The sequence below is a fragment of the Paenibacillus glycanilyticus genome (genome assembly GCF_023715145.1).
Classification (GTDB): Bacteria; Bacillota; Bacilli; order Paenibacillales; family Paenibacillaceae; genus Pristimantibacillus; species Pristimantibacillus glycanilyticus_A.
In genome coordinates this window covers 976,441-1,034,111 of sequence record NZ_JAMBNP010000001.1, presented here as the reverse complement: position 1 = coordinate 1,034,111, position 57,671 = coordinate 976,441, and the positions used below count along the sequence as shown (strand labels likewise).

The following is a 57,671-nucleotide window of genomic DNA, read 5'->3' as shown; positions in this document are numbered from 1 at the left end:
AGCGTGTTCCGTTATGAAATTAGCCGAGTTTTTCACTTCCCATCCGAATAAGCTATGGCATTTGGCCAAGCAGATGGGCGTTGATTACGCCGTAGGCCCGCTGCCGAAGGAAGAGAACGGGATGAAGCCTTGGGATTATATGAATCTGCTTCACATGAAGCAGCGTTACGAGAATCATGGCATCCAGCTGCTAGTTATCGAATCGGCTCCGCCGACGAACAAGATCAAGCTTGGCTTGCCGGGGCGCGATGAGGAAATTGAATGGATGGGGCAGCTTATCGCGAATATGGGCGCTCTTGGCATTCCCGTCCTATGCTACAATTTCATGGCGCAATTCAATTGGTTCCGCACGTCGACAACAACGCGCACCCGCGGGGGAGCGCTTGTGTCGAGCTACGATCATTCCTTAATGCAAAGCGCGCCGCTGACGGAAGCGGGCATCGTGACGGAAGAGCAATTGTGGGACAATCTGCGTTATTACTTGGAGAGAATTGTGCCGATTGCCGAGAAAGCCAAGGTCAAGCTGGCATTGCATCCCGACGATCCGCCTATAAGCCCGATTCGCGGCGTATCGCGTATTCTCCGAAACAAAGAGGCGCTGCAGCGCGCGATCGATCTGGTGCCGAGCGAATACAGCGGAATTACCTTATGCCAAGGCACGCTGGCGACCGCCGGCGAGCATATCCCGGATGTCATCCGCCATTTTGCGCGCCAGAACAAGTTATTCTTCGTGCATTTCCGCGACGTCGTCGGCACGCCGGAGAACTTCCGGGAGACCTTCCACGATGACGGCAAAACCGACATGTACGGGGCGATGAAGGTGTATTATGAAGTCGGATTCGACGGTCCGTCGAGACCCGACCATGTACCCACAATGGAAGGGGAAGACAATACGAATCCGGGCTACGAAACGCTTGGACGTCTATACGGCGTAGGCTACATAAAAGGCTTGATGGAGGCTGCCGCGGCGGAAAAACGCCTAACTGCCGGGGTTAGTACGGGATAGCCGTTCAATAATAGACAGAAAGCTATGCATGCTGCGGCTGCATGGCTTTTTTTATGCCCGGAGAGGCTTTTTCAAGCCCATCAAGAGTGTAAAAAAACAAACCAATTCATAATTCTATCGCATGTACAGATGTAAGCGATTTCAATAAAATGAGCCTTATAGATGCTGCTGAAAGGGGATGAACGTGAGATGAAGGTTGAAGCTGTGCATAAGCCAGCGGCTGCAAAGCTGCGACTGGCGAAGAAGAAGGTCAAAGGCACAAACGATAACAACCTGGCAGGCTACATTTTCATTTCGCCTTGGCTGCTTGGTTTTTTGCTTCTTACGGCATGGCCAATCATCCAGTCTTTTTATTTGTCCTTCACGGAGTATTCGCTGCTTGAAGCTCCGACCTGGACCGGAACGGATAACTACGCCAACATTTTTTCAAGCGATAACGATTTTAAGACGTCGCTTAAGGTCACCTTTCTGTTCGTGTTGTTTTCTGTTCCGCTCAAGCTTTTCTTTTCGCTCATGGTCGCGATGCTGCTGAACAAAAGCTTGAAAGGCATGAATCTTTATCGGACGGCCATTTATTTCCCGTCTCTCATTGGCGGGAGCATTGCCGTATCGGCGCTGTGGCGCAACATGTTTAATCTGAACGGTTATTTCAATCATGTGCTTGCCTGGTTCGGCATCGAAGGCGTCGGATGGATTACCAATCCGCATACCTCGCTCGGAACGCTCATTTTGCTCAATACGTGGCAATTTGGCTCTACGATGGTTATCTTCCTGGCCGGTCTGAAACAGATTCCAAATGAGCTTTACGAATCGGCATCGGTCGACGGCGCTTCGAAAGTGCGGAAGTTTTTCCACATTACGCTTCCGATGCTGTCGCCGGTTATGTTCTTTAACCTGGTGCTGGGCATTATCGGCTCCTTCCAGATGTTCACCTCCGCATTCATTATTACGCAGGGCGGTCCAATCAATTCGACGTATATGTACGCGCTGTTCCTCTACGATAAGGCATTCAAGCATTATCAAATGGGGTATGCGTCCGCGCTCGCCTGGATTCTTCTCGTCATCGTAGCGCTGATGACCGCCATTAACTTCCTGGTATCGCGCTATTGGGTATTTTACGAGACGGATGGAGGGAAGCAGAAATGAACAAAACGCTCAGAAATAATCCCGTTACCAGGCATCTGCTGCTGATTGTGTTCTCCCTCCTGATGCTTTATCCGGTCATTTGGTGGGTTGGCGCTTCGCTCAAGACAACGGCCGAGATGAGCTCGCCTTCCATCTGGCCCTCCACGCCGATGTGGGAAAATTACACCAAGGGCTGGCAGTTTTCCCCCGAATTTACGTTTGGACGTTTCTTCGGAAATACGCTGCTTATGGAGTTCTGGAACGTGCTGGGCGGCGTTCTCACCAGCGCGATCGTCGCATACGGCTTTGCCCGTCTGAACTTCAAGTTCCGAGGCGCGTTATTCTCGATTCTGTTGCTTACGATGATGCTTCCGGGGCAAGTAACGATTGTTCCGCAGTATATTCTCTACAATAAGCTGCAGCTCATGGACAGCTATATTCCGCTCGTGCTGCCGCATTTCTTCGGCGGCGGCGCGTTCTTTATCTTCCTGCTCGTGCAATTTATACGGGGCATTCCGCGAGAGCTGGACGAAGCGGCCAAAATCGACGGGGCTTCCGTATACGGGATTTTCTTCCGGATTGTTTTGCCGCTTATTAAGCCCTCCTTGGTAACAGTAGCCATATTTACGTTCATATGGAGCTGGGACGACTTCTTCGCGCAAATGCTGTATTTGAATTCGGTAGGCAAATTTACGGTGGGTCTGGCCCTTCGCATGTACGTGGATCAGTTCGAAATCCAATGGGGCAGGCTGCTCGCGATGTCGCTGCTTTCGGTTTTGCCGTCCGTCGTTTTGTTTTTCTTCGCGCAAAAGCATTTCGTCGAGGGAATCGCAACAACGGGCTTAAAGGGATAGCTGCTTGGCAGATTCAGCTTCAAAATACAGGGTAAAGGGGAAACGAGGATGAAGCAAACGGTATACAAAGGATTGACGTTATTGATGCTTTCCGCGATGCTGGCACTGACGGCTTGCGGGAGCGGGGGCTCAAATAAAGGAGAATCGAACGCTCCCGGCGACAATGGGGATTCCAATGCTCCGGTGAAGCTCAAAATCATGTGGCAAGGTGCGGATATCAGGCATCAGGCGATGCTGAAAACGCAAGAGGTCTATACGAGCAAAAATCCATCGGTAACCTTCTCGCCCGAATACATGGCATGGGATGATTATTGGAAGAAGCTGCCGACGCTGGCTGCTTCCCATTCGCTGCCGGATGTGCTTCATATGGACGGGGCATACATTCAGGAATATGCGACTAGAGGCACGCTGGAGGATTTATCGGACATCGATCTCACCGGGGTCATCGACGAGAAGACATTGGAAAACCTGAAAATAGGCGGCAAGCTTTACGGCATTCCGATCAGCCGGAACGCGCAAGGCATGGCGTTCAACAAGGAAGCGCTGGAGGCTGCGGGCATCGAGCTGCCGAAGAAGGACTGGACGTGGGATGAATATTTCGACTTTGCGAGAAATGCCCGCGCCAAGCTTCCGGATGGCGTCTACCCGATCAGCGATACGGATACCTGGGACTTTTACCAATACTATCAGATGTCTTTCGGCAAGGGCTCGATTATCCAAGAGGAAGGCAAGAAGTTCAACCTGGACAAAGAGCTGTTCATGAAGTTCTATGGCATACACGCGGAATTCCGCGAGAAAAAAATCGTTCCTCCCGCGGACATGGTCAGCTCCTTTAAGGAAAACGATCCGCAGGCGGATCCGATGGCAAGCGGCAAAGTGATGACGCGAGGCGCAACGGTTGGTTCGGTAGGGGCCCTTGAGCAGTTAATGCCCGGCAAAATTGACGTCGTTAATCTTCCGGTCGGCCCTGAAGGAGGCGGTTGGGCGCAGCCAACCATCTTCCTGAGCGTAAGCACGGATGCCAAGCACAAGGATGCGGCGAAGGCTTTCATCAAATGGTTCGTTACGGATAAGGCAGCCGGCGAAACGTACGGCACGAATTTCGGCATTCCGATCTATGACGAGATCTATACCGCGCTTGAGCCTACCTTGGCGCCAAAGGAGAAGCTCGGCAAGAAATTATACGATACGTCGATTGATAAAGCGATGCCGTTCTCCCCGGCTGCGGCAGGGTGGACGGAATGGATAGACAACTACAAGAAAACGATGGATGCCGTTATGTTCGGCCAGAAATCGATCGAAGAAGCTTATAATGAAATATCCAAATCGGGCAACGCGATTGCGGAGAAGAGCGGGAAATAAGCGAAGTCGCGGCTTTTGAACTGTGGGGCAACCGCTAGCCGGGAGGGATGAGCGCCTGGCTGCGTTATTGAGGCTGCGAATGGCTTTATCAATCGAATAAAAAAACGGAAAATCCTCAGGATCTCCTGGGGATTTTCTCGTAGAAATGTATAGGAGAGCAGTGTTTCTTTCTCACCGTCATGATAGGAATTAAACATGTACATACAAGTTGAAGGGATGTTATACTATCTACAGACAAGTTATTAGAAAACGAGACTGGCTTTATTCTAATTAATTAACCATGACGGAGGCACAAACATGAGTCTTGATGTGAGAGAGGCTATAAAGAACGGAAAAACGGTACTTGGTATTGAGCTGGGTTCAACCCGAATTAAAGCAGTTCTCATCGGTGAAGACAATACGCCGATTGCATCGGGCAGTCATGACTGGGAGAATAGCTACGTTAATCATATTTGGACTTATAGCCTGGAAGATATTTGGAAGGGTATCCAAGACAGCTATCAGAAGATGGCGCGTGACGTAAAGGAGCGTTATGGTGAAGCCCTGCAAACCATTGGCGCTGTCGGTTTCAGCGGCATGATGCACGGCTACATGGTTTTTGACGAAGCGGGCAACCAACTGGTTCCTTTCCGCACATGGAGAAACAACATGACGGAGCAAGCGTCAGCCAAGCTGAGCGAGCTGTTTAATTTCCATATTCCGCAGCGGTGGAGCATTGCCCACCTTTACCAAGCCATTCTTAACGGGGAACAGCATATCTCCGAGATTCGCTCCCTCACTACTCTGGCCGGGTACATTCATTGGAAATTGACCGGGCAGAAGGTGCTTGGCGTTGGCGAAGCATCCGGCGTATTCCCTATCGATATTCATTCAAAAGGCTTTAGTTCTGCGATGGTGCATCAATTCAATGACTTGATTGCAGACAAGAATCTTCCTTGGAAGCTTGAAGATATTTTACCTCAAGTGTTGGTTGCGGGCGAGAACGCAGGGGTCCTTTCGGAAGAAGGCGCCAAGCTTCTGGATGTTACGGGCGTATTGGGGGCGGGCATACCGTTCTGTCCTGCCGAAGGGGATGCGGGAACAGGCATGGTCGCAACAAACAGCATTGCTCAGCGTACGGGTAATGTCTCTGCCGGAACCTCCGTATTCGCTATGGTTGTTCTGGAGAAGGAATTGTCCAAAGCCTACGACGAGATAGACCTCGTTACTACGCCTGCCGGCGATCTGGTTGCGATGGCTCATTCCAACAACTGTTCGTCCGATCTCAACGCTTGGGTTGGTTTGTTTGACGAGTTTGCAAAGGTAATGGGCTTGGATGTTGACCCGAATAAGCTATACGGTACTTTATATAACTTGGCCCTGCAAGGCGATCCGGACGGCGGCGGACTGCTAGCGTACGGTTACCTTTCCGGCGAACATATGACTCATTTCGAAGAAGGCCGTCCACTGTTTGTGCGTTCCTCCGAAAGCAATTTTAACCTGGCGAACTTCATGCGCGTTCACTTGTTTACGGCTCTTGGGGCTCTTAAGATCGGGATGGATATTCTTCTTAAGCAAGAGGAAGTGAAGCTGGATCAGATCTTGGGCCATGGCGGCTTGTTCAAGACCGAAGGCGTAGGTCAGAAGATCATGGCGGCTGCCCTGAATGTGCCGGTCTCCGTTATGGAGACAGCCGGGGAAGGCGGGGCATGGGGCATTGCCTTGCTCGCCTCTTACATGATCAACAAGAAAGACAATGAAACGCTGGATGCGTATCTTAACGAGAAAGTGTTTGCTGGAAAAGCCGGCTCGCAGGTCTCCCCGGATGCGAAGGATGTGGAAGGCTTTGAAGCCTTTATGAAACGGTACACCTCGGGACTTGCTATTGAAAGAGCCGCAGTTGAATATTTGAGATAAATAAATGATCCGGAGCAAGTAAATAGAAGCCATGATTAGAGCCAGGAGTGGTATTTCCTGGCTCTGATTTGTTAATCTATACTCATACTATAGAATCGTACAGACAAGCTAGCAAAGGGGCAGGCTCATGAAAGAAAAGACATTGCCGAAATACATTCAGCTTAAGAAAGAAATATTGGCGTGGCTTGATACGGGAAAGCTTCAGCCAAATGAGCAGATGCCATCCGAGAACGAGATATCCGAGCAGTTTGGACTCAGCCGGCAAACGGTTCGCCAAACGCTCGGGGAGCTGGAGAAGGAAGGAAGATTGTACCGTCTGCAAGGAAAAGGAACCTTTGTAGCGGAGGCGCGGGACAGTGAACAGCGTACGGAAACGCAAACCATCGGCCTTGTAACAACGTACATATCTGATTACATTTTCCCGCATATCGTTCGGGGAACGGAAGCGGCTATTCGCGCCAAGGGCTACCGGTTACTGCTCTCCAGCACAGACAACGATAAGGGCAGGGAGCGGGAGAGTTTGTCCATGTTAACCAGCCAGCCGCTAAGCGGCTTGATCATCGAACCAACAAAAAGCGCGGAAGGAAATCCGAATCTCGCTTATTTTCTTGCGCTTAACAACCGGCGTATTCCTTACGTGATGATCAACGCCAGATATCCGGAAATCAGCTGTCCGTCTCTCGTCATTGACGATGAAGAAGGCGGCAGTACGGCGGCTGAGCATTTACTCGAGCTGGGACATCGCCGGATCGTCGGATTTTTCAAAACGGATGATCAGCAAGGGGTATTGCGGCTTAAAGGCTTTATGCGCGCGCATCAGCAGGAAGGCTGTCTGCTGGCTCCCGAATTCGTTGTCGCCTATCGAACAGAGGAGAAAGCGGTTAAGCCGATTGCAGAAGCGGCAAGGCTCCTGGAGCTTCCGGAGGACGAACGTCCAACGGCCTTTGTTTGTTACAACGACGAGCTTGCTCTGCAGCTGCTGGAGGTTATCCGGCAAGCGGGTCTATCCGTACCGCAGGATATATCCATCGTTGGATTTGACGACTCCCCGCTTGCAACGGCTTCGGAAGTGAAGCTGACCACTCTTGTTCATCCGAAAGCGGAGATGGGAGAGGATGCCGCAAGCCTGCTCATCGAGTTGATTGAAAGCGGGGGAGCTTCCGTTCCTGCTTCTAAAATATACAAGCCAAGCTTGATTGTTAGAGATTCGACCCGCAAGATGTAATGACAAGTCGCATAGTCAACCAAAATAATTGTAGAAAACATGTACGTACAAGTGTATAATGACAATGAAAATGAGGTTTGACGAAAGGATGAGCATCGTGCTGGAGCGGTTAAAGCAAGAGGTTTTGGAAGCTAATCTGGATTTGCCTAAATACGGACTTGTTACCTTTACTTGGGGAAATGTGAGCGGTATCGACCGGGAAAGCGGCCTTGTGGTCATCAAACCAAGCGGGGTGCCGTACGATAAGCTGAAGCTGGAGGATCTGGTTGTCGTTGATCTTGACGGTAACAAGGTGGAGGGAGAGCTCAAGCCATCATCGGATACCCCTACGCATCTTGTATTATATAAAGCATTCCCGCATGTTGGCGGGATTGTCCATACGCATTCCCCGTGGGCTACAAGCTGGGCGCAAGCCGGAAGAGGAATACCGGCGCTTGGAACAACTCACGCCGATTACTTTTACGGAGAAATTCCGGTCACCCGGGCAATGACTCGCGAGGAAATCGAAAATAATTATGAGCTGGAAACGGGTAACGTGATTGTTGAAACATTCAAGGATAAAGATCCGATGAAGATTCCGAGCGTACTTGTGAACAGCCATGCCCCATTCAATTGGGGAAAAGACGCTCATGAAGCCGTGCATAATGCCGTCGTTGTGGAGGAAGTGGCCAAAATGGCGCTGCATGCCTACCATTTAAACCCGGCACTTCAACCGATGGATCAAGCGCTGCTTGACAAGCATTTCCTTCGGAAGCATGGAGCGAATGCCTATTACGGTCAAACCAAATAATATAGAACGCAACAAAGACAACTTCTTTCCGTTATTCGGAGGGGAGTTGTCTTTTTTGTTGCCGGTTTAAGTCCGGTTCAGTTGGAGGCAACTTCTGTATAATAAAAGCTAAATAAGGAATATTATTCATACTGAGATTTAAAGGAATGATTATTGATGTTATCTTCTATCAAATCGCATATTCCGGGTTGGGAGGTGTTCTTCCAGGCTCTCCTTACTCTTGCAGTTCCCATAGTAATCTACCGGATATACGCTGCGCTTAATACCCTGGCGAAAGACAAATCGGGTTCTGCTGAGGGGGTAAGCCAAACTACCTATTCAGGCACAGAAGAACTTCCTGATCATCCGTTTTCTCGAGATTATGATAACAACATGAACAGAGTCAGAGAAGCAATTGGAGCAAACAGCGATGTCATTATCCGCGAACTAGCTGTGGGAGACTCCGAGGTCCGTGCTGCTCTCGTTTTTGTGAAGGGCATGCAGGAAGACCAGTTGTTAAAAATACAGATTATGCAAATGCTGCTCGAAGCTCCCTTCGGTCAATCCATATCCAATTTGATCGATCGCATACCTACCAATTCGGCTCATACGACTTCTTCTATGGATGAATTCACTCAATCCATTTTGTTCGGCTATATGGCTCTGATTATCGATGGCCATAGCGAGGGCCTGCTGATCAATCCGCCCTGCGGACCTTCCCGGGATATTACCGAGCCGTTATCCGAATCTCTGCTGCGCGGATCGCGAGTAGGCTTTACGGAAGAGCTGAACATGAACACGGCCATGATCCGAAAGCAGGGTTTGACTGGTAATTTGCAAATCAGGAGCTATAGGGTAGGCGATACCATTCAGAAGGAATTGGCGATCGTATACTTGAACGACATCGTTAATCCTGATTTACTGAAGGAAGTTCATGCTCGTATAGAGAGCATTAAGATTGATTTTGCCGCAGAGTCAGGTTCCATTGAACAGCTAATCGAGGATAACTATTTAAGTCCGTTCCAGCAAGCACAAAATACGGAACGTCCTGACCGGGTCATAGCCGCATTATTAGAGGGGAAAATCGCCATTTTACTCGACGGCACGCCATTTGCCCTTATCGTTCCCGTTACGTTCAGCATGCTGCTGCAATCCCCGGAGGATTATTTCGAGCGCTGGCTGCCGGGTACGTTATTGCGCATGCTCCGGTTTTTGGCAGCTTTTATTGCGGTGATGGCACCTTCTTTATATATCTCTTTTATCTCGTTCCATCCCGGGCTAATCCCGACGGAGCTGGCTTTGACGATTATCGAGACCCGCCAGGGCGTACCGTTTCCGGCCTTGATCGAGGTCATGATTCTGGAAATCTCCATCGAAATTTTGCGGGAAGCCGGAATCCGGCTGCCAAAGCCGATTGGACCCGCAATGGGAATCGTTGGAGGTCTTGTTATTGGCGAAGCAGCGGTCCAAGCAGGGATTGTGAGTCCGTTTCTGGTTATCGTCGTAGCCGTTACGGCCATTTCATCCTTTTCCATTCCGGTATACAGTGCGGGAATTACGCTTCGGATGCTCCGGTTCGTGGCTATGCTGTTTGCCGCTATTTTAGGCATGTACGGTACCATTTTGTTTTTCTTGCTCGTCTGCTGCCATCTATCCAAGCTGAAGAGCTTTGGCGTTCCGTACCTTACCCCCATCACGCCTTACCGGCTTAGCGACTGGAAGGATTTCTTTGTGCGGATGCCGATATTCCTGATGAACAGAAGACCCAAATTAATGAAAACGAAGCAAAACAAACGCAGGTAGAATCGAGGAAAGCTTATGTCTGTTTCGAGATCATTTGTTGAGCCGAATGACAAAATTACATCTTCGCAAGCTGCTATTGTTTTAAATAATACGATGCTGGGAGCGGGGATTCTGACGCTGCCGAGGAGTGTCAGCGAGTCGGTAAAGACGCCGGACAGCTGGATCTCTGTTCTTGTCGGCGGTATCATCGTCATGCTCGTTGTTGTGATCATGCTCAAATTAAGCCTAAGATTTCCGGGCAAGACCGTTTTCCAATATACGCAAACGATTATAGGCCGTTACCCGGGCATGGTATGGTGCCTGATGTTGATCTTGTATTACGTCGTTATAGCAGGCTTTGAAATTCGAGCGATGGCGGAAGTGACGCTATTTTATCTGTTAGAGGGGACTCCCATATGGGCCATAACCATCCCGTTTATTTGGCTGGGTGCCTATCTGGTGCTTGGAGGGATTAATTCGATTGCGCGGGTATTTCAAATCGTATTTCCCATCAGCTTGTTTATTCTGATTGTGTCGTACCTGCTTAGCTTGAGATTGTTTCAAATCGACAACTTAAGGCCGGTTCTGGGTGACGGGATCTATCCGGTTATCCAGGGGCTGAAATCAACCGTTCTTGTCTACTCGGGATGCGAGGTTGTAATGACCTTGGTCGCTCAATTAGAACATCCGAAACAAGCGCTAAAAGCCATGCTGACCGGAATAAGCATTCCGGTTGGTTTGTATTTTATTACGATCATCATGGTGATCGGGGGACTGTCCGTCGATTCGGCGGTAACCAGTACATGGCCGACTATTGATCTGGTACGGAGCTTTGAAATAACGGGATTTCTGTTTGAGCGCTTCGAGTTTCCTTTATTGGTCATATGGCTGATGCAGATGTTCTGCAACTATTGCAGCTTCTTTTATAATTCGTCATTAGGGCTGTCGCAAGTGTTTAACCTCTCATACAAAGGGGTCATTTTTGCTTTAGTGCCGGTGATCTTCATCGTGACCATGATCCCCAAAAATATTAATGAAGTGTTTGAGCTTGGGGACTCGATCGGCTACTCAAGCATTCTTCTGTTTCTCCTTTTCCCCGTAACGCTCTCTCTAATTGCTTTAATGCGATTCAAAGGCGGCATACAGTATGAGAAGCCTTAAGCTTGTATTCATGCTGCTGATGGTTATGGTTGTAATCACCCAATCGGGCTGCTGGAGCAGCAATGAAATAGAAGACCTTGCTATCTACGCGGGGATGGCATTAGATGAAGGCGAAATCAGTACGACGGAGAGAGAATTTGAAGAGAAAGGCGGAGCTTACTCCAAACAGAATAAAATCACGGCTACCGTCCAAATCGTCCCCTTAAAGGCCGGTTCGAAAGGAGAAGTAATGGGCAAGACTTCTCCTTACACGAATATTACGGGGGCAGGCGACTCGATTCTGGAGATCTTCCGACAGTTTTCCTTGCGGATGAACAAGCCGATTATTGGCCATCATTTGAAAATTATCGTGATTTCCTCACAGCTGCTGCAGCATCGAAGCATTAAGCAGATAACGGATTTTATGCTCCGCGATAATGATATTCGGCCAAGCGTAAAGATTTTCCTTAGCTCGGAGAAGGCCATGCAGACGTTAACGACAAAAACGCCTGACGAGGTTCCTTCCTTCTACATCAACGATATCGTTCAGAACCAATTCCGGACAAGCAAAATAATGGACCCTGTCCTTATGACGGATTTGGATGCTCTAATGCATTCTAAGCAGAGCTTTATCCTGCAAAATATTATTCGGGCCAAAAAACAGATTGAGTTCTCGGGAGCGGGTATCATTAAGGGAGATTCCGGCAAGTGGATCGGAACCTTAACCCAAGAGGATGTGGAATGCATCAACTGGCTTACAAATGCCGGATCGAGCGGCGTCATCAAAACAAAGAACGAGCAGGACGAAACGATGTCCTACGAGATTAAAGAAATGAAAACCCGCGTTCGGGTTAATAGGGGGGGCGATGATCGGCTTGTCTTCCAGGTCCGCATTGAAGGCAAAGGCCGGATAAGCGAGGATTGGAGCGTGGAGGACAACCCGGCGTCCGATGCCTATCAGACAAAGGCTGAGAAGTTATTCCGGGAGAAGCTGACGAGCATGATGGAGCATCTTCTATCCGCCATGCAGTCCAGGTACAAGGTGGACGTGGCCATGTTCGGTGAAGCCGTGAGAATACAGAAGCCTCATATATGGAAAGAAGTAAAGGCGAATTGGGACGACACGTTCAGCAAGTCGCGGATAAACCTTAATATTGATTTGCAAATTACGGAATTTGGTTCTACGACAAAGTAACCGAAAGGGCGGCATCCCGAGCGGCGTTGTGAGCCAGTCTATGCAAGTAGTTGTTTTTCTTATGTTTGCTAATATATTTGATCTGAATGACGATATCGGGGAACAAACGATTGAAGTTGGCTAATGCGGTTAGTAGTTCTTGTCTTCCAGGTTTCTCTTGGAGTTGCGAATGCGAAAGCAGATGCGAAATGCGGATGCAGTCGGTATAGATGACGGCGATTTTTGGCTGATGCTCTAAGCTGGCGCTTGCTGCAGCAAGCGTCTCCAGGCTGAAAATAATCGCCATCATTTCGCCGTAGTTTGAACCCTGATCGCTTGTGATCGGCAGTCTTGTGGCGGATACGCTTATCGTTTGGTTAAAGACGGTACAACAAGCTGCGCCGTAAACATTATGCGAAGCGAAGCCGGAGTAATCGCAATACAGGAACATGGTTCCTGTATTCAGGATAAGTTGTCTTAATTTAGGGCTGGCATACGCTTTGCTGACCAGCGGGTTATGGCTCAAATCCATGCTTGCATCTCCTAGAAACAAAAGGTACGGAGGTAGGGTATTCGATCAGCATTAACGGATCGGCTATTTTTTAAACCTTTACCCATTTAATGGCTTTTGCACGCAAAAAAACAGACTGCCCGGCTAGTCTGCTTTTTTGCGTTTATAAGGGTCTAACCGTATCCCGAATGATCAGACTGGTAGGCAGCATGACTTTTTTATTGCCATAAGAATGACCTTCGCTGATTTCAAGCAGCAGCTTGGCGCTTTCGTAGCCTAGCACGTCGAAATATTGCTTCACCGTGCTCAAAGCAACCTTCGCAAATTTGGAGCTTTCGAAATCGTCAAAGCCCATAAGCGATATTTGCTCGGGAATTCGAATTCCCCGGCTAGTTAGCTGCTCCAGCACTTCTAGAGCGCGTTTGTCGTTGGCGCAAAATAGCGCCGTAATTTCTCCCTCTTGTATTTGTTCAACAAGAGCATCATAGTTTAGTTCTTTCTCCAGATAGAGGAGCTTCTTGTTTACGGAAAGGGAGGCATTGGCTACGGCATTGCAATAACCGTTATAGCGGTCAACTTCCGGGCTGAGGTGGAAATCGTAAGCGGCAAATCCGATCTGCTTGTGACCGTTCCGGATTAAATACTCCACGGCTTCGTAAGCGCCGTCATGATTGTTGCAAGTCACGACATTGACCGGATACCCTGCAGGAGATCGGTCGAGCATGACAAAGGGAATGGATTTCTTCCGTATATCATTCAGATAGCCCTTCGCTGAAACAGGATCCGAGGAGTAGATGAGAAGTCCCCTTATATCGGATTGTAGCAGCCGTAGAATAAGTTCTCGCTCTTCCTCAAAGGTGTTCTCCACAAACTCGATTATCAGCTTGCAATCATGCTTGCCCAGAAAGGATTGAATCCCCTTCATAATTTGCATATAGGAGCTGTCATACATTTCAACGCCGGAAATGACGAAAGCAACCAGATTGGACGTCTTTTCGGTTATGGAAGCTTGACCTGCCGCCACGAAGCTGCCTTTCCCCCGTATGCGGTAAATAACGCCTTCATTAACTAACTCCGCAAGAGCCTTTCTGACCGTGATGGAGCTCACGTTTAACATCTTGGAAAATTCGGATTCGCTTGGGATGCGATCATCCTTGGAAATTTCCTGGTTCTCGATTTGGGCTAATACGTAATTTTTAACGATCTGGTACTTGGGGAGCCCAGGCTCTTTTTCGCTCATTCTTGAGTCACCTCATAACAACATTTCTTTGATTATAACTTAACTTTTTTCGTAATGGTATACTAACTTTTATTTGGTGAGCAATAATGTCACATATTTTGACGGGAAATTGAAGAGGTGAGTAGTTAGTTATTCCTAATTATATAAAAAAGGTTTGAAAAAATTAGGAGTTCGTATTACTATAGGTTCGAAGATAGTGTGTGAACTTAGTATGCTTAGCATAATAAGTTGATGCTGTTTAAATGAAGTCAGGCAAGGAGGTTATGATAAAGTGTTGAATGTTCTATTGATGAAAGCGCTTTAGTTAAAAATGGAAACATGATTATACTATCAATTAACGACAAGAAGCATAGAAATGGATCAATTTCTATTCTATTCTCTACTTCTTTTTATACGTACCTACTCATCCAATCTACCATTCTATTCAGACACATAGGAGGAACAAACAATGAACAATAAACATACATCTGGCAATCCCGTATTTCCCGGCTGGTATGCCGATCCGGAGGCAAGAATTTTTGAAGGGAAGTATTGGATTTATCCTACTTATTCCGCGAAATATGAAGAACAGCTGTTTTTCGATGCTTTTTATTCCGATGATCTGGTCAACTGGACAAAGGCGGAACGGATCCTGTCGATTGAGGATTTCAAGTGGGCGCATAAAGCCGTATGGGCACCGTCGCCAATCGAGTGCAACGGAAAGTACTATATCTATTTCTCGGCAAACGATATTCAAAGCAATGATGAGACCGGCGGTATTGGCGTTGGGGTGGCCGACCGTCCGGAGGGACCGTTCCGGGATGCTATCGGCAAGCCTTTGATTGACCAGTTCCATTATGGCGCTCAACCTATCGACCCGCATGTTTTTCGGGATGATGACGGTCAGCATTACCTCTATTACGGCGGTTGGGGACATTGCAATATCGTCCGTCTGGGCGAAGATATGATCAGCCTGCTTCCCTTCGAGGACGGCAGCGTCTATCGCGAGGTGACGCCGGAGGGTTACGTGGAAGGTCCCTGCATGTTCAAGCGCAACGGCCAGTACGTCTTTATGTGGGCGGAAGGCGGATGGGGCGGGCCGCACTATCGGGTAGCCTACGCGCTCTCTGATTCGCCGTCCGGACCGTTCGAGCGGCTTGATACCATTCTGCAGCAGGATCCGGAGGTGGCGACCGGGGCAGGTCATCATGGATATATTCAAATACCGGATACCGATGAGTATTATATCGTCTATCACCGTCGTCCGTTGACAGAGACCGCTGCGAATCATCGTGTCGTGTGCATCGACAAGCTTACCTTTAATGAAGACAATACGATTGTGCCCGTGAAGATCAGCTTCGAAGGTGTGCCTGCCCGTACACTGGCATGCTATGGGGATTGACGCGTGCCGGAATGAAGTAGGATGAATCAGGCGAAGAAAGCTTATTTCGTAGACGGCTATCACGGCGGCATCAAAGGGCATATGCCGCTTGGAGCCTGGGCAGATGTCATTCGGAGACTCGAGCAGTTACCGAACTGGAAGCTATGCCTGGACATCGAGCCGATCTCCTGGGAAGCGCTGTGGCGGACGGATCCCGTTCGTATGACTTGATCAAGCAGCATCTGACGGATGAGGCCGGACGCGTTGAAATGGTGGCGGGAAGCTATGCCCAGCCTTACGGCTGGGTAATCGGCGGCTAAAGCAACATCCGGCATTTAATCCGCGGCAAAGAGATTGTGCAGGAGCATTTTCCGGGAGTCCTTATAGATACCTATGCCACGCACCCTAATGTCTGCGAAGGATGACCGAGTAATCGGGTTTCATGTGCGCTTCCATTATGAAAGCGCTGTCCGGATCGGTGATCCTTGGGCAATGGCGCCGGAGAACCGGAGCACGGAGCGTAGAAAATCGCATCACAATACCGCTTATAAGCTCCAGGCTCGTTTCCCGGTCAATCTTAGCAACAGAAGGCTGTATAAGAATTCTGCGTTTGAAGGTCGCGAAAAAAATTATTACCCACAACGAGTACTCCTTCTATAATCCTTCTCAGCATTAGTACTTCATCAAAGATGGCGGACGTTACATCTACTTCGAGGCAACCTTCACCGATACGTTTACGAACGAGCTGGCTAAAGGCAAAGCCATTGCGGCTTCGTCCTCCGAGAGCGCGCACCAGGCTGTGGATGCCAATGACGGGAATAGCCTAACCCACTGGGCATCCGACTCATCCGATCCGCAGTGGATTCAGGTCGACCTTGGTGCTCCAAGCCTCATCAGCCGCGTAAGGCTGGATTGGGAGGCAGCTTACGGCAGAGCGCCTATCAGATTCAAGTATCCAATGAAGGAGAGAACTGGACGGATGTCTACAGCACGACGTCGGGAGACGGAGGTGCCGATATCGTCAATTTCGACGAAACCGAGGCCAGATATGTACGGATGTACGGCACGGGAAGAGGAACCATGTACGGTTACTCGTTATGGAAGTTCAAAGTGTTCGGGAAGGCAGCGGGCACAGTAACTCCTTTGGCTTAATATCGAATCAGGTTGCCTTGATCGCAGGATCAATGGCAACCTTTTTTGACTTGGGGCATCCTTCTACATCCTTGACCATTTGAATATATTTCGAAGTAAGGGAAGTGGGATGAAGGAGGAGTCGGGCAAATGGAGGTTTATTCTACGGGTTCTGCTATACATACGGGTAGCTTGCCTAGAATACAAGTGGTCAACGATTTTATCGCTTTTATCCGCGAAGCCAACGAGCTTCTTCAGAAGGAAATCGATCTGTCTCCTGCTAATCAGCTGGTCATGGGCGTCATTAGCCGTCTTTCGCAACAGTTAAGATCCAGCTATCTACCGGAAGAGGTACAAGCTGTTCTGAGCAACGAATATATACAAACGAACCAACGCCAATTGCAGGATAAGCTGTCGGAAGCCGAGTTTCTGACCGAACTTAGCGATTCCCGCCAGGCTTGCGATTTTCACGGTACCGTAATGGATATTGCAAAAAGACTGCCGAATTGGCCTATCTACATCGCGTTAGTCGGGCAGGAGCTGTCGACGCTCCGTCGTTTGACTGAGCAGGGTAGTCACGAGCCGATTGTCTTTGTAGGCAGCGGTCCAATGCCGCTTAGTCCGATTATTTTGCACCTGCTGGGCGACGTGGAGGTTGTCTGCGTGGAGATGAATCCAGCGGCGTACGAGGCGTCCCGCGCTTTGCTCGAGCACATGAATGTAGGAACAAAAGTGACGGTCGTGTTGGACAATGGCTCAAGCTTCGATTACGGCTCCTATAACCGGATCTTCGTGGCCAGTCTTGTGAGAAATAAGCGGGCGGTGCTTGAGCGGATCAGCCGAACCTCCGCCAATCCTCTTGTGGCTGTCCGCACCGCGGAGGGAATGAAGCAGATCATGTACGAGGCCATTGATGAACCAGAGCTGATTAATCAGGGTTGGAGAATTCTGGGACGTACAATACCCGATGAGAAACTGGTTATTAATTCGACGTTATTTCTGGAACGCCTAACCGATCTTGACGCTAAAAGCACCAAAAATGCGCGATATACTTATTTGCATTCTGAATGTTGACTAGAAGACAGCTAGAGACAGGGCAGTTTTATTCTGCCATGTCTCTTTTTTTGCATATAAGCAAGTCGGCTGTTTCTTCCGAGGACGGCGCAGCCGTGTACGCTTGCGGGGTGAGAACGAATTGAAGGATTATGGCCCGCGTGGGGCCAAGGGTGATCGAATGCTTTTCTTTGAGCATCAAGTATGCGGTCATTATCGTCTCCAGTCTGCCCGTATGGATTATGTATCCCTTCGTGCAGCGGCATTTCGTTAAAGGCGTGATGATTGGCTCTATTAAAGGATGAATACCGTTCGCAAGAAGCCCGAACTGCATGGAGCAGCTTCGGGCTTCTATGCTGCCACCGACTCCCATAGCGCAGCTGGCTGATAATCTGCAATAATATACTATAGGACATTTCTTTAAGGATGTAGGATATGAGAAGAGCTTGAAGGGAGCGGATTCTCATGGACCTATCATCTTTTTTTATTTATTGCATCATTGCGACGTTTACACCAGGGCCAACGAATATTTTAATCCTGTCTACCGTGACCAGCGCAGGAACCGGAAGGGCGATGAAATTCTCCTATGGGTCGGCGGTTGGTTTTGGCCTATTGCTTGTGCTGTCTGCGGCCTTAAATACACTGCTACTAACGGTAATGCCGAGAATACTGGTCGTCATGCAGCTTGCGGGAAGCCTGTACATGGTCTGTCTCGCGTACCGAATGGTTAAAAAGAATACTTCGCCAAAAGCGGTAAATCAAACGGCAAGTTTTCTATCCGGCTTCGTGCTGCAGTTTTTGAATCCGAAGACCGTCCTGTTCGCCATGACTGTCTTGCCTACTTTTATAATGCCTTATTACAGCGGCTTGTCGATGGTCAGCTTATCCATTCTGGTCATCACGCTAATCGGTTTTTCCGCATTTCTTACGTGGGTGCTGTTTGGCGCTGTTTTTAAGGAGTTTTTACATAAGCATCATACGGCCGTGAATCTGATTATGGCCTTATTCCTGGCTTATGCTGCCATTATGATCTGGGAGTAGAAGCTTACGAGGGAGGTTAGCGGAATGGAGAAATTTATTTACAAAAAATCGGCCGGCATAACGGCTTTGTCTGCCAGCATGACGGAGTTTAAATATAAGAAGCACGCGCACAAGGAATACGCGGTTGGCGTAACCTTGCGGGGGATTCAGCAATATAACCTGGACGGCAGTCTTCAGTTATCCCATAAGAACGGCATTATGCTGTTCAACCCGGAACAAATGCATGACGGAATGGCCCATGATAAGGCCGGACTTGATTACGTCATGCTGTACATTGAGCCCGAGCTGCTGCTCGAAGTGATAGAGAAGAAGGAAATGATGCGTTTTTCAAATCCTATTGTCTACGACCGGTCGCTTGAGCAAAAAATATTAAGCTTATCGGATGCCATATTAGGCGGCAAAGACGAGGCATTATGCACGGAATTATTCCTCTCTCTTACGGACCGCCTTGCGCAATCCAATCTTTCGATCGATTACATGAGAAAAGATAATGCTCTCGTTCAAAAAGCCAAGGAGATGATCCATGCCAATCTGGAGCATGTCCTTAAGCTGGATGAGATTTGCAAGGAGCTTCATTTATCCAAATATCAGTTTATTCGTTTGTTTAAGGCTCAGACCGGAATCTCGCCTTATCAGTATTTTCTGAACAGCAAGGTAGAGCATGCCAAGCGGGTCATCGAAAAAAACAAGGATATTTATTCCGCCGTGGCTGCTTGCGGCTTTGTAGATTTAACCCATATGAACAAGCATTTCAAGAGCGTGTATGGAACAACCGCGTTCGAATATATCGCGCATCTGAGATAACAATGGCTGAACAGGCTCGAACCTGCTCAGCCATTGTTCTTGTTCAGCTCCAGCTTCCGGAAAGCCCGCGGGGACAGCCCGGACAGCTCCTTGAACACCTTGCCGAAGTGGGAGAAGTTCTCGAACCCGCAGCGCTCGGATATCTCGGTAATGCTCCAGTCTGTTTCCCTCAGAAGATGTTCGGCTTCCTTGATCCGGGTGATATTGATGTATTGGCTGAAGCCAAAGCCGGTGACCTCCTTGAAGACGCGGCTGAGATGACCTTTGCTTATAAAAAAATGCTTGGCCAATTCATCCAGATGAAGAGGATCGCGGAAGTGCAGATTAATATGGCGGATAATATCGGTCACTTTTCGCTGGACGGGAGTAAGCTCATCGCTTGGCGGCGAATTTCGCTTCCGGGCATGGCGGGCGGTAAACAGCAGCAGCTCGATAGCCATGTTCCGAATGTGCAGCCGATAACCCGGGGGTTCATCGTTAAGCTCGCGCAGCAAGGATTCAAACATCGCCTCAAGCTGCATTCGTTCCTGCAGGTTAAGCTTGACGATGGGGTAATCACTCGAGAACGGGGACAAGAGCAGCTCCTTCTCCTCTTGCGATAATCCGTCAAAGAAGGGCAGGTCGTAATGCAGGACAACCCGTTCATGATTAGGCTGGCTCAGCTCGGAGGTTCGATGGACATCATTGGAATTAACGAGGATGAGATCACCCGCCCCGATATGATACACGGAGTCGCGGATGAAAAACTTCCTTTCCCCGGTGTACAGATAAAAGAACTCATACGATCTATGATAGTGGGTAATATCCATGGAATGATAGCCGATTCTCCGGTCAAATTCGATCCATAACGGTTCGCTAATCGAGCCGTACCGAAGGATGCTTGGAAGAGATTGAATGGTCATGGAGGGCTCCTCTCTTAGACATCAGATAGATAGCATGATTATATCAATATTTGCGGGGTTTAAGGAGTAATTGTGCATAAATGCGGAGATATCCTTCTAAAATTCATGCTAATCTAAAGGCATGAGAGCGATTTCAATCGGAGGATGGATAGCGATGAAAAAATTCGAGTGCAACGAAGAAGAAGTAAAGGAATTGATAAATCTTGTTGTCCGCAGAACGATGAACATGGATTTTACCTGGAACTGGTCTTGCGGAGTCGCTTTTTACGGAATCAGCAAAGCCTGGGAAGTAACAAAGAACCAGGATTATATTGATTTTCTGGTGAAATGGGTCGACGAATATCTCGAGCTGGGTCTGCCGGCTTTAATGGTTAATTCTTGCGCGATGGGGCATACGATGCTGACGCTGCATGAAGCGACCGGCGATCAGAAATACATGGATCTGGCATTGATGAAGGCCGAATATTTGCGCAAGGATGCTATTCGATTCGGGGAAGGGGTATTCCAGCATACTGTATCGTCCAAAAACGATTTTCCGGAGCAAGCGTGGGCGGATACCTTGTTTATGGCGGCCTATTTCCTGCTTCGGCTGGGCTTCAAGCTGGACAAGAAGGAATATATCGATGATGCGCTTAATCAATTTTATTGGCATGAGGAATACTTGCAGGACACGAAGACCAATCTGTTCTATCATGCGTGGGATAATGTAAGGGGAGATCATCTGTCCGGCATTTATTGGGGCAGAGCGAATGCATGGGCGGCGTATACGATGGCACAAGCTCACAAAATGCTCAATCCGTTCATGCCGATGTGGATGCAGCTTGGCGGGGCGCTTGGCGATCAATTAAGCTCGCTCGTGAGACTGCAGACACCAAAGGGACTTTGGCGTACCGTATTAAACGATGAGTCCTCCTATGAGGAGACATCCGCCTCCTCCGGCATCGCCGCCGCCATGACGATCTATGCGCATCCGCTGCACCAGAACTATATGGCTAAAGCTTATGAAGGCATCCTGGCCAACATTGATGAAGACGGTTCGGTCCGTAACGTGTCTGCCGGTACGGCCGTGATGTATACGGCCGATGATTACAAAGTGATCTCAAAGAAGCGGGTACAAGGCTGGGGTCAAGGGTTAACGCTGGCGTATCTGGTAGCGCTGCTTCAGAACAAGGAAGTTGTCAGCGCCATTTAAACAGCGAAACGAAAGAACAGGCCTGCCATCCCGGTAAGCCTGTTCTTATGATTACGGCATGGTTGCGGGTTCAAGCCAACGAAAGACAACGGATGCAACGAATGGGCTTCCTTTATTTCAGTGCGCCGGTGCTTGTGATGTGAACATGAATCTCCGTTGTTAGCTTCACCTCAGGATATTTGCTCTTCCAGTCGATCGAATTCCATAGGGCGGTATGGCTTGCTTTCAGTTTGCGCCCTATTCCAAAAGCGTCGCAGTTGGCTTTCAGCAATTGGCGGGTAATCTTTGATGCTCGCTTATCCAGGATGGTTTCCAATTCCTTGCTTAGCTGCTTCGAATCGATCTCCCAATCGGGACTGCTCGTATAGCTGTCGATATTGCTGTACAAATCAACCCGTATATGGCTCTCTATCGCTTGCATATCTTTATTGACGGAGACCTCGAGCTTTCGTTTTATCTTTCGAACCTCGAAGGAAACCACATCGGCCTTGCCGGAATGGCTTTTGCGGTCTAACGGGATATCCAGCCATGCGACCTTGCTAAGCTTGCCATTCATTAGCAGCAATAAAATGCTGTCTTCTCGGGAAAGAGTGATTCCGGTAAAGATATCTCCGTTAAACAGCCCGGTGCTGTCAATGACTAAAGTGTCGTGGTCTATCTTGCGAATCATCGGCAGCACGGTATCCTCCGCAGGATCGGACACCTGGTTCCACAACGAATACAAGGTTTGGTCAGGTACGAGCGTCGTTCGTTCCGAGCCCTGCACCATTTGCTTGATATCAAAGGCTATAGGGTTATTCTCCAGCAGAGAAACGTTTAAGATTTCAGCGGCGTTGCCTTTGGCAATTAACACTTTGGTGTTGAGGTAGGCCTTGGGGAGCCGGTAAAAGAATTCCAAAGCGGGCATAATCCCTTGCTTGGCAAGCTCATCGCCGATAATAATGACAAATGCTTTATTCGCTTCGATTGTACCTGGCAGCATACTGTCAATTTTATGCCCAATCTCCGGGAGATTGCCTCCCGTTGCTTGGGCTACTTTATCCTTGACATTGAACTGTCCGCCGCCTTTGCTTTCCAGAATAATCGCTTTGACGGTTCCCCGCAGCTGTCCGTTCTCCTGCTTATCCAGCGAGATCCCGTTCACGATTTTTTTATTGACCAGATAGTGGATGTCCCAGCAGCCGGAGACCGACAAGGATAAGAGCCCTATCCAAACGGCGGGCAGCCACTTTTTTATCGTTTTTTTCATGTTAATCTCCTCTTGTGCCGGCTCCTGAATAAGAAGGACAATATCCACATGAGTAGGGGTACTGCAACGATCATGAGGAGATAGCCGTATTCAATCCATTGGCTGATGGATTCCATATTCTCCTGTTTATACAGATAGCTGCCTACCAGCAGAACCAGTAACCCGCTGATCCACACTAATCGCTGATATCCTTTCTTGCTCGTTGCAAGGCTTTTCCCGGCCAGACAGAAATAAGAAACGATTGTTGCAGACATAGGAATGATCCAGATGGTTAAGAAGATCAGATCCAACCGGTCAAACAGCTGAAAGGTTAGTCCCCTGAGCAGGAACAACACGGGCTCCTTCACCTTGGATAAAGCCTCTTGGCTGAAGCCGATCAAGCAAATAAAGACAAAATAGGAGTAGAACAACGTGACGAACCAGTTGGCCATCGTGATCGTTTTCAATATACCGGATGGCGTATCTTTCACCTGCGCCGAGAAATAAAGAATGACCTCAAAGCCCAGCATGGCGAAGAAGGTCTTCTCGCTCCCGCTAATGATCTGCGAGATATCGGACTGACCCACGGGCAAAATGTTGGAGAGATGGATGTCATTCGAGAAGGTTGCGAGGCTGATGACAAACAATAAAACAAACAATACGGCGGCGAGCTGATAAAATCTGGCGATAACGCGCAAATCCTCAAGCGCAAGATAAATGCTTACTCCGATAATAAGCAGAAGCAGCACCCAGCCAGGAGTCAGCGGCAGCAGCCAGACCTTGATCAGACGGACATAAAGCGTACAGGCGTATCCGGCAATGATCACAAAAAAACAGTAATAAATGGCATTGACGGATCTGCCGATATAGCTGCCGAAAAAAACGATCGTCATTTCGCTCAAGTTCATTCCCGGATACCTTTTGCACAAATGCCAATACACGAGGATCAACAGCTGGATGGCTAGTCCCGATCCCAGCACCGATATCCACGCATCACCGCCAGCCGAATGCTGAATGACTGAAGGCAGGGATAACAAACCTATTCCGATTTGGGTTTTGATAATCAGAAAGAACAGCTGGTTCTTCGTAATTGAGATATTCAAGGGAGCTTCCACCTTTGGATGAACGACTGTTTATTGCCGGCTTTCCCGGTTTTCCATACCGGCAGACGCAAGAAGATATCCTTCTTCCCATCTCTGCCACGAAACGGGCCAAATGGCGCAAAGAACGGTACGCCCAATGTTTCGATTTTGCATAAATGGATAAAGATCACCATCATCATCATGGATATCCCAAAGAAACCAAATAAGGCGGCAGCAATCATGGTCGGAAAGCCTAGTATGCGAAGGCTGGTTCCAAATTCATTAAGCGGAGCCGTAAACGATGCTATAGCTGTCAGTCCAATCACGACAATCATCGTATGAGAGACAAGATGAGCCTCCACGACAGCCGTTCCGATAACCAAGCCTCCCACGATTCCGATCGTTTGGGCAATGGGGGAAGGGAGCCGGATGGCAGCCTCCTTCAATAATTCAAGAATAAGCTGCATCGCAATAGCCTCGACAATCGGGGGAAACGGAACATAGGTTAAAGAGACCTTAACGGAATATAGAATGCCTGGAGGAAGCACTTCCGAATGGAACGACACGATCGCGATATAGATGGCAGGCAGGCTGATGGCCAGCATAAAGCTGATCATCCGGACCAGTCTGTAAAAGGAGCCGGTAATCCATCGGTTGTTATAATCATCCGGTGACTGGTAGAAGGAGAAGAAGGTGATCGGAAGAACTAAAGCCATAGGATTCCCGTCCACCAATATGTTGATTTTACCTTCCATCAAGTAGGATACCGCCCGGTCCGTACGCTCCGTATGCAGCGTTTGCGGGAAGGGAGACAGCGGATGCTCCTCGATCATTTCATCGATTTCGCCCGTTGAATATAAATGCTCGAGATGAATGGATTGCAGCCGCTTCTCGCATTCCTTCACGATGTTGGGATCGGCCAGCTTCTCCATATAGACCATGGCTACCGTAGTATTGGTCAAAGTCCCTAGCGAAAGGTATTTTACCTTTAATTGCGGGCTCTTGATCCTGTAGCGAAGCAGATAAAGATTGGTGCTCAAGCTTTCGACGAAGCCTTCATGCGAGCCCTTAATGATTTGCTCGTTTGAGGGTTCGTCAATGGAACGGCTATGGGTTTGAGCGGCTGTAATCAGATAAGCTTTTGCATGGTTCTCGAACAGGACAACGCAATATCCTTCCAGCAAGGCTTGGCCAATGACATAAAGCTCGGAAGAAGATTTGGCGCCGGATGCAGTAGCCAAGGATTCTATTGTAGAAGGCTCGGTGTCAATCAAAGTGAGGATGATATGGGATTGAATAAATTCTTTTTTGGCGAGAGACTCCAAATAAACCAGGGTGCAAGCACCGATATTGGTTGCGAGAGACTGGGTTTTGAAATCCTCCGTATTCGACAGATAGGCATGAATGGCAGAGACATCGGCCTGTATATGTCCGGTAATCAACTTCTTCTCGCTTCGTTCGTTTGTAAGGTTGCTCATTGTTAGGACACACCATCTTCAATTCCAGGTTTGTTCCTTATTATGAGCAAGCAAACGGTAAAATATGAAAATTGCGGCAATAATCCGTTAAGAAGTCCTGTTGACTTGGAGTTAACTCCATCATGTATACTCCGATTGTGTCTAAATCCCCCAGCCAAGAAGGAGTAGAGAAACCCATGTGCAAATCTCATGTTTTGAGCGTTTCAAGTGCAAAAGCGCCTTTTGAGAAAACAACAATCGAGCGCAGAGCATTACGTCCGGATGATATTTTGATCGATATAAAATTTAGCGGTATCTGCCACTCTGACATCCATACCGCCTACGGCGAATGGGGCGAAGCTCTTTTCCCGCTGGTTCCCGGTCATGAAATCGCGGGTGTCGTGGAGGCCGTGGGATCCGCGGTTACCAAATTTGCCGTTGGCGATCGCGTTGGCGTGGGCTGCTTCGTGGATTCCTGCGGGGACTGCGAATACTGTCTCCGGGGCGAAGAGCAGTTCTGTACAAAAGGCGTAGTAAGCACCTATAATTCGCTGGACTATGACGGACAGCCGACTTACGGCGGTTACAGCCAGAAAATCGTCGTGACCGAAAGATTCGTTGTCCGCATTCCGGACAGCCTGGGTCTTGATGTGGCAAGCCCGCTGTTATGTGCCGGAATCACGACGTATTCGCCGCTGAAGCATTGGAATGCGGGTCCTGGCAAAAAGGTCGCGATCGTTGGCATGGGCGGACTTGGTCACCTGGCCGTACAATACGCGCATGCTCTCGGCGCCGAAGTGACCGTATTGAGCCAATCGATGAGCAAGAAAGAAGAAGCTCAGGCGTTTGGCGCGGATCATTACTACGCGACAAGCGATCCCGGTACATTCAAAGAGCTGGCAAGCCGCTTTGATCTGATCTTGAATACCGTGTCTGCGAACCTGAATGTAGATGCGTATCTTTCCTTGCTGCGCGTGGATGGAACACTAGTTAATGTAGGCGCGCCTTCGGAACCCGACACCTATAGGGCCTTCTCCCTGATCATGCATCGGCGCAGTCTGGCCGGCTCGCTTGTAGGCGGGATCCGCGAGACGCAGGAGATGCTGGACTTCTCCGCCGAGCACGGGATCAAGCCGCAAATCGAGCGAATTAGCGCGGATCAAGTAGAGGAAGCTTATGAACGCGTGCAGCGCAGTGATGTCCGTTACCGGTTTGTTATCGATATTTCCACCCTGTAAGTGTTAAACTAGAAGTGCTAGATTTAATACAGGAGGGACAATCCGCATGAGAATGGCAGAGGTAAGCGCGAAGTTCGAGCTGTCGCAGGATACGCTTCGTTATTATGAACGGATCGGACTTATTCCTCCCGTTAACCGCAATAATAACGGCATCAGGGAGTATTCGGAGGATAACCTGAGATGGGTTGAATTCATTAAATGTATGCGGAGTGCCGGTCTTCCTATTGAGGCTTTAATTGAATATGTTAACCTGACCCAACAAGGCGAAAGCACCCTAAACACGAGAAAAGAGCTGCTGATCGAGCAGCGGGAGCAGCTTCGTCTTAGAATTGTGGAGATGGTGGAGACGATGGAAAGGCTTGACTCCAAGATTGAGAATTATGAACAATCGTTAAGTGAAACGGAAAGAGCCTTATCCCGTCCTTAGTAGATAAGAAGATAGATGTTCAAAAGCAGCCAACGGCTGCTTTTTCTTTATGTTAATCCAACATAATCAGACAAAAATAACGGCTTTATACTGGAAATATTGGGAGTTAAGTAGGATGTGACGGGAAGTGGCAGGAAGTAAAATCGAGAGCGTGGAGCCTTGATCAGATGAAGCGCTCCATCTTTTTGAAGGATTAAGAAACCGGTTTCATGAAACCGTTTTCTTAATTAGGATCGATCAATTTAATTGAGGGGGAAGACGATTGAAACCGTTCAAGCTTAAGAAAAGCACTGCTGCCGCGATGCTAGGTACCGTAATCAGCCTTACCTCATTCGGAAGTCCAACCTTTGCCGCCGAGGCTGCAAAGCCGGCAGTTGCGTACGATGCGGTAGTGAAGGTAGACGCATCAACCACCTTCCAGAAAATCGATAACTTCGGCGCATCCGATGCCTGGTCGATGGAGCAGCTCGGCAAGAACTGGACTGACGCGAATAAATCACGCGTAGCGGATTTGCTCTTCACCAGAGACAAGGGAATCGGCTTAACCGCTTGGCGCTTCAATATCGGAGCCGGCTCCACGGAGACGGACAAAACGATTATTACGGATCCATGGCGCCGCGCGGAAACGTTCAAAGCCACGGAAGACGGTGCCTATGACTGGAGCAAGCAGGCGGGTCAGCAATGGTTTCTGAAGGCGGCGAAGGATCGTGGCGTGGATACGCTTATCGGCTTTGTCAACAGCCCGCCGGTATGGATGACGAAGAACGGTCATGCCCAGCCGGATGCAACGGTTGGCTCAACCAACCTGAAGGAAGGGTATGAGGATGAATTCGCCACCTTCCTGACCGATGTCATCGCGCATTTCAAGAAGCTAGGGATTAATCTGAACTATATCAGCCCCATTAACGAACCAACCTGGGACTGGAACAAGGCAGGACAGGAAGGCAACCGTTATAACAATGACGATATTAAGCGAGTTATTCTCGAGCTTTACAGCCAACTGCAGGAGAAAGGGCTGAAGACGCAGATCAGCGCGCCTGACGGCGTTGAGATCACGGCTTTACTGGACGACGAAGTGTTCAAATCATTCTCGGGACAAGAGAAATATTCGGGCGGATCCAACAGCCTTGGCGTTGGCAAGTACCGCGAATATATTAAAGACCTGCTTGGCGATCCGGAGCTTCAGGAAGCGGTTGGCCATCATATCGCTTCCCACTCCTACTGGTCGGATTACAGCAATCCGGGAGATGATCGTCTTGGAACATTAAGAGATCTGTTGTTCTCCAATCTGAACAAATACGACCGTGAAGCTGTCTACTGGGTGAGCGAGTATTGCATTCTCGGAGATTACGGTCCGGGCCGAGACCTTGGCATCGATCCGGCGCTCCATATTGCGAAGACGATCCATTTCGATCTGGCGAGAGCAAATGCTTCCGCATGGCAGTGGTGGACGGCCGTATCGGCAGGAGATTACAAGGACGGTCTGATCTATACGGACTACCATAACCCTGGCGATGAGCAGAATATCCTCACCTCCAAAATGTTCTGGACGCTTGGCAACTACAGTAAATTTATCCGTCCCGGCGCCGAGCGTGTGGCTTTGACTGGACTTGATGAGGATGCGCGCAACGACGTGCTGCTAGGATCGGCTTACAAGCATGAGGGCGAAAATACCGTTACAACGGTGTTTGTCAACGACAGCGCCAAAGAGCAGCATATCAAGGTGGAATTAAGCGGCATCGACAAGCATGAGGCGGTTAATGTGCTGAAGCCTTACGTGACATCGGCTGATAAAGATTTGACCAGAGGAGCGGATATCCCTGCTTCGGCAGACGGAACATTCGACACAGTCATTCCCGCGCGCTCGATTGTGACGCTGAACGGTGACGTTGTTAAAGAAAACAAGAAGCCGGATGCTCCTCAGCTTGTAAAGGTTGAGTCGCTGAACAAAGGGCTGAAGGTCGATTTTAAAGCACCAAAAGGCGCTTACAAATACGAAGTGGAATACGGCATCAAGAATGACAAAATAGTAGTGAAGCTGTCGAATTTGTCCACGGACTCTTTTATCCTGCAAGGTCTGAAGAATGACGAACAATATGACGTCACGGTACGCGCAGGAAATGATAATGGCTATGGGCCGACATCCAAACGTACTTACGGAACGCCCAAACTACTGGCTCCAACCGGGGTTACAGCAACGGGAAGCGATGGCGGCTTTACCATTGCCTACAATACTCAAATCGGCGTTCCTGCTTACCGTGTCCGCTATGGCACCAAGCAAGGGAAATACGATCAACAATACCTGACTCAAGCAGCGGACGGGAAAATTCAGATCAGCGGGCTTACTAACGGAAAAGCATATTACGGCGTAGTCGAAGCCGTAGACGGCAATAACTCCAGCCGGCCAACGGCGGAGTTTAAAGTCCAGCCCGACATTGCAGCGCCGGGCAAGCTGGTCGTTATTCCGGGCAACGGAGAAGCTTTGCTTACCTTTGGCGCTGTTGAAGGAGCAGCTGGTTATACGGTGCAAACTTCGCTGAATAATGATATCCAGCAAATCAGCAGCAACAAAACGTTACTTACAGGCTTAACGAACGGCAAGGCCTTTACGGTTCGCGTATCGACGATTGGCAAAGGAGGTAAAGGAACCGGTTATGCCGAAGCGACAGTTACGCCTAAAGCCGGAGAAGTCCGGTTCAAGGATGATTTTGCAAGCGGTAATCTTTCCGGCTACACCCAAGAGGTTAGCAAATGGGTTATGGAGGGCGGACTGCTCATGCATGCTTCCGGCGGCAATAACCGCGGTGAGCTTGGCGTTAATAATCTGACGGTGATTGACGGCAACATTACAGCTGTTGCCAAGCATGCTTTAGGCGAAGCGGACTGGGGTATTGCGTTCCGCGGCAGCAGCTACTCGAAGGGATACATGTTTGGTTATGAGAACGGCATTCTCGTGCTTCGCCGGGATGGACAAAACCTGGCCGAGCCGGTTCCGTTCTCCGCGAAACTAGGCGAGTATTATAAAATGGAAGTCCGGTTAAACGGCAAGCATATCGAGGCCTATCTGGACGGCAGCAAAATCTTTGACGTGAACGATACAACGTATACCAGCGGACGTGTTGGTCTTCATAGCTGGGCGGATGCGCAATTCGCTTATCTGCAGATTGCCCGAGAACCGGAGAATCTGACGGCAGCTCCCGAAATCTATCAGATCAAGGAAGGCGACGGTCAGGTCGTGCTCCAGTACAGAGAAGTTGACGGCGCGGACAGCTACCTCATCCGTTATGCTCCGAAGAGCGGAGGCACTGCGACGGAGGTGGCTGCAGCAGCCGGCTCGTCTATCGTAACGGGGCTTCAGAACAATACGGCATACTCGTTCAAGGTAGTTGCGGTACGCGGGACGGTGCAGTCGGAATCCGCCGCGATAGACGCAACGCCAAACTCGAGTAATTCGGTCGTCTACTACGTTGATGCAGGGGATGGAACGCCGGGTACGCTGGAAGCTGGTGAAGTGCTTGGAGTATTCCAGTCGCAAGAGGAGCAGGAGTACGGCCTGGATCCGATTACAGGCATGAAGTGGGGGTACGAGGCGGATAACGGTCAGACTTGGGCTCAAACTTCTCCAGTAGACGCTTATGAAACAATCCGCCAATATGACGGCAACGAGAACGGCAAAGGACTTGCGTACCGCTTCCAATTGCCGGAGGGAACGTATAAGGTAACGGTTGGCTTCTATGATCCATGGAAGGCAAGCGACCGGAATATGAATGTGACGATTAACGGCGAAATCAAGCTGAGCAATTATGTCATTGGCTCGAACCGCGAATCCAAGTTGTTCGAGAATATCTCGGCCGTGAACGGCGAGATCATTGTGAAAGCGGTGAAAGCAGGCAATTCCAAACCGATGATTGCTTGGATTAAGATTGAGAAATAAAGCTTGTTAGCTATCGCGAAAAACGGCTCCTCTACCCTAGAGGAGCTGTTTTTTGCATTACCCCCATTTTGAAACCGAAATTCCTTGAAATTTCTTTATTGACAGAATTTTCTTGTAAATATATAGTGTATCTAATTCATACGAAAATGCGATGAAGAGGACAAGTACATGCGGAGATGCCATGAAGAGAACTGCCGGTTGGTGCGAGGCAGCGGATATCCGGGTGGAATAATCACCTCAGAGCAGGCCATCGAAAGAATAGTAGACTGGCTCGGAATTCTACCGTTATCGAGAAGCATCATTGATGGACGATGACTAAGAGGACGTTTTTACGTCAATTTGGGTGGTAACGCGGAGCAGCTCCGTCCCTTAAGGGATGGGGCTTTTTTCCGTTTTCTAACTTTTATCCAAACATGGAGGGATCTCAAATGAACCAGGTACTAGTATCAAAAAGGCTAACCTTGAGAATGCTTGAAGCCGCTGATGCGGAATGCATTGAAAAGCTGGCGGGAGACAGAGAGGTAGCAGATACCACTTTGGGAATACCGCATCCCTATCCTGCAGGTGCTGCTCTTCCTTTTATACATGCAAGGCGGGAAGCGTCAGAACGAGGGGATGGCTATTCCTTCGCCGCAATACGTACGGAAGATGGGGCTTTTCTTGGTGTTATCGGTCTGCATATCAATAAGGCACATAACATGGCAGAATTGGCATATTGGATCGGCAAGCCGTATTGGAGAAGCGGATATTGCAGTGAAGCAGCGTCAAAGGTCTTACAGTTCGCTTATGAAGAGCTTGGGTTAAACCGCGTATATGCCGCTGCAATGACCCGGAATCCGGCCTCGTATAAGGTGATGGAGAAGATTGGAATGAAATTCGAAGGAGTTCTGCGCAATCATATCCGTAAAGGGGAAGTCTATGAGGATTTAAGGCATTACGGCCTTCTTAGGTCGGATGTCTGACCCAGCCTGGTACGCAATAAGCCTGTTGAGAACTACTCAACAGGCTTTGCGGTCTAATTCAACTCCACGGTCTGGTTCAGCTCTGTACCTTCTGTGTTTTTCCCCATCAATCTATTAAATAAGAACTTGGCCATCTTGAACATATTGCCGGCATCCCAATACTCCGCGGCGTCGGCATTGACCTTAATTAGTACAAGGTTCGGGTCATCGTAGGTGGTCTCCAGTATTTCTTCGTAAGCTTTGTTCCAGAACTCTTTTACTTTCTCGGCGCTTTCCACAAGCTCCGCTTCTCCTCGGATGGAGACGAACGCTTTGCCCGCGTAGGCAACATTAACTTGCTTGTTTCTGAACAGCTCATGGAATTTATCCGTATCCTTCTTCGTCAGGAACCACAGACTGCCGTCAAATTCGACATCCTGCGTCTTCATCGGACGTGATACCAGACCCTCCTCGGATACCGTCGTGAGCATCGCGATTTTTATGTCTTTAATTAATTCCCGCACCTTCTCGATTGCTTCTTGATGATTTGAATTAGGATTCATAACTATCACCTCGTCTGGAAATTGATGTATCAATATAGTATTACACACGCTGCGCTTCGCCAAACCACCTATTTCATAATTAGACAATAAGCACGATAGGTAAGTATTTAGCTAGCATAGATTTATTGTTGTTAAAGGAACGGATGTTTATTATCGGGGTGAATTGACCTATGGATATCGAGGCTATGTTCCTTTTATAGCTGATGACCGCTTCAAGCATGGCACGGTGCTGTCGATCAGGAGCGGGTGGTTTTTTTGTTGCTCTTGAAGTATATAGCGTTAAAAAAAGATGTGTATTATATTACCTTTCTAATAAGCGGGGGAATGGTGCTATGAGTTATGATCTTCATATTACAAAGGCAGATCATTGGATAAACAGTGAGAATAACCTATAACAGAGGAAGACATTCTCAAGATTTATGGCACCGTAAATATGGCACAGGTGAGATTGTTGGAATCATGGGACAAGGAATGGATACGGAATTTCTAGTGAAGTTCCCTGATCGGGAGGAGCCAAGGCGGTTGCTGGCTTATCACGCACCGATAACAACCGTAGGTATATAGCAGAAAGAAGGAGGCTGTCCATGCTTCATATTGAAGGTGCTATTCCTCATCGATATCCATTTCTGCTAGTGGATAAAGTATTGGAGATGGAAGAGGGGAAAAGAGCGGTTGGCATTAAAAATGTGACAATCAACGAGCCCTATTTTCCTGGTCATTTTCCCGGCTATCCCGTCATGCCTGGAGTCTTAATCGTAGAAGCGCTTGCGCAGCTTGGCGGAATTGTAATGAACAATGCCGAGGGCAATAAGAATAGAATTGGTTTATTGACCGGAATCGATCATTGCCGCTTTAGACGGCAGGTTAACCCGGGCGATCAACTTTGTCTTATTTTTGAAGTCACGCGAGTAAAGGGGCAGATCGTCAAAGGAAGAGGCACCGCCATGGTTAGCGAAGAAATCGTCTGTGAGGCTGAGATCATGTTTGCTTTAAGTACAATTGAAAGCTAAAGCTAAAGCGGCTGCGGGAGGGAAGGGAATTGGGTGAAGGACAATACAATCTGAGGTTTGAGGAGCTGTGCAAGCTACTACAGCTAGGGGAAATGGTTCGTACGCCGGAAGCAGTTACGGGAGGGCTTTTGCATAGAATGTATGCAATTGAAACCACGCAAGGGAAATATGCCGTCAAAGCATTAAATCCTCAGGTGATGACTAGACCCAAGGCCAAGCTCAACTTCATCCATTCAGAACAAATTGCGAATAGGGCTGCCAATCATGTTCCTGCTATTCCAGCAATGCAGTTCAAAGGTAATTCTTTGCAACAAATGGATAGTCAATATTATCTCGTGTTTGATTGGGTAGAAGGCAAAAGTCTGAAGCCGGATGAAATAAACAAGATTCACTGTGAGAAAATAGGCGCTATTCTTGCGGACATACATATGGCGGATTTATCCGGGCTTGGCCTCGCCAAAGACGGCTTAGGTGATGTACAGCCCATAGATTGGAAGCATTACTTGCAACAAGGGCAGTTAAATAAGGCAGCGTGGGTTCCGATCTTGCTCGAAACGGCGGATCAGTTGTGCGATTGGCATGCAAAAGCTAATAAGGCGGTTAAGCTGCTTGAGCATGATACCGTTATTAGTCACTTGGATCTGGATTCCAAGAATGTATTATGGAACCATGATCAGCCCATCTTGATTGATTGGGAAGCCTCGGGACCTATTAATCCCATGCAGAGTTTAACGGAAACGGCAATTTACTGGTCAGAAACTGAGACGGGCAACATAGATAAGGAAAGATTTTCGGCATTTGTAAGGGGTTATAGGAAGAAATACGGACCGATACAAGCCGATTGGAAAACGGTATTGGCGACCGGATTTGCAGGAATGCTAGGCTGGCTGGACTATAATTTAAAGCGGTCATTATGGATGGAATGCTCGGATGACAAGGAACAGCGGATGGGAACCGAACAAGTTGCCATAACCCTAAATGCGATCAAACGTTATGCAGACAGAATATCTGAAATAGAACAGTGGCTCCATGCGGAGAGCAGATAAGCGGAATAAGGTTTACAAATAAGGGGATTATTTGTATCATGTAAGGAATTATCTAAACGCGATGACGAGAAGAGTAGTGGAAAACCGTTCTCGAACAGAGAGCTCCGTAAGCTGAGAAGGAGCAGAGAACCATTCCCCGAAACAAGCCTCTGAGCAGCATGCGGGATCCTTTACCGGTGATGGCATGACGGGTGCTCCCGTTACAGGGCTAGGGTATAAGCATTGCCAGGCAATGCCGTACTTGAAGAGATTAATGTGGCGACATATTAATAAACTGGGGTGGCACCGCGAAACTTCGTCCCCAAGACAAACTGTCTTGGAGGTGAAGTTTTTTTGTTTTGCTTCGTGATTAAATTGTAGGAGGAGTAGGCAATGGAAAACCCCAAGGAACATGCAGCGGATCACCACATGCTTAGACTTATCAACGAGGAGCTGGAGCAGAAGCCTTTTAGCAGGGAGATGACGACGAGGTTTCCGCCGGAGCCCAATGGCTATCTTCATATCGGCAGCGCCTACGCGATTCATATGAATTATACGGTTGCTCAGCATTATAAAGGTGCTTTTCATTTACGCTTTGACGATACGAATCCGCTTAAGGAAGATATCGAGTATGTTGATGCGATTATTGAAGACATCAAGTGGCTTGGTTACGATCCCCGGGATCATATTTATTTCGGATCGGATTATGCGAACGAAATTTATAATGCTGCAATCTCATTAATCAGACAAGGCAAAGCGTATGTGTGCGACCTGACACCGGAGCAGTTATCCGAGTATCGGGGGACGTTAACGGAGCCGGGGAGGAACAGCCCATATCGGGATCGCTCCGTGGAGGAAAACCTGGAGCTGTTTGAGCGGATGAAAAATGGCGCATTCCCTGCCGGCTCAAAGGTTCTGCGAGCAAAAATAAATATGGCATCGCCAAATATCAATCTGCGCGATCCGGTTCTGTATCGTATTATCTACGCGGAACATTACAGGACCAAGCGTGAATGGTGCATCTATCCGATGTATGATTTTGCCCATCCGATTCAGGATGCGATTGAAGGGATCACCTACTCCCTATGCTCCATCGAATTCAAAGATCATCGGCCGCTATACGAATGGGTCCTGAATGAACGTAAGACACCTGAGCCTCCGCGTCAAAGAGAGTTCGGCCGGTTAAGCCTAACGGGAGTAGTAACGAGCAAACGGTTTCTGAGACAGCTGGTGGAGGGCAGCTTCGTAGACGGCTGGGATGACCCCAGACTTCCGACCATTCGTGGATTAAGACGAAGAGGCTACACGCCAGAGAGCATTCGTAACTTTATTGATGAGATCGGGAGCATTCGAACGCAAAGCACCGTAGATATTTCGCTGTTGGATCATTTCGTCAGGCAGGATCTAAAAGCGAAAACCATGAGCATTATGGCAGTTATGCAGCCTTTAAAGGTTGTAATAACGAACTATCCGGAGGATGAAGCTGAATGGCTGTCGATTGAAAATAACAGCGAAAACGAGGCAATGGGAGTCAGAGAAGTCCCTTTCTCAAGAACGATATTTATTGAGCGTGACGACTTCATGGAGGAGCCAATGAAAGGCTTTCACCGGCTAATTCCGAACGGCGAGGTTAGGCTTAAGGGAGCTTATTTTATCCGATGCGAAGAGGTTGTCAAGGATCCTGATACCGGTGAAGTGATGGAGCTGCGCTGTACCTACGATCCGGCTACGAAGAGTGGCTCGGGGTTTACCGGACGAAAGGTGAAGGGAACGATCCATTGGGTTTCCGCTGACCACTGCGTGAAGGCGGATGTGAATCTATACGAAAAGCTGCTTCTAAATGAGGATTCTCCGAAGGACAACGAAGATTGGATATCCAGGATTAACCCCGAATCCATCGTTCATGGTAAGGATGTTCTCATGGAAGCCATCGTTCAACATGCCCGTCCCGAGGACAAATTCCAGTTCTTCCGCCACGGTTATTTTTGCGTTGACAGGAAGCATTATGCCAACGGCAGACTGGTGTTTAATCGTATTGTTCCTCTCAAGGATAGCTGGAAAAGAACGAACTAGCAGGGGGCAGCCGATTGGCTGCCTTTTCTAACCTAGAGGCAGTACGTGATAATTAATATTTATAATCCGGATAAAAACATTAAAGCATTGTTTATCAAAGCCGCATGGTATCATACCCCTATCTGAAAGAAGGTGGTGCGTATGGTGGATACTCAGGTGCTTTCCGGGCAATTTAGACGTTTTGCGGAAAGGGAATGCAAGGATTCCAGCATTCTTTATGAACACTTGGCAAGCCAAATAGCGGATGATCCAACGCTTCTGGAGCTTGCAGCTCATTCCAAGCCGGGACAACCGGCGCCTAATCTCTTGCTTGGAGCTGTTCATTATTTGCTCTTGCAAGGCACGGACCATGAGCTCGCTTTGTATTATCCAAGTATTGTGACTGAACCAAAGGATACATCCGGCGCATTTAAATGGTTTAAGTTATTTTGCGAACAGTACGCGGTCGAGATTACTCATCTTCTGAGAACCAAACTGGTCCAGACGAATGAAGTGCGGCGTTGCGCCTATTTGTATCCAAGCTTTTGCCATATTCATGGGCTTACGCAAAAACCGCTGTCTCTGATTGAAATTGGCACAAGCGCCGGCGTGCAGCTACTTTGGGATAAATACAGCTATTCCTATCAGCCTAAACCTGATCTAGAGTATGGCCAAGAGCATGCGGCTCTTATTATCCGTTCAGAGATTAAAGGGGATAAACAGCCGTTATTTCATAAAACAAGTCCTCCTGTAGCAGCAAGAATCGGAATAGATCTGCATGTCAATAACCTGGATCAACCGGATGATTATCTTTGGCTAAAATCGCTGATTTGGCCGGAGCATAAAGAGCGGATCGCTTATTTCGAAGCGGCAGCGGATTATTTAGCGAAATACAAAGTGGAATTGATGGAGGGAGACGGAGTTGCCCTTCTGCCGGAGATCATCTCGAAAATATCGAATGACTCGACAGTATGTATTTTTCATACGCATGCGGCTAATCAATTTCCTTCTGAAACGAAGATAAAGCTGCTCGAATATATACAGGAGCTTGGTAAAGTAAGAGAGGTGTTCCACCTGTACAATAACCTATGGGATAGGGATCTTCATCTTGATTATTATGTAAACGGTATTGAGAATAAGCTGACGCTTGCTGAAACCGATGGTCACGGGCGATGGTTTAAGTGGAAATTATAATAATTAAACTACTAAGACTGGTTAATAAATAACATGCTGCAAGAGGAACTGCTTTTCTAGTAAAAGCAGTTCTATTTGTTTTAACTATTCTAATGATCTCTATCATTCCAGTATATGGTATTATTAGGTTTGATATAAATCTTGAAAATCCGGAGGGCTTGATGAAACAGGCGACCTTATTGAAATGGTTGGGTATTTCCCTGGCCATATTATCCGTCGTATGGGTTGGGGCTTTTTTTGTACTGATCTATGTCATCAACTATTTGGTAAATAAGATTTCTTGTTTCTAAGAATCGATAAAGGAGCTGGATAATGAACACGGTTATAAAAAGAAACCTGGCCATTCTTCTGTCATTCATATTGCTTCTGGCAGCAATGAACCTAGGAGAGAAAAAGGCGTTTGCGGATTCTCCCGTCACCTCGACTACCTTCTATAAAGCTTATCTCGATCTTGATATCGTAGCCAAAGCGCACAAGTCGGGATTTAGCACGGAGATTGCCGAGTTTCTGGCAGCGGAAAAAAATCCGCTTGATCAGAAGGCGGCAGTGATGAACGCCATCTATTCCAGCTACAGCTGGAATGAACGCGATATTGTGAATCAATACTCGAAAGCCGTATATGGAAAGCCGGCAAGCGAGCTCAATATTAAACTCCTTCGCGGAGACGAGCTATTTGTACTCGGGTATCTGAAGGTGTTGGATCATTATTTGGAGCCGGACACGTATTGGATTGGATTAGCTAGTGAATCTCTGCCCAAAAGTATGACCGTAGCGTTGATAAACGCTCTTGCTAAATCGCAGGATTCGTTTGATCTAAGTTACTGTTATCTGGAGAGAGTGCTGGCCGATAAAAACCTCGTTAAAGATATTCGTCAAGAGGCTATTGCTATTATTACGGATTATATCGATCTCTATAAGAAGGATGAAGGATGCTCCGACCAAGTAACGGAGCTTATGAATAATTCGATTGGACTGATAATAAATAAACCTAAGGCCTTAGTCTTTGGCGGGCTGCAAGCGGTGGATTCATCAAACTCGAAAGTCGCGCCATACATAAGGAAAGGCGTCACTTACGTGCCGTTGGTCTTTATTTCGCATGCTTTAGGGGCTACCGTCCAATATGATAAGAAGCGGGAAGAGATAACGATTCGACATGCGTCCTTGGAATACATGCCGTCGCGTAAGCTTGTCTTTAATCTGAAAGACGCGAAGAACAGGTATGAGGTCCAAAATGGCCGCGCATTTGTTCCGCTTCGAGCGATTGCCGAGCCATTGCGTATGAAGGTTTACTATAGTAAAGGGTTAATCATTCTCTCCAAGGGTATTGCCCTTCACCCTCAACTTGCTTACGATCAGCAGCTGGCCAATGAGATAAGAGGTAAAATCGAAGACGGCAAACTAAGTTAACGGATAAAGGGAAAGTTAGTCGTGAAAGTTAGTCGTTTTGGCCATCTACACGGATGGCCTTTTTCGTTATGCTAGATATCATATGTTTTTATAAGGAGGCTATCCCGAAATGAAACATACGGCGGATCGCATACAAAGCTTCTATCAGAAGCATTACAAGCTTTGCTACATTCAATCCTTTAATCTGCTTCGCTATCAGAATGAAAGGGGACTATTGACGGATAACTTAGTTGTAACACTTACTACCCTGCCGATAGTTGAAGAAGGACCCCAATTAATCATTACGTTTGAAGACGTGAAGGATCTACAGATAGGCAGCTTCCAGGGAGCGATTCGGCTAGATATTAAAATTCAGGATATTTCCGTTGATCAACTCGAGAATATAAGCTTCAGCGTGAAAGAAGAGGAGTATGATACCTTTTCGTTTGTATGCAGATCCTTTGATTGGGTAAGAACGTACTAGAGAGCCTAAGCGGCAGAGCTGTCCCAAATTGGGGCAGACTCTGCTATTTTTATTGAGAACTTTAAGATATTAAACAACTGTTGACAGTAATATTGAGGCGGGAATATAATTAATACCAGATTATTGTAAGCCTTTTCAAATGAGATCCATACTTACCAATACCCGTCAAAGGGTATTCATTTTTCAGCAGTTATGAAACCCGTTTCATGAAATAGGTTTCAGATTTGGCTGGAACAGGAGGACTTATGAACGGCACAAACAGAAAAAATAACGGACAGATGAACGATGAAACCTTGATTCAGATCAAGCCTGGCGATGGCTATGACGGCTTTGAAGGCTGGGGTACTTCGCTTGCCTGGTGGGGGCACATTATCGGCAGGTGGAGCAGTCAGGAGAAGCTGGATGAGGTAATGGATCTCATCTTTGACGCGGACAAAGGTCTGGGCTTAAACATCATTCGGTACAATATCGGCGGCGGGGAAAATCCGTCCATTCAGCCTAACACGCTGCGTCCAGGCGGCGATGTTCCGGGATTTCAACCGGAGAAGGGCATTTGGAACTGGCAGGCTGACGAAGGACAGCGGAAGGTGATGCTTGCGGCCATGCAGCGCGGGGCTGATATTGCGGAAGCATTCTCGAATTCGCCTCCATACTGGATGACTATAAGCGGATCTGTAACGGGGGCCGTTGATGGCGGCAATAATCTAAGGGAAGATTGTTACGAACTATTCGCGGATTATTTGACGGAAGTAGTCAAGCACTACAAGGAAGCGCACGGCATTACCTTCCGGACGCTTAATCCGTTAAATGAGCCTGCCTCAAACTGGTGGAAGAAGGGCAATATTCAAGAAGGTGCTCATTTTTCACTCGATAAACAGATGGAAATCATGAAGGCAACGGCTCAATCTCTTCTATTAAAGGGCTTGAGCGGAACGGCAGTCAGCGCTCCCGACGAGAACAGCGTGGATGAAACGCTCGAAATGCTGCATGGCTATGATGAGGAGACCTTTAACAGCATCTCTCAAATTAACACGCACACCTATACCGGCATCGGACTTGATGAGCTTCGTGAGCTCGCGCAAGCGAAGGGGAAAAAGCTATGGATGTCGGAGTACGGGACCGGGGGCACCGAGCCTCATAATCATGAGGATATGAGCTGCGTGATGGAGCTTGCCGAAAGGATCGTCAACGATCTTCGTCTGCTGCAGCCCGCTGCTTGGGTGTATTGGCAGGCCGTTGAGGACGAAAGCGCCCAGAATAACTGGGGATTTATCCACTCCGATTTCAGTCATGGCGACAGCCAATACGAAATGACAAAGCAATATTACGCGATGGCTCAATTCAGCAAGTTTATCCGCCCGGGCAGCCGTATTTTGTTTACCGATGACCCGAATTCCGTTGCGGCTTATGATTCGGCCAGCAGATTACTTACGGTTGTGGCACATAACCCTGGCAATCAGCGACAGGCGGCTTATGACCTAAGCACCTTCAAGACGGAAGGTACAACAGCCAAAGTCTACCGGACAACGGAGCGCGACAATCTGTTCGAATCCGAGCTGTCTTTGCACAGTAACAAGTTTACGTTAAATCTAGAGGCGCAGTCGATAACGACTGTGGTCATATCGAATATAGCCATATGAACGATTCGAACAAAGGGAGGAACACTTCAGATGCAGGAAACGATCCCGCAAACGAATGGATTACCACATAAGAATACGGCCGTGCAATATAACTCATTCAGCTACAACATTAACGGTGAGCAGGTGTTCCTTAACAGCGCGGCTATTCATTATTTCCGGATGCCTAAGGAAGAATGGCGCGAAGTGCTTGTGAAGGCCAAGCTTGCGGGCATGAACTGCGTAGATACTTACTTTGCCTGGAATGTTCATGAACCGGAAGAAGGCATGTGGAGCTTTGAAGGCAACAATGATTGCGGCGCATTCCTGGACCTTTGCCATGAATTGGGACTATGGGTTATTGCCCGTCCAGGTCCGTTTATATGCGCAGAATGGGATTTCGGAGGATTCCCTTATTGGCTGAATACGAAGAAGGACATGAAATTCCGGACCTATGACGAGCTGTACCTGACTTACGTTGACCGTTATATGGACCGGATTATTCCCATTATTCGCAAGCGCGAGATTGGTGAAGGCGGCTCGGTTATTCTCGTTCAAGTGGAGAATGAATACGGTTATTTGGCCAATGATGAAATCGCGCGCGATTATATGCTTCATTTAAGAGACGCGATGCTGGAACGGGGCGTAACGGTGCCGCTGATCACCTGTGTAGGCGGTGCCGAAGGCACGGTTGAAGGGGCGAACTTCTGGTCAGGCGCGGATCATCATTATAAGAACCTGGTTGAGAAGCAGCCGGATACGCCAAAGATCGTCACCGAATTTTGGACCGGCTGGTTTGAGCATTGGGGGGCCTCTTCCGCAACGCAGAAGACAGCGTCCTTGTATGAGAAAAGAATGCTGGAATCGCTGCGCGCCGGTTTTACCGGCATCAGCCACTATATGTTCTTCGGCGGGACGAACTTTGGCGGTTACGGCGGACGTACGGTAGGCGCCAGCGATATCTTTATGGTGACTTCGTACGACTATGATGCACCGCTTAGTGAATACGGTCGCGTTACGGATAAATATCACACGGCCAAACGCCTCTCGTACTTTGTCACGGCAATAGGCAGCGCCCTGCTGAATGCCGTCGAAGGAGATGCTGCTTCCGCTGCGCTTCCTCAAGGCTTCTCCGCACGCGTCCGCGAACGAGGGAATGAACGGATCTGGTTCGTCGAGAGCTCGAAGGACGAGCGGGAAACAACAAGTATCACCTTGCCGGGCGGCAGGACTATTCCGGTTACGGTTGGCCCCAATGCCATCGTGCCGGTCATCGACAGACTGCAGCTTGAACCGGGCGTACATTTGACCTGCAATACTTATCTGATCGCTAACGAGCTGATCGACGGCCAGCACACGCTTATCGTTTATGCAGAGAATGGCCAGCGCTCGTATATAGAACTGGATTCCGAGCAGCCGATTCAGGTCCAGGATGACGGGGTTAGAAGACAGCAGCTTCTTCATAACGGCAGCAAGGTCATTCTTGACCTCTGTCATTTCCAGGAGGCTCAATTCGTTCAGCTGACTATTGGCGGCAAGCCTTACCGGATCGTAGCTATCAATAAAGACAGCGCGGACCGGGCTTGGCGGATTGCCGGCAAGAGCGGTGCGCAATGGGCGATTGGTTATGCAGACTTTGATCTGCTGGCTGACGGTACATTCCGCGCAGCTCTGCAGGATAATGATGCGCAGCCGGTTCTTCTGGGGAATTGGGGTAGCGTTCCGGAGCAAGAGCTTGCTCCATATGTATATTTGCAAGCGCCGGCCATTGGGCAATGGAGCTCAGAGGCTTGCGAGCTATCGGCAGCACAAGGCCAGGAAGCGGCTCAGCCTAAAGCCTTCTCCGAGCTTGGTCAGCCCTATGGGCACCTGCTCTACGAGTGCGAATTTGAAGCAGGGAACGAGAGCGTAACGAACCTCGTAATCTCCAGACTTGAAGACACGGCCAGAGTGTACGTTAACGGCGTGCAGCAGGCGCTTGTGCAAAAGGTGGGCGCAGCAGCCGTAGAGGTGCAGGTAACGCCTGACAGCAAGAACCGCCTGCAGATTCTGGTACAGAATATGGGCAGACTGAACTTCTCGCCATTCCTGGGTGAAGTCAAAGGGATTTCCGGGGCGGTCTATGCGGCCGGACAATCCATTGATCTGCTCGTAGATTGGAAGCACGAAGAAGCAACGCTTCAACTTAATGAGGTAAATCGACTTGCAGGCGGCAGCACAATTCGCAAAACCTTTGTTATGGAAAGCGGCTATGACCGCGCGGTACTGGTTGGTGCCATTAGCGGGAAGCTCAGCGTCAATGGCAAGGAAATCAAGATCGAGGGCTATCAGGATTGGTTCCTGCATCATACGCTGGATATTTCGGATTACCTGCAGGCTGGCCAGAACGTAATCGAGATGGCTTATGTGAAGTCGCCGCTGCAAAGGCTGGAGCTGCTAGTCTCTTCATCGGCGAAGGAGCTGAACGGTTGGCGTATTGCCGATGTCGGCAAGCTTAACCGTCAGGCATATTCCGGCGGCACGGGAGTGCCGGTGTGGCATACGGCGCAGTTCGATAAGCCGGCGCTTCCCGAGGAAGTGAATGCCAAGCTTAAGCTGCGTTTGACCGGCATGAGCAAAGGAACCCTGTGGCTGAACGGCATTAACTTGGGCCGTTATTGGCAGGTTGGTCCTCAAGAGGATTACAAGATTCCGATGGCGTGGCTGAAGGACCGCAATGAGCTTGTCTTGTTTGACGAGAACGGAGCAAGCCCGTCCAAGGTACGCCTGCTGTATGATCAGCAGTCCGCCAAACGCTGGATTCCTATTCTATAAATCGTGTTGTCAAGTTGAAATAAAACCGCTGCTTGGGATGATGTTCATTAATATGAATGGATCATGACAGGCAGCGGTCTTTTTCCATTACGATTGAAACCGTTTACAAAAAACGAGCGAAGTCGCCTTTGAAATCCGTTTCATTAGTAAACTAACTTTGGTATAATTTCAAATATATAAGCTGTTCTAGAGGAGAACCTATAAGATGAAGCAAGTGACTGTATACGATATAGCGAAAGAAGCCAAGGTCTCTGTAGCTACGGTCTCGCGCGTGCTTAATGATACGGCTCCCGTACGCGCTTCAACGCGGGAAAAGATCGAAGCGATTATGCAGAAATATCAGTTTCAGCCGAATGCGAACGCGAGAAGCTTGCTGAAGAAAGAAACGGGGATTATTGGCATCATTTTACCGGATATTACGAACCCTTTCTTCCCTGAAGTATTCTCTGGCGCAGAGCAAGAGGGCAGAGAATCCGGCCATACTTTTTTTCTATGCAATTCGATAGGTCTTCACGATAAAGAATCCGAGTATCTGACCATCATGCAGGAGAAGCGGGTGGACGGTATTTTGTTCATGGGCGGGCGGATCAATTTGAAGGATTGCAGCCCTGCCTTGATTCAAGAGGTGGTAGAGCATTCGCAAAAGATTCCGATGGTGCTCGTTAACGGTAATTTGAAGGACTCCGGCATTACGCGCGTAGTAACGGATGAATATGCGGGCACCGTGCTTGCCGTCAAGCATCTGATCGACATCGGCCATACGAAGATTGGCTTTATCGGCGGACAAAGTCACATGTCAACAACCTCCGTTAAGATTCGGGCCTACAAGAAAACGTTGAAGGACGCCGGATTAACGGTTAGGGAAGACTGGATCTTGCCGGACAGCTTCTCGGTAGATTCGGGAAGAGAACAGATGGAAGCCCTGCTTGGGCTGAAAGACCGGCCTACGGCTGTATGCTGCGTAAATGATTTTACCGCCATCGGTGCGCTGAAGGCTGCCGTTGAGAAGGGACTCCGAGTGCCGGAGGATATTTCCATTGTTGGATTTGACGATATTCCGCTCGCCCATCATGTCATCCCTGAGCTTACGACCGTTTCGCAGCAGGCGAATAATCTGGGACGTACGGCGGTGCGGGTGCTTCGGGATCTTATGAACAAGGAAAAGGTCAAGAAGCTTTATTCTCTCGAACCGGAGTTAATTGTGAGACAAAGCACAAAGCCATTTAATCCATAAATAGTCCATAAATAAGCACGACACATTAAGCCGCCCTCACCTGAATGTAGTATTCCCAGGTTGAGGGCGGCTTACTTTTTCGCAATCGTTGTCTCATTCTTTTTGCTCCGATAGCGTGCGCAGCAGGAGGAATTGCTTGGCTAGAAATACCGGGGAATAAGGCAAGTCCGCCCGGAGCCAGGACACAATCGTACCGATCAGGGCGGCGGAGCTGTACCATATCGCGATATCCTTCTGAATATTGGCTTTCGCCACGTAGGAATGGCTGCCGCGCTGGTCGATTCCCTCCGAGATGAGCCCGGTCAGCATCCTCAATAACCGTTCCGTAAAGATGGTGGTGCGTTGGGAGGCCAGAATGACCTTGTAAAATTTCGAATGATCCGCAATATGTTCAAGCAGTTTGACCAGCATGGTTGTATTGATGACCTCGGGCGACTCGGATTTTATAGCGGATCGGTCAAGGACTAGATGAATGTCGGATATCATGTCGTCAGCCATCTTCTCCAGCATATCCGGGATATCCTTATAATGCAGGTAAAAGGTTACCCGGTTAATCGTAGCTCGCTCGGCCAGCTTATTCACCGAGATTTTCTCGATATCCATCTCTTCCAGCAGCTCCACGAAGGCATCTCTTAGCAGCTGGCGCGTCCGCAGGACCCGGGGATCCGTCTTTGTTGTCGTTTTATCCATTTGCTTACATTCCTTTCCTTTACTAGTAAACTACATTTTTGGTTCGACTGTATTATTTTCTTTACAAAAACTACAATAATTCAGAATGTGTCTACTAATTTACACTTTTGCTTGGAATCGTTGCTTGTAAAGAGTGCGCATCAAGCTATAATTTAATTTATACAATGTTCACTATACGACACGTTGTAAATTTAGTCTAGAGAGACAAGAAAGAAGGATGGAGCGGTTGAGTAAAGAAGCATACGGTTCTGTCAAAAAAGGGCCTATTTTATTTGTTATGATATTGGGTGCCTTTATTGCGACGCTGAACCAAACAATCATGAGTGTAGCCGGCCCTGAATTAATGAATGATTTTGGCATCTCGGCTGCTACCGTCCAATGGCTGACAACGGGCTACATGTTGGTTAACGGTATCTTGATTCCTATTACGGCCTTTCTCATGCAGAGATTTACGACGCGGGAGCTGTTCCAGACTTCGATGATTCTTTTCCTGGCAGGTACCATCGTATCCGCCATTGCAACAGATTTTAACGTATTGCTGATCGGGCGCTTGATTCAAGCAGCCGGCGCGGGCATTATCATGCCGCTTCTGATGACGGTCATCTTAACTCTGTTCCCTCCGGAGAAGCGGGGCGGCGCAATGGGGATGGTTGGTTTCGCGATCATCTTCGCTCCGGCAATTGGCCCAACTCTTGCTGGCTGGGTCATGGAGAATTACAAATGGGAAATGATGTTCTACGGCATGATCCCGTTTGCGGTAATTGTTATCATTTGCGGATTTGTCTTCCTTACGAATGTATCGGAACGTTCGAATCCGAAGATCGATGTGATTAGCGTAGTGTTGTCCACCGTTGGCTTTGGCGCCATGCTGTATGGCTTCAGCCGTGCAGCCAGCGCAGGCTGGGAGAGCGCAGAAGTACTGCTGTCGATTATCGGGGGTCTCGTCGCTCTGGTGCTGTTTGTTTGGCGGCAGCTGGTGTCGAGCAATCCGCTTCTTGATCTGCGGGTATTCAAATTCAATATGTATTCCTTAACCACGTTCATCAACATCGCCATCACCATGATTATGTATGCGGATATGATGCTGCTGCCTCTGTATCTGCAAAATGCACGCGGCTACACGGCGATGGAATCGGGCCTGCTTCTGCTTCCGGGCGCGCTTATCATGGGCTTCCTGATGCCCGTGACGGGTAAATTGTTCGATAAGTTCGGAGCCAAATGGCTGTCCGTTTCCGGCATGATTATCGTCATCGTCACGACTCTTGGCTTTATCAATTTGACGGATACTACCAGCTACACGTATTTGGTTCTGATGTCGACTGGCCGCCGTATTGGCATGGCACTGTTGATGATGCCCGTGCAGACGGCGGGTCTCAACCAATTGCCTAACCGCCTGAATGCACACGGCACGGCCATTTCCAATACGATCAGACAGGTAGCCGGTGCGGTGGGTACATCGCTTCTCGTTACGATTCTGACCACGCAAACGAAATCCCATCTGCAAGATGCCATGGCATCTGGCGCAACGGAAGGCGTTACCCAGCAGCAGATGATTACGAATGCCACGATCAGCGGCATGAACGATTCTTATCTGGTTATCGTGGGAATCGGCGTGGTTGGCCTGATTCTGACCTTCTTCCTTAAACGGGTTGCGCAGGCTTCGGAAGAAAAACAGCCGGCTGCGGCATCAAATATGAAGGTTCAAGAAGCTAATATGTAAGCTGTTAGAAGGAGTATAGGAGCTGCCGCCAGGCGGCTCTTTTTTTGTCTGTAAAATGATGACATTTGCTGCTTTCGACCGTAGTCTGCCGCAGATCCAAGTGGTATAATAAAGCAATTATTGAGGCTTTTCCCATCCTTTCCGTTTGGCCGGGTCGAAAGGTGGCATTCCGATGAAAAGAAGCCGTATGAACTTGCTTATCCAGCATCTCGTTTCTTACTTTCTTGTGCTGCTGTTTCCGCTGCTGATTATATTAGCTTACTATTATCCACATTCAACAGCGGTCGTTAAGCAGAAGGAGATGGACTGGAACACGCATCTTACGGAGCAAGTGAAGACATCGCTGGATACGTTTACGCGTTATGTATACAATTTGCCGTTCGAGCTGCTGAAGAACCGGGAGATCAAATTGTACAACACCGAAGACAACGATTATCAGCGGGTGCAAATTGCAAATGAAATGCGGAAATATAATGCCACGGACGGATTTATCGACAACACCCTGCTTTATATTGAAAGTATGGGTTATTTGTTCGCCAAAACAGGAAGCGCTTACAATACAGGCGACTTCAGCAAGCCGGGCATTGGTTATTACTATAAAGACTGGCCTGATATGTTCAGCGAACTAGGCAGTCTCAAGGGACCAACGGTGAGACCGGTGGAGGATGTCATCATCCCGGGAAGCAACCATGTCCGTATGCTTACCTTCGCCCTTCCGCTTCCGATTGGCGGCTATGAGACGCCGGGAGCCGTGCTGATTATGGTACGCGAAGATACGATTATCCGGATGCTAAACTCTATGTCCGAGATGTACAGCGGCGACTTTTTTATATTAGACGGAGAAGGACATCCGCTGCTTACTTCAAGCAAGGGAGCATATATCCCGACCGATGAAGTTCAGAGCTTTCTTGGCGGTCTTGCGAAGAACGGCAAGGGAGCGGGTTTTTATGAGAAGGACGGAAGCTCCTATATTATTTCGCACACCGTGTCTGACAAGAACGGCTGGCAATATGTCAGCGTCCTGCCCGTAACGGAGATGCTGCAGGGCATTCAGGCGATTCAACGCAATACGATCGCGATGATCGGCATGATGCTGCTCTTGGAGTTTCTGATCATCTATATCTCCATCCGCCGGAACTATCAGCCGATCAAACGCATTGTTGATTTCGCGGCCAACCTGTTTGAGCCCGCCGGGCGGAAGCCGATGAATGAATTTGAGATGATCCGGTTTGCGCTTGGCGAGCTGGTATCGGCGAACAGCTCTCTTGATGCCAGGGTAAAGCAGACCATGCCGGTGCTTCGGGATAACATGCTGCTCGAGCTGGTCAGCGGCAAAGCGGGCAATGATGAAGCTTTCATGCAGCAGGCGGCTGGTTACGGCATTGCTTTCCCACACGAAGCGGTTGCCGTTGCCGTCTTGTCCGTTGAGTCCTCGAAGACGGATGAAGCGATGGACTGTAAGGTAGTAGAATGCTTGCGATCCATGGAGACTTCGCAGCCGCAAGCGGTAGCGGGCTATTTCCTGAAGAGCATTTACAGCCATGAAATGATCTACGTCTGCTCTCATGAAGCCGATTTTAATATGAAGCAGTTTCTGGCGGAGATCAGGCTGGAGCTGGAGGAACAGACCGGCGCGAAGATCTTGATCGGCATTGGAATAGCCAGCAAGCCCGATCGGACGGAGGCTATTCATGTAGCCTATCTGCAGGCTGTAAGGGCAACCGAGCATCAGCAGCTGCGGGGAGGCAGTCCGGTTATCGTCTTTGATGAGCTTCATACGCCAAAGTCCGGAACGGTCTCTTATTACGCGGAGCTGCTGCAATCTCTGGAGCTTGTCATTCTGAAAAACGACGCCGGATCCGTCCGGTCGATTACCGAGCGTATTGTTACCCAGTTGAGAAGCGAAGGAATGCCGCCGCATATGGTCAGAAGCGTCTACATCAATACGGTCAGCGCTCTGCTTAACGGCTTGCAGCGATTTAGTCCGGAAGATGACGATTTGCTCCGGCTGACGGATACGGCGTATCAATTCCGGTATACGGTCGAGCAGATGGCGGACATTATTCGGGACAGCTGCGACAGGCTATGCCGCATGATTCAGAATACGCTTCCGCAGGTTAGGAACGCTTCCCAGGATGAGATGACAGTGTTTATCGAGCAGAAGGGTTTAATTCCCGATTTCTCCCTTCAGCTGATTGCCGATCATTTTTCCATGTCGCCTTCGAACTTCAGCCATCACTTCAAGAAAACGATGGGTCAGAATTTTAAAGAGTACATCGATATATTCCGCATCCAAACCTCCATTCAGCTGCTGAGAACGACAGACCAGACCCTGGAAGGCATTTCTCAGCAGACGGGCTTCTCCAATACGTCAAGCTTTATCCGCTGCTTCAAAAAAATCGTAGGCACAACGCCGGGTCAATATAGAGAGACCCACAAGCTCATCTCTTGACATGTGCTACTGCAGCCGCAAGCAAGCCTGCCGAATCAATCGGCGGGCTTTGTTTTTTGCTGCGCTGCTGTTTACGATTTTTGAACATCTACAATAATTGAATGGGCAGTAATTGAAGCGTTTTCAGGATCCTTTAGTTAAACGCTTTCAAAAAATGTCGACCTTTCGAAAACTGTACGTATACGGCTTGATGCGGAAGCGATTAGTGTGGTTATACCGGACGGCAGTTGTTCCGGATCAGCTCATCGAAAGAGATGCGGCTGCCAGCTAATCATTTGAAATGAGGGGGCAATTTCATGCGAAAAAAGGTAGTCAGCTTCATCACCGTCATGCTCGCTGCAACAACGATTATGTCGGCGTGCAGCAATTCGGGCGGAAATAATGGCGGCAATACGGGCAGCGGTAGTGAGGCGACAAATAGCTCTGCCACCAGCGGTGCCGACAGCGGCAAGAAGGTCAAGCTGACAGCTATTATGACAAAGCATCCTCTGACTAAACCGCTAAAGGATATGGAATGGCTGCAGCAGGTTGAAGAGAAAGCCGGCGTTGAGATCGAATGGCAGGAAATTACGGCCGACTGGGATCAGAAGAAGGGAACGATGCTGGCAAGCGGCGATGTGCCGGATCTCTTCATTGGTCCTAACGTCATTACGGATGCCGATATGGCGCAGTTCCAGGGATTGTTCCAGGATCTGTCCGGCATGCTGGATCAGGCGCCAAACGTTATGGCGATGTTTGACGCAAAGCCGGAGACGAAGAAGATCGCCGAGCAGCCGGACGGCAAAATTTATGGCCTTCCGAAATACCAGCGCTATTGGCCTTCAACGGCTACGCGCCAATACATTAATCAGAAGTGGCTTGATAACCTGGGCTTAAGCATGCCGACAACCTGGGATGAGCTGTATGATGTGCTTGTCGCATTCAAGGAAAAGGATGCTAACGGCAACGGCGATCCTAACGACGAGATTCCAATGGACTGGCCGGGCGGAATCGGGGGCTACTTCAACGCGGCTTACCTGCTGAGCGGAACGGGCATGACTCTGACCGATGGCAGCCCGCAGGGTTATTTTGTGGAAGACGGCGTCGTGAAGAACTATCTGGTGGATGAGCGTTACAAATCGCTGGTGATCTTCCTGAACAAGCTTTATAAAGCCGGCCTCATTAATCCGGAAGTATTCACGCATGATTATACGAAATTCCAGTCGGTTGCCCGCGGAGAAGGGGATACGGCGAAGGTTGGCTTCACGATGGGGTGGGTCGCTTCCGACCGGTTCGGGGAGCAGCTTGCGCCGCAGTATACCTCGATGTCGCCGCTTAAGGCCACAGCGGATAGCCATGTGTCCTGGAGCTATGATTACAACTCCTTGAACTACGGGGTTAACCAAATCGTAATGTCGGCCAAATCGAAAAACAAGGAAGCCGTTATGCGGTTTATCAATGAGCTGTATGCACCGGATATGGGTATGCAGGTGCTGTTCGGCTCCCTCGGACCAAACATTAAGGATAACGGTGACGGCAGCTACAGCGTTCTTCCGCCTGCCGATGCGAAGATGGATCCGGGTACTTGGAAATGGACATCGACCATGGCGGATAACGGGGCTTTCTACATTCCGGATACCCTTCAGCTGACGCTCGGCAAAGATATGCAGGAGGTGCTGGAGCAATCCAAGCCAATCGACGCGGTTACGATTGATGTCGATAATGACGTGTTCCCGGGCTTCCTGAAATACTCGAGTGCCGAAAACAGCACGATGGGGCTTAACAATACAAACGTAATGAACCTGGCGAATACCAACTTTGCGAAATGGGTAACAAAAGGCGGCATCGAAGGGGAATGGGACGGCTACGTGAAGGAAAGCGAGAAAGCCGGCCTGAAGCAAAACCTTGAAATTATGCAGAAATATTACGACGATTACAAAAAGCAATAATAGGCTGCAGGAAGCCGGCATGTCGTACTGGATACGGCATGCCGGCTCTGGCAGGCAGAGGGGGTTATCGGCCAATGCGCGTAAGAGGAGGAATACTTCGGACATTCGTGCGGGACTATCAGCTGTGGATTATGATTGCGCCCGCCATTGCCGCTGTTCTGATCTTCAACTATATACCGATGTACGGCATCCAGCTTTCGTTCCGCGATTTTGATTTTTCGAAAGGCTTGACCGGAGGCGCCTGGCGGGGCCTCGACTATTTCAGGCAGTTTATCGACAGCTATTTGTTCAGCGATCTGATGCGCAATACGTTTCTAATCAGCTTGGCGACCCTTATCGTCGGGTTCCCGGCGCCCATAATTCTTGCCCTGATCTTGAACCAGATCCGCCGCAAGCGAATGAAAAATCTGATGCAGACGACCGTATATCTGCCTCATTTTATATCCATTATTGTCCTTGTGGGCATGATGAACGTGCTGATGTCCCCTGAGACCGGCGTTATCGGCTACATGATGAAGGGACTTGGGCTTGGACATATCAATCTGATTGCCTCGACCAATACCTTTATTCCGGTCTACGTGCTGTCGGATATTTGGCAGCATTGCGGCTGGAACAGCATCATCTATTTGGCGGCGTTGTCTACCGTTGATCCGCAGCTCTATGATTCGGCCAAGATTGACGGGGCGAGCAGGCTGCAGATGGTCCGTTATGTCGATCTGCCCGCGCTGGTGCCTACGATTATCATTCTGTTCATTCTCAGTATGGGCAACATCCTAAGTACCGGCTTTGAGAAAATCTTCTTGATGCAGAACTCTCTGAATTTGCCTGTCTCTGAGGTTATTGCCACCTATGTCTACAAAATTGGGATTATATCCAACCAGTTCAGCTATGCATCTGCAATTGGTCTCTTTAATACCGTAATTAACTTTGTCTTCTTGTTTGCGATGAACGCGGCATCCAAGAAAATGTCCAATACAAGTCTGTATTAGCTGTTTGCGTGAAAATTCTTTTAAAGGAGGTCCTTATGGCGCTTAAAGGACTAGGAGGGAAAGAGCTTGCCTTTAATATTGTGCTCTTCGCCTTATGTGCGGTCATTTTCCTCATCATTTTATATCCGCTCTATTTTATCGTAATCGCTTCGTTTAGTGATTCGACACTCGTGTCTACCGGCAAGGTGCTGTTCTTTCCGAAAGGCACAAGCCTGTTTGGCTACAAAGAGATCTTCCAGGACAGCCGAGTCTGGACCGGCTACCGCAATACCTTGTTTTACACGTTGTTCGGAACTCTGGTGAACATGTTGTTCACGATGCCGGCAGCTTATGTGCTGTCGAGGAAGGAATTTAAGGCGAGACGCCCGATCATGTTCCTGTTTGTCGTCACGATGTTCTTTAACGGCGGCCTTATTCCAACCTACCTGCTGATGAAGGATCTCCATATCACGAATACGTTCTGGGTATTTATTCTGCCGTTTTGCGTGAATATCTTCTACTTGATTATTGCGCGCACATTCTTCGAGACAGCGCTGCCGGCCGAGCTGTACGAGGCCGCGGTGATGGACGGCTGCTCGCATTTCATGTATTTTGCCAAGGTGGCATTGCCGCTCTCCAAGGCTCTGATCTCCGTTATCGGGTTGTATTACCTGGTCGGACACTGGAATGATTTCTTCACCGGCCTGATCTATATCCGGGACAATAATCTGCAGCCGCTTCAAATCGTGCTTCGGGATATCCTGCTCTCTAACCAGGTATTCCAGAACGGAGCGGGCACGGGCGGCGGCGCGGCATCGGGCGGTTATGCCCAGCGTTATGCCGATCAGATCAAATACGGCGTCATTATCGTATCGTCATTGCCGATTCTAATGCTGTATCCGTTCCTGCAAAAATATTTCGAGAAAGGGGTAATGATCGGTTCGGTAAAAGGGTGACAATTCGGAGAGGAGAAGGTGCCATTCTATGATCAAATCCCATAAGCTTCTGTCGCTTATCCTTATTTTCACGCTGGCTCTACCGATTACCGCTATGGGTAAGCCCGGTTCGGGCGGTGCTCCGGCAGAACCAACGTTTAGTAATGTGTCCGTGCACGACCCTTCAATCGTAAAAGACGGGGATACGTATTATGTGTTTGGTTCCCATATCGAAGCGGCCAAATCTACGGATTTGATGAATTGGACGACCTTCACTAACGGATATGCAACGCCAAACAATGTACTCTATGGCAATCTCTCGCAAAATCTCGCGGCGTCCTTCAAGTGGGCGGGCGAGAATGACTCCGACAGCAAAGGCGGCTTCTCCGTCTGGGCGCCGGATGTGTTCTGGAATGCCGGTTATCGGAATGCGGACGGGACAAAGGGTGCTTATATGCTGTATTACTGCACGTCTTCAACGTATATCCGCTCGGCTATCGGCTTTGCGGTATCGCAAAAGATGGAAGGTCCTTATACGTATGTCGATACGCTCGTTTATTCCGGCTTTACGGCAAATGATGCCTTTGATGCCAACAGCGTCATTAACAAGAAGTGGAGCAATACCAATATTCCGCAGCTGATCACAGCGGGCAAGCTGAGCGGCCAGAGCGATAAGTGGTTTAATCCGGACGGCTCGTTCGCCAATATCAATTATCCGAATGCGATTGACCCTCAGTTGATGTTCGACAAGAACGGCAAGCTGTGGATGTCTTACGGCTCGTGGTCGGGCGGGATTTTCGCCTTGCAGATTGATCCGGCGACAGGCAAGGCGATCTATCCGGGCAAAGATTCGGCAACGAAGGACGGCAGACTTGTAGACCGTTACTTTGGCACAAAAATTGCCGGAGGGTACTACAAATCCGGCGAAGGCCCGTACATGGTCTACAACAAAGAAACGGACTTCTATTATTTGTTCGAAACTCTCGGATGGCTTGGCGCCGACGGCGGCTATAACATGAGGCTGTACCGATCGAAAAATCCGCTTGGCCCTTTTGTTGATGCGGCAGGCAAAAGCGCGGTGCTTCCGGGTGACATCGATCCTTCGGCATTCGGGAACAAGCTGATGGGCAACTTCCTGTTTAAGCGGGAAGTAGGCGAACCGGGTACGGGAATCGGATACGGTTATGTATCGCCCGGTCATAACTCCTTCTATCAGGATCCGAAGACGGGCCGCATGTTTCTTGTATTCCATTCCAGATTCCCGCAAAAAGGCGAGATTCACGAGGTTCGCGTACATCAAATGTTCATGAACAAGGACGGCTGGCTTGTAACCGCGCCGTACCGGTATTCGGGAGAGTCGCTTGAAAAGGTGAAGCGCGAGGATTTGACCGGCGAGTACAAATTTATCAATCATGGCAAGGGAACAACCGCCGAGCTGGTAGAGTCCAGCTATATTACGCTAAGCAAGAATAACAAAGTGACAGGTGATACTGCCGGAACATGGAAGCTGACCGGTCATAATGAGGCGGAATTTACTTTGGGCGGCAAGCGTTACAAAGGCGTATTCGTCAAAGGCTGGGATCCGGCGTCGGAATCGTACGTGATGACGTTTACCGCCATGTCCGGCGACGGGGTTACCATCTGGGGCAGCAAGCAGGAAGCGAAGTCGGATTCCCAGGTTGTGAAGGATATTCTGGCTGATCTGAGCTTGGGTGATACAACCCGCGTGATTGCGAATCTGAACCTTCCTTCGGAAGGGATGCGGCATGCTGCAATCACGTGGACATCCAGCAACCCGGCGGTTGTCTCCGCAGCGGGCGAGGTCATCCGTCCAGCCTCGGGTTCCGAGGCAGTGACCGTTACTCTTGAAGCAGCGGTGAAGAAAGGGACGGCAGCCGGCTCCAAGAGCTTTACGTTAACCGTTCTTCCCTATACGGATGCTTCGCTTGTGGCGAAATATTCATTCGAAAACGACTTGAGCGACTCGATCGGCAGCTATGGAGCAGGTTCGGTTACCGGCAGCCGGATCGATAACACGGGCGGATTGTTGTCGTATGCGGATGGCGTAGAAGGGCAATCTGCGGTCTTCGACGGTAATTCCGGCGTACGGCTGCCAAATAAATTGATCGACGGCAATCAATATTCGGTATCGCTTTGGGTGAAGCCCGATCAGTTGACGACATATACGACAACCTTCTTTGGAGCGAAGGACGGCTTTAACTGGGTCAGCCTGGTGCCCAAAGGTCCGGCCCAAGACCATACGATGGTATGGTCCGGCAGCGGTGTCTGGTATGACGGAACTGCAGGGCTGACCATTCCAGTCGGTTCATGGACGCATCTGGCGTACTCCGTGGATAACGGTACGCTAAGCGTCTATGTCAACGGCCAGCAAAAATTCAGCGGCTCGAACTTCCCGGATATTTTCACCGGGACGGACGCGGTCTTCAGCCTTGGCGTAAATTGGTGGGATGCGCCATTCAAAGGCCAGCTCGATGAGCTGCAGGTGTACGAAGGCGCATTAAGCCCGGCTCAGATAGAGGATTTAGTAAAGCAATAAGGGGAATTGAGAAAATCGCCAGCCAGCCTGTTCATACGGGAGGCCGGCGATTTTTTTTGCATGAGATCGTATAGGCTGGCGGTGCTCCCAGCGGATCGGCAGAGACGGAGCCGAAGGGACGAAGCGGGTATTGGATTCGCAGTCATCCCGTTTGCGTTATTTTCCCCTAATCGTTCAGGGTACAGGAAAAATTGTCCATTAACAGGCGATATGTACCCCCTAAATCGGGAATCCGGTACGCTAAACGACCGAAATGTACCTACCTTCACGAACGGACGATGGCTACAATCGGTTATACGGTAAGCGTTTTCATTTGCGGCTGCAAGCACACTTACATACCGGGCGAAGCGCTGCCGAATAACTAGGGTAAAGGGGTTGCAAAGATTGAGCGTTAACGCAAAACGCCGGAGCAAGGCGTGGATGGGCATATGGCTGGTGATCGCCGTGCTGGCGCAGATCGGCTTCATTCCTCCGGGGACGAACGTCGCGGAGGCGGCCGACAACGGCCTGGCGCAGAAGCCTTATATGGGCTGGAGCAGCTACAGCATGCAGGTGTTCGACGGCCCGTCGGGCAATTGGATATCGGAAGACAAGATCAAGCTGATGTCCGATACGATGCACGAAAAGCTGCAGGCGTACGGCTACGAATACATTAACATTGACGCAGGCTGGAACGGCAGCATGGACGAATACGGACGGCCTATTCCGAGTACGGAAAAGTATCCGAACGGCTTTGAGAACCTGATTGACTACGTGCACGCTAACGGGCAGAAGCTCGGTATCTATATGATTCCCGGCGTATCGCCGGATGCGGTCGAACGCGATCTGCCGATCTACGGAGCGCCGGGCTGCACGATTGGCGACATCGTGGTTAGGCCTTATAAATACGGAGATTATTGGAATCTCGGATACAAGATCGACTTCAATAATCCTTGCGCGCAAAAGTACGTCGACTCGATCGCCGATCTGATCGCTTCGTGGGGCGTCGACTTCGTCAAGTTTGACAGCGTGACGCCGGGCTCCGGCCATAACGACGAGAGCATCGACGCGCGCGGCGACGTTAAGGCTTGGTCCGAGGCGCTCAGCAAGCACGGCATTTGGTTTGAGCTGAGCTGGGCGCTGGATCACAACTACGTCGACTATTGGAAAAAGTACGCAAACGGCTGGCG

General features: G+C 49.0%; 45 protein-coding genes, 2 pseudogenes and 2 other annotated features (1 of these 49 running past the window's edge). Of the genes and pseudogenes, 39 read left to right on the top strand and 8 right to left on the bottom strand.

Going from position 1 to position 57,671, the window contains the following annotated elements; genetic code table 11:
- Positions 1–13: 13 nt before the first annotated feature.
- From M3194_RS04740 to M3194_RS04695, 10 genes are all read left to right on the top strand, one after another.
- Positions 14–1,006, top strand: coding sequence for a mannonate dehydratase (locus M3194_RS04740; protein WP_251651926.1), 993 nt, complete (start codon positions 14–16; stop codon positions 1,004–1,006).
- Between the two features lie 189 nt (positions 1,007–1,195).
- On the top strand, positions 1,196–2,152 hold the full coding sequence (locus M3194_RS04735) for a carbohydrate ABC transporter permease (RefSeq protein WP_251652144.1): 957 nt from the start codon (positions 1,196–1,198) through the stop codon (positions 2,150–2,152).
- Positions 2,149–2,985 (top strand): carbohydrate ABC transporter permease, encoded by an 837-nt coding sequence (locus tag M3194_RS04730; RefSeq protein ID WP_251651924.1) that lies wholly within the window; start codon positions 2,149–2,151, stop codon positions 2,983–2,985. The genes M3194_RS04735 and M3194_RS04730 overlap by 4 nt, the downstream gene beginning before the upstream one ends.
- Before the next feature lie 48 nt (positions 2,986–3,033).
- Positions 3,034–4,347, top strand: coding sequence for an ABC transporter substrate-binding protein (locus tag M3194_RS04725; RefSeq protein WP_251651923.1), 1,314 nt, complete (start codon positions 3,034–3,036; stop codon positions 4,345–4,347).
- A gap of 297 nt (positions 4,348–4,644) precedes the next feature.
- Positions 4,645–6,243 carry a xylulokinase gene (locus tag M3194_RS04720; RefSeq protein WP_251651922.1) on the top strand — a complete coding sequence of 533 codons (1,599 nt, stop codon included), beginning with the start codon at positions 4,645–4,647 and terminating at the stop codon, positions 6,241–6,243.
- A 127-nt stretch (positions 6,244–6,370) separates the two neighbouring features.
- Positions 6,371–7,468, top strand: a complete 1,098-nt coding sequence (locus tag M3194_RS04715; protein ID WP_251651921.1) for a GntR family transcriptional regulator — start codon at positions 6,371–6,373, stop codon at positions 7,466–7,468.
- Positions 7,469–7,565: 97 nt separating this feature from the next.
- On the top strand, positions 7,566–8,258 hold the full coding sequence (araD, locus tag M3194_RS04710) for an L-ribulose-5-phosphate 4-epimerase (RefSeq protein WP_311289707.1): 693 nt from the start codon (positions 7,566–7,568) through the stop codon (positions 8,256–8,258).
- Between the two features lie 156 nt (positions 8,259–8,414).
- Positions 8,415–10,040 carry a spore germination protein gene (locus M3194_RS04705; protein ID WP_251651920.1) on the top strand — a complete coding sequence of 542 codons (1,626 nt, stop codon included), beginning with the start codon at positions 8,415–8,417 and terminating at the stop codon, positions 10,038–10,040.
- A 15-nt stretch (positions 10,041–10,055) separates the two neighbouring features.
- Complete coding sequence (locus tag M3194_RS04700; RefSeq protein WP_251651919.1) at positions 10,056–11,180, top strand: GerAB/ArcD/ProY family transporter; 1,125 nt, start codon at positions 10,056–10,058, stop codon at positions 11,178–11,180.
- Positions 11,167–12,354 (top strand): Ger(x)C family spore germination protein, encoded by a 1,188-nt coding sequence (locus tag M3194_RS04695; RefSeq protein ID WP_251651918.1) that lies wholly within the window; start codon positions 11,167–11,169, stop codon positions 12,352–12,354. Before M3194_RS04700 ends, M3194_RS04695 begins: the two co-directional genes overlap by 14 nt.
- Here M3194_RS04695 and M3194_RS04690 read toward each other — a convergent pair.
- Positions 12,341–12,865 carry a hypothetical protein gene (locus M3194_RS04690; RefSeq protein WP_251651917.1) on the bottom strand — a complete coding sequence of 175 codons (525 nt, stop codon included), beginning with the start codon at positions 12,863–12,865 and terminating at the stop codon, positions 12,341–12,343. The two genes, M3194_RS04695 and M3194_RS04690, sit on opposite strands and share 14 nt — an antisense overlap.
- Positions 12,866–13,007: 142 nt before the next feature.
- Positions 13,008–14,084 (bottom strand): GntR family transcriptional regulator, encoded by a 1,077-nt coding sequence (locus M3194_RS04685; RefSeq protein WP_251651916.1) that lies wholly within the window; start codon positions 14,082–14,084, stop codon positions 13,008–13,010.
- A 448-nt stretch (positions 14,085–14,532) separates the two neighbouring features.
- Here M3194_RS04685 and M3194_RS04680 point away from each other — a divergent pair, with 448 nt between their 5' ends.
- From M3194_RS04680 to M3194_RS04645, 7 genes and pseudogenes are all read left to right on the top strand, one after another.
- Positions 14,533–15,465: a glycoside hydrolase family 43 protein gene (locus tag M3194_RS04680; RefSeq protein ID WP_251651915.1), complete on the top strand. Its 933-nt coding sequence runs from the start codon at positions 14,533–14,535 to the stop codon at positions 15,463–15,465.
- A 21-nt stretch (positions 15,466–15,486) separates the two neighbouring features.
- Positions 15,487–15,675, top strand: coding sequence for a hypothetical protein (locus M3194_RS04675; RefSeq protein ID WP_251651913.1), 189 nt, complete (start codon positions 15,487–15,489; stop codon positions 15,673–15,675).
- A gap of 568 nt (positions 15,676–16,243) precedes the next feature.
- Positions 16,244–16,596: pseudogene (locus M3194_RS04665) on the top strand (discoidin domain-containing protein).
- 129 nt (positions 16,597–16,725) lie between these two features.
- Entirely contained in the window at positions 16,726–17,649 is a 924-nt protein-coding gene (locus tag M3194_RS04660; protein ID WP_251651910.1) for a nicotianamine synthase family protein, read from the top strand.
- Between the two features lie 173 nt (positions 17,650–17,822).
- Positions 17,823–17,933: pseudogene (locus tag M3194_RS04655) on the top strand (carbohydrate ABC transporter permease); the annotation flags it as partial.
- Between the two features lie 160 nt (positions 17,934–18,093).
- Positions 18,094–18,669, top strand: a complete 576-nt coding sequence (locus tag M3194_RS04650) for a LysE family translocator (protein WP_251651909.1) — start codon at positions 18,094–18,096, stop codon at positions 18,667–18,669.
- A 24-nt stretch (positions 18,670–18,693) separates the two neighbouring features.
- Positions 18,694–19,473, top strand: a complete 780-nt coding sequence (locus M3194_RS04645) for an AraC family transcriptional regulator (protein ID WP_251651908.1) — start codon at positions 18,694–18,696, stop codon at positions 19,471–19,473.
- 26 nt (positions 19,474–19,499) lie between these two features.
- Here the strand turns inward: M3194_RS04645 and M3194_RS04640 are convergent, their stop codons facing one another.
- Entirely contained in the window at positions 19,500–20,375 is an 876-nt protein-coding gene (locus M3194_RS04640) for a helix-turn-helix transcriptional regulator (RefSeq protein ID WP_251651906.1), read from the bottom strand.
- Between the two features lie 154 nt (positions 20,376–20,529).
- Here M3194_RS04640 and M3194_RS04635 point away from each other — a divergent pair, with 154 nt between their 5' ends.
- Positions 20,530–21,567, top strand: a complete 1,038-nt coding sequence (locus M3194_RS04635; protein ID WP_251651905.1) for a glycoside hydrolase family 88/105 protein — start codon at positions 20,530–20,532, stop codon at positions 21,565–21,567.
- A gap of 112 nt (positions 21,568–21,679) precedes the next feature.
- Here M3194_RS04635 and M3194_RS04630 read toward each other — a convergent pair whose 3' ends face one another.
- Genes M3194_RS04630 through M3194_RS04620 form a run of 3 tightly spaced genes read right to left on the bottom strand, consistent with a single transcriptional unit; the run spans position 21,680 to position 25,355 of the window.
- Positions 21,680–22,816: a Ger(x)C family spore germination protein gene (locus M3194_RS04630; RefSeq protein WP_251651904.1), complete on the bottom strand. Its 1,137-nt coding sequence runs from the start codon at positions 22,814–22,816 to the stop codon at positions 21,680–21,682.
- Positions 22,813–23,898: a GerAB/ArcD/ProY family transporter gene (locus M3194_RS04625; RefSeq protein ID WP_251651902.1), complete on the bottom strand. Its 1,086-nt coding sequence runs from the start codon at positions 23,896–23,898 to the stop codon at positions 22,813–22,815. Before M3194_RS04625 ends, M3194_RS04630 begins: the two co-directional genes overlap by 4 nt.
- On the bottom strand, positions 23,895–25,355 hold the full coding sequence (locus tag M3194_RS04620; protein ID WP_251651901.1) for a spore germination protein: 1,461 nt from the start codon (positions 25,353–25,355) through the stop codon (positions 23,895–23,897). Before M3194_RS04620 ends, M3194_RS04625 begins: the two co-directional genes overlap by 4 nt.
- 176 nt (positions 25,356–25,531) lie before the next feature.
- Here M3194_RS04620 and M3194_RS04615 point away from each other — a divergent pair, with 176 nt between their 5' ends.
- From M3194_RS04615 to M3194_RS04600, 4 genes are all read left to right on the top strand, one after another.
- On the top strand, positions 25,532–26,572 hold the full coding sequence (locus tag M3194_RS04615) for an NAD(P)-dependent alcohol dehydrogenase (RefSeq protein ID WP_251651900.1): 1,041 nt from the start codon (positions 25,532–25,534) through the stop codon (positions 26,570–26,572).
- 46 nt (positions 26,573–26,618) lie between these two features.
- A complete protein-coding gene (locus tag M3194_RS04610; RefSeq protein WP_251651898.1) occupies positions 26,619–26,999 on the top strand; it encodes a MerR family transcriptional regulator in 381 nt (126 codons plus the stop codon).
- 262 nt (positions 27,000–27,261) lie between these two features.
- Positions 27,262–30,933 (top strand): glycoside hydrolase, encoded by a 3,672-nt coding sequence (locus M3194_RS04605; protein ID WP_251651897.1) that lies wholly within the window; start codon positions 27,262–27,264, stop codon positions 30,931–30,933.
- Positions 30,934–31,075: 142 nt separating this feature from the next.
- Positions 31,076–31,306: a binding site (T-box leader), on the top strand.
- 55 nt (positions 31,307–31,361) lie between these two features.
- The gene (locus M3194_RS04600) at positions 31,362–31,895 is read left to right on the top strand and encodes a GNAT family N-acetyltransferase (RefSeq protein WP_251651896.1); all 534 of its coding nucleotides are present in this window, start codon (positions 31,362–31,364) and stop codon (positions 31,893–31,895) included.
- Positions 31,896–31,948: 53 nt separating this feature from the next.
- Here the strand turns inward: M3194_RS04600 and M3194_RS04595 are convergent, their stop codons facing one another.
- On the bottom strand, positions 31,949–32,437 hold the full coding sequence (locus M3194_RS04595; protein ID WP_251651895.1) for a pyridoxamine 5'-phosphate oxidase family protein: 489 nt from the start codon (positions 32,435–32,437) through the stop codon (positions 31,949–31,951).
- A gap of 378 nt (positions 32,438–32,815) precedes the next feature.
- Here M3194_RS04595 and M3194_RS31595 point away from each other — a divergent pair, with 378 nt between their 5' ends.
- From M3194_RS31595 to M3194_RS04550, 10 genes are all read left to right on the top strand, one after another.
- Complete coding sequence (locus tag M3194_RS31595; protein WP_397334269.1) at positions 32,816–33,001, top strand: hypothetical protein; 186 nt, start codon at positions 32,816–32,818, stop codon at positions 32,999–33,001.
- Between the two features lie 20 nt (positions 33,002–33,021).
- A complete protein-coding gene (fabZ, locus tag M3194_RS04590; protein WP_251651894.1) occupies positions 33,022–33,447 on the top strand; it encodes a 3-hydroxyacyl-ACP dehydratase FabZ in 426 nt (141 codons plus the stop codon).
- Positions 33,448–33,476: 29 nt separating this feature from the next.
- Positions 33,477–34,493: a phosphotransferase enzyme family protein gene (locus M3194_RS04585; RefSeq protein ID WP_251651893.1), complete on the top strand. Its 1,017-nt coding sequence runs from the start codon at positions 33,477–33,479 to the stop codon at positions 34,491–34,493.
- 52 nt (positions 34,494–34,545) lie between these two features.
- Positions 34,546–34,799 (top strand) — a binding site (T-box leader).
- A gap of 66 nt (positions 34,800–34,865) precedes the next feature.
- Positions 34,866–36,545 (top strand): glutamine--tRNA ligase/YqeY domain fusion protein, encoded by a 1,680-nt coding sequence (locus M3194_RS04580; protein WP_251651892.1) that lies wholly within the window; start codon positions 34,866–34,868, stop codon positions 36,543–36,545.
- Between the two features lie 141 nt (positions 36,546–36,686).
- The gene (locus M3194_RS04575) at positions 36,687–37,718 is read left to right on the top strand and encodes a DUF2332 domain-containing protein (protein WP_251651891.1); all 1,032 of its coding nucleotides are present in this window, start codon (positions 36,687–36,689) and stop codon (positions 37,716–37,718) included.
- A 312-nt stretch (positions 37,719–38,030) separates the two neighbouring features.
- Positions 38,031–39,125: a copper amine oxidase N-terminal domain-containing protein gene (locus M3194_RS04570; RefSeq protein ID WP_251651890.1), complete on the top strand. Its 1,095-nt coding sequence runs from the start codon at positions 38,031–38,033 to the stop codon at positions 39,123–39,125.
- A 109-nt stretch (positions 39,126–39,234) separates the two neighbouring features.
- On the top strand, positions 39,235–39,588 hold the full coding sequence (locus tag M3194_RS04565; protein ID WP_251651889.1) for a hypothetical protein: 354 nt from the start codon (positions 39,235–39,237) through the stop codon (positions 39,586–39,588).
- A 245-nt stretch (positions 39,589–39,833) separates the two neighbouring features.
- Positions 39,834–41,228, top strand: coding sequence for a glycoside hydrolase family 30 protein (locus M3194_RS04560; RefSeq protein ID WP_251651888.1), 1,395 nt, complete (start codon positions 39,834–39,836; stop codon positions 41,226–41,228).
- A gap of 30 nt (positions 41,229–41,258) precedes the next feature.
- Positions 41,259–44,018 (top strand): beta-galactosidase, encoded by a 2,760-nt coding sequence (locus M3194_RS04555; RefSeq protein WP_251651887.1) that lies wholly within the window; start codon positions 41,259–41,261, stop codon positions 44,016–44,018.
- A gap of 205 nt (positions 44,019–44,223) precedes the next feature.
- Positions 44,224–45,252: a LacI family DNA-binding transcriptional regulator gene (locus M3194_RS04550; protein ID WP_251651886.1), complete on the top strand. Its 1,029-nt coding sequence runs from the start codon at positions 44,224–44,226 to the stop codon at positions 45,250–45,252.
- A 93-nt stretch (positions 45,253–45,345) separates the two neighbouring features.
- Here the strand turns inward: M3194_RS04550 and M3194_RS04545 are convergent, their stop codons facing one another.
- Complete coding sequence (locus M3194_RS04545; RefSeq protein WP_251651884.1) at positions 45,346–45,942, bottom strand: TetR/AcrR family transcriptional regulator; 597 nt, start codon at positions 45,940–45,942, stop codon at positions 45,346–45,348.
- 277 nt (positions 45,943–46,219) lie between these two features.
- Between M3194_RS04545 and M3194_RS04540 the strand changes: the two genes are divergently transcribed.
- The 7 genes from M3194_RS04540 to M3194_RS04510 form a co-directional block, all read left to right on the top strand.
- Complete coding sequence (locus M3194_RS04540) at positions 46,220–47,662, top strand: DHA2 family efflux MFS transporter permease subunit (protein WP_251652140.1); 1,443 nt, start codon at positions 46,220–46,222, stop codon at positions 47,660–47,662.
- A gap of 172 nt (positions 47,663–47,834) precedes the next feature.
- The gene (locus M3194_RS04535; protein WP_251651882.1) at positions 47,835–50,114 is read left to right on the top strand and encodes a helix-turn-helix domain-containing protein; all 2,280 of its coding nucleotides are present in this window, start codon (positions 47,835–47,837) and stop codon (positions 50,112–50,114) included.
- A 296-nt stretch (positions 50,115–50,410) separates the two neighbouring features.
- A complete protein-coding gene (locus M3194_RS04530) occupies positions 50,411–52,042 on the top strand; it encodes an ABC transporter substrate-binding protein (RefSeq protein ID WP_251651880.1) in 1,632 nt (543 codons plus the stop codon).
- Between the two features lie 74 nt (positions 52,043–52,116).
- Positions 52,117–53,031 carry an ABC transporter permease gene (locus M3194_RS04525; protein ID WP_251651878.1) on the top strand — a complete coding sequence of 305 codons (915 nt, stop codon included), beginning with the start codon at positions 52,117–52,119 and terminating at the stop codon, positions 53,029–53,031.
- A gap of 35 nt (positions 53,032–53,066) precedes the next feature.
- The gene (locus tag M3194_RS04520; protein WP_251651876.1) at positions 53,067–53,966 is read left to right on the top strand and encodes a carbohydrate ABC transporter permease; all 900 of its coding nucleotides are present in this window, start codon (positions 53,067–53,069) and stop codon (positions 53,964–53,966) included.
- A gap of 28 nt (positions 53,967–53,994) precedes the next feature.
- On the top strand, positions 53,995–56,502 hold the full coding sequence (locus M3194_RS04515; protein ID WP_251651874.1) for a LamG-like jellyroll fold domain-containing protein: 2,508 nt from the start codon (positions 53,995–53,997) through the stop codon (positions 56,500–56,502).
- A gap of 384 nt (positions 56,503–56,886) precedes the next feature.
- On the top strand, positions 56,887–57,671 hold the 5' portion of the coding sequence (locus tag M3194_RS04510; RefSeq protein ID WP_251651872.1) for a X2-like carbohydrate binding domain-containing protein. 3,883 nt of this gene lie beyond the right edge of the window; only the first 785 of its 4,668 coding nucleotides appear in the window; the start codon lies at positions 56,887–56,889; its stop codon lies beyond the right edge, outside the window.

Bases quoted from the DNA above. Each gene is read 5' to 3' on its own strand.
- M3194_RS04685 (WP_251651916.1), bottom strand. From the start codon at position 14,084: ATGAGCGAAAAAGAGCCTGGGCTCCCCAAGTACCAGATCGTTAAAAAT.
- M3194_RS04540 (WP_251652140.1), top strand. From the start codon at position 46,220: ATGATATTGGGTGCCTTTATTGCGACGCTGAACCAAACAATCATGAGT.
- M3194_RS04695 (WP_251651918.1), top strand. From the start codon at position 11,167: ATGAGAAGCCTTAAGCTTGTATTCATGCTGCTGATGGTTATGGTTGTA.
- M3194_RS04520 (WP_251651876.1), top strand. From the start codon at position 53,067: ATGGCGCTTAAAGGACTAGGAGGGAAAGAGCTTGCCTTTAATATTGTG.
- M3194_RS04530 (WP_251651880.1), top strand. From the start codon at position 50,411: ATGCGAAAAAAGGTAGTCAGCTTCATCACCGTCATGCTCGCTGCAACA.
- M3194_RS04615 (WP_251651900.1), top strand. From the start codon at position 25,532: ATGTGCAAATCTCATGTTTTGAGCGTTTCAAGTGCAAAAGCGCCTTTT.
- M3194_RS04565 (WP_251651889.1), top strand. From the start codon at position 39,235: ATGAAACATACGGCGGATCGCATACAAAGCTTCTATCAGAAGCATTAC.
- M3194_RS04545 (WP_251651884.1), bottom strand. From the start codon at position 45,942: ATGGATAAAACGACAACAAAGACGGATCCCCGGGTCCTGCGGACGCGC.
- M3194_RS04555 (WP_251651887.1), top strand. From the start codon at position 41,259: ATGCAGGAAACGATCCCGCAAACGAATGGATTACCACATAAGAATACG.
- M3194_RS04690 (WP_251651917.1), bottom strand. From the start codon at position 12,865: ATGGATTTGAGCCATAACCCGCTGGTCAGCAAAGCGTATGCCAGCCCT.
- M3194_RS04640 (WP_251651906.1), bottom strand. From the start codon at position 20,375: ATGACCATTCAATCTCTTCCAAGCATCCTTCGGTACGGCTCGATTAGC.
- M3194_RS04740 (WP_251651926.1), top strand. From the start codon at position 14: ATGAAATTAGCCGAGTTTTTCACTTCCCATCCGAATAAGCTATGGCAT.
- M3194_RS04580 (WP_251651892.1), top strand. From the start codon at position 34,866: ATGGAAAACCCCAAGGAACATGCAGCGGATCACCACATGCTTAGACTT.
- M3194_RS04535 (WP_251651882.1), top strand. From the start codon at position 47,835: ATGAAAAGAAGCCGTATGAACTTGCTTATCCAGCATCTCGTTTCTTAC.
- M3194_RS04515 (WP_251651874.1), top strand. From the start codon at position 53,995: ATGATCAAATCCCATAAGCTTCTGTCGCTTATCCTTATTTTCACGCTG.
- M3194_RS04575 (WP_251651891.1), top strand. From the start codon at position 36,687: ATGGTGGATACTCAGGTGCTTTCCGGGCAATTTAGACGTTTTGCGGAA.
- fabZ (WP_251651894.1), top strand. From the start codon at position 33,022: ATGCTTCATATTGAAGGTGCTATTCCTCATCGATATCCATTTCTGCTA.
- M3194_RS04680 (WP_251651915.1), top strand. From the start codon at position 14,533: ATGAACAATAAACATACATCTGGCAATCCCGTATTTCCCGGCTGGTAT.
- M3194_RS04630 (WP_251651904.1), bottom strand. From the start codon at position 22,816: ATGAAAAAAACGATAAAAAAGTGGCTGCCCGCCGTTTGGATAGGGCTC.
- M3194_RS04660 (WP_251651910.1), top strand. From the start codon at position 16,726: ATGGAGGTTTATTCTACGGGTTCTGCTATACATACGGGTAGCTTGCCT.
- M3194_RS04725 (WP_251651923.1), top strand. From the start codon at position 3,034: ATGAAGCAAACGGTATACAAAGGATTGACGTTATTGATGCTTTCCGCG.
- M3194_RS04525 (WP_251651878.1), top strand. From the start codon at position 52,117: ATGCGCGTAAGAGGAGGAATACTTCGGACATTCGTGCGGGACTATCAG.
- M3194_RS04675 (WP_251651913.1), top strand. From the start codon at position 15,487: ATGAATCAGGCGAAGAAAGCTTATTTCGTAGACGGCTATCACGGCGGC.
- M3194_RS04735 (WP_251652144.1), top strand. From the start codon at position 1,196: ATGAAGGTTGAAGCTGTGCATAAGCCAGCGGCTGCAAAGCTGCGACTG.
- M3194_RS04560 (WP_251651888.1), top strand. From the start codon at position 39,834: ATGAACGGCACAAACAGAAAAAATAACGGACAGATGAACGATGAAACC.
- M3194_RS04595 (WP_251651895.1), bottom strand. From the start codon at position 32,437: ATGAATCCTAATTCAAATCATCAAGAAGCAATCGAGAAGGTGCGGGAA.
- M3194_RS04705 (WP_251651920.1), top strand. From the start codon at position 8,415: ATGTTATCTTCTATCAAATCGCATATTCCGGGTTGGGAGGTGTTCTTC.
- M3194_RS04650 (WP_251651909.1), top strand. From the start codon at position 18,094: ATGGACCTATCATCTTTTTTTATTTATTGCATCATTGCGACGTTTACA.
- M3194_RS04570 (WP_251651890.1), top strand. From the start codon at position 38,031: ATGAACACGGTTATAAAAAGAAACCTGGCCATTCTTCTGTCATTCATA.
- M3194_RS04620 (WP_251651901.1), bottom strand. From the start codon at position 25,355: ATGAGCAACCTTACAAACGAACGAAGCGAGAAGAAGTTGATTACCGGA.
- M3194_RS04600 (WP_251651896.1), top strand. From the start codon at position 31,362: ATGAACCAGGTACTAGTATCAAAAAGGCTAACCTTGAGAATGCTTGAA.
- M3194_RS04610 (WP_251651898.1), top strand. From the start codon at position 26,619: ATGAGAATGGCAGAGGTAAGCGCGAAGTTCGAGCTGTCGCAGGATACG.
- M3194_RS04715 (WP_251651921.1), top strand. From the start codon at position 6,371: ATGAAAGAAAAGACATTGCCGAAATACATTCAGCTTAAGAAAGAAATA.
- M3194_RS04550 (WP_251651886.1), top strand. From the start codon at position 44,224: ATGAAGCAAGTGACTGTATACGATATAGCGAAAGAAGCCAAGGTCTCT.
- M3194_RS04635 (WP_251651905.1), top strand. From the start codon at position 20,530: ATGAAAAAATTCGAGTGCAACGAAGAAGAAGTAAAGGAATTGATAAAT.
- M3194_RS04645 (WP_251651908.1), top strand. From the start codon at position 18,694: ATGGAGAAATTTATTTACAAAAAATCGGCCGGCATAACGGCTTTGTCT.
- M3194_RS04720 (WP_251651922.1), top strand. From the start codon at position 4,645: ATGAGTCTTGATGTGAGAGAGGCTATAAAGAACGGAAAAACGGTACTT.
- M3194_RS04730 (WP_251651924.1), top strand. From the start codon at position 2,149: ATGAACAAAACGCTCAGAAATAATCCCGTTACCAGGCATCTGCTGCTG.
- M3194_RS04700 (WP_251651919.1), top strand. From the start codon at position 10,056: ATGTCTGTTTCGAGATCATTTGTTGAGCCGAATGACAAAATTACATCT.